Origin of the sequence: Pseudomonas sp. NPDC088368 (genome assembly GCF_044753445.1) — a bacterium.
GTDB classification, from domain to species: Bacteria; Pseudomonadota; Gammaproteobacteria; order Pseudomonadales; family Pseudomonadaceae; genus Aquipseudomonas; species Aquipseudomonas bambusae.
Genome location: NZ_JBIVNG010000007.1, coordinates 57,672 through 115,342, shown reverse-complemented (window position 1 = coordinate 115,342; position 57,671 = coordinate 57,672). Strand labels below are relative to the sequence as shown.

The following is a 57,671-nucleotide window of genomic DNA, read 5'->3' as shown; positions in this document are numbered from 1 at the left end:
CACCTGGCTGACCGAGCACCCGCGCATCGAGAAAGTCTCGTTCACCGGGGGCACCGACACCGGCAAGAAAGTCATGGCCAGCGCGTCGAGTTCGTCGCTCAAGGAAGTGACGATGGAATTGGGCGGCAAGTCGCCGCTGATCATCTTCGACGACGCTGATCTGGATCGCGCCGCCGACATCGCGATGATGGCCAACTTCTACAGCTCCGGTCAGGTCTGCACCAACGGCACCCGCGTGTTCGTGCCGAGCGCGTTGAAGGCTGCGTTCGAAGCGAAGATCGTCGAGCGCGTGAAGCGCATCCGCGTCGGCAACCCGCAAATCGACACCACCAACTTCGGCCCACTGGTCAGCTTCGCTCACATGGAAAGCGTGCTGGGCTACATCGCCAAGGGCAAGGAAGAAGGCGCGCGCCTGCTGATCGGCGGCGACCGACTGACCGAGGGTGAATTCGCCCAAGGCGCATTTGTGGCCCCAACCGTGTTCACCGATTGCAGCGACGACATGACCATCGTCAAAGAGGAAATCTTTGGCCCGGTCATGAGCATCCTCAGCTACGAGACCGAAGAAGAAGTGATCCGCCGCGCCAACGACACCGAGTTCGGCCTCGCCGCCGGTATCGTCACCCGCGACATCACCCGCGCGCACCGTGTGATTCATCAGCTCGAAGCAGGCATTTGCTGGATCAACGCCTGGGGCGAATCCGACGCGAAAATGCCGGTCGGTGGCTACAAGCAATCGGGCGTCGGGCGCGAGAACGGCATCAGCTCGTTGGCGCAGTACACGCGAATCAAATCGGTACAGGTCGAGCTGGGCGATTACGCGTCGGTGTTCTAAATCCGAGCGCTTCATTGTGCCGCCCGCCATTCGCGGATGAATCCGCTCCCACAGGAGAATGCAATCACCCTGTGGGAGCGGATTTATCCACGAGGGGCCCGCCCGGTAAGCGCACTAGCATGGGGTGCTAGGGGTCGAGCAGACACACTGCTCCCCCGCCCCTCTCTACCGCTCATTTTCTGAAGAGGGAGCATTTCAATGTCCCAGGAATTCGACTACATCATCGTAGGGGCCGGCTCGGCCGGTAACACCCTGGCCGCCCGTCTCACCGAAGACGCTGGCGTCACGGTTCTTTTGCTTGAAGCCGGTGGTCCGGATTACCGCGCCGACTTCCGCACGCAAATGCCTGCCGCCCTGGCCTTCCCGCTGCAAGGCCGCCGCTACAACTGGGCGTACGAAACCGACCCTGAGCCGCACATGGACAACCGTCGCATGGAGTGCGGTCGTGGCAAGGGCCTGGGTGGCTCGTCGCTGATCAACGGCATGTGCTACATCCGCGGCAACGCGATGGACTACGACGGTTGGGCGAAACTGCCGGGCCTGGAAAACTGGACCTACCTCGACTGCCTGCCTTATTTCCGCAAGGCTGAAACCCGCGACATCGGCCCCAACGACTACCACGGCGGCGAAGGTCCGGTCAGCGTGACCACGCCGAAGGCAGGCAACAACCCGCTGTTCCACGCGATGGTCGAGGCCGGTGTGCAAGCGGGTTATCCGCGCACCGAAGACCTCAACGGTTATCAGCAGGAAGGCTTCGGTCCGATGGACCGCACCGTCACGCCGAACGGCCGTCGCGCCAGCACCGCGCGTGGTTATCTGGACGAAGCCAAGCAGCGCTCGACGCTGACCATCGTCACCCACGCACTGACCGACCGCATCCTGTTCGACAACAAACGCGCCGTCGGCGTGGCCTATATGGTCGGCGACAGCGACACCCGCATCGAAGCCCGCGCTCGCAAGGAAGTCATCGTCAGCAGCGGCGCGATTGCCTCGCCGCAACTGCTGCAACGCTCCGGCGTCGGCCCCGCGGCGCTGCTGAAAAAGCTCGACATCCCGGTGGTCCACGACCTGCCCGGCGTCGGTGAAAATCTGCAAGACCACTTGGAGATGTACCTGCAATACGCCTGCAAGGAACCGGTCTCGCTCTACCCTTCGCTGCTCTGGTGGAACCAGCCGGCCATCGGCGCCGAGTGGATGTTCCTCGGCAAAGGCATCGGCGCCAGCAACCAATTCGAAGCCGGTGGTTTCATTCGTTCCCGCGAGGAGTTCGAGTGGCCGAACATTCAGTACCACTTCCTGCCGGTAGCGATTAATTACAACGGCAGCAATGGCGTGAAAGAGCATGGCTTCCAGGCCCACGTCGGTTCGATGCGCTCGCCGAGCCGTGGCCGCGTGCAGTTGAAATCGAAGAACCCGCGCGAGTACCCGAGCATCCTCTTCAACTACATGGCCACCGAGCAGGACTGGCAGGAATTCCGCGACGGCATCCGCCTGACCCGCGAGATCATGCAACAGCCTGCGCTGGACCAATACCGGGGTCGCGAGATCAGCCCTGGCGTTGAGGTGCAGACCGACGAGCAGTTGGACCAGTTCGTGCGCGAGCATGCCGAGACCGCGTTCCACCCGTCGTGTTCGTGCAAGATGGGCACCGACCAGATGGCGGTGGTCGATGCCGAAGGTCGCGTGCACGGCATGCAGGGTCTGCGGGTGGTCGATGCGTCGATCATGCCGATCATCACCACCGGCAACCTTAACGCGCCGACAATCATGATCGCCGAGAAAATCGCCGACAAGATCCGCGGCCGTACACCACTGCCGCGCAGCACCGCCAAGTATTTCGTGGCAGGTGACGCACCGGCGCGTGGCAAGCCCATGCGCGAGATCGCCCCAACGGCGTGATGCTCATTGATCGTTCTCACGCTCCGCGTGGGAACGATCACATCTCCCCCGCCGCAGAGCCCTTCCGCGCTATGATTCGGCCCATTGCCCTCCGAATCACCAAGGAGACATCCTGCATGTTCGACTTCTCCGCTCAACTCAAGCAGCGGTTTGCCGCCCTGCAGAGCAGCGCCCAGTTTTTCTCCCTGCGTTACGTCAGACAGACCAGCCAGCACCTATCCGTGCGCAAGAACGTCCCCGAGCCGCCGCAATTGAGCACCGACGAAGGCGCGATGCTGACTGTGCGCGTCAACGGCGTCGAAGCCTACGCTGCGACCAACGACATCTCGCAACGGGGCCTGCAAGCCGCACTCGAAAGGGCCGAAGTTCAGGCGCGACAGCTGGCCACTCATTCGCTGCTCGATCTGCGCGAACACGCCGTCGCCACCCATCGCGCCGATTACCTGTCGCCCAACCTCACCAGTGCCTTTCCTTCACTGAGCGATTGCTACGCTTTGCTCGGTCAGGAATCCGCCGCCGTGCCCAAGGACGAGCGGCTGGTGAACTGGCAGGTCAGTCTCGGCCTGGAAAACGTCGAACAGATTTACCTCAATAGCGCGGGCGCCGAGATTCGTCAGGCCCAGCGCTTCGTCTTTCCCGGCTTGAGCGTGACAGCGTACGACGGCCAGGACAGCCAGACCCGCAGCCTTGGCCGCGATAACTTCGGCCAGCAAGGTGGCGCGGAGGTCATCACGTCCTCCGGCATCATCGGCGCAGCGGCCAATGTCGCGGATCAGGCGCTGCAACTGATCATGGCGCCCAACACCCCGACCGGCCCACGCGACCTGCTGCTGACGCCGGACCAAATGATCCTGCAAATCCACGAATCCATCGGCCACCCGCTGGAGCTGGACCGCATTCTGGGCGACGAGCGCAATTACGCCGGCACCAGCTTCGTCAAAACCAGCGACTTCGGCAGCCTGCAATACGGCTCGAACCTGCTCAACGTGACGTTCGACCCGGAGATCCCGCAGCAACTGGCGAGCTACGGTTTCGACGACGACGGCACACCCGCGAGCAAGCAATTCCTGATCAGGAACGGCGTGCTCGAACGGCCTCTGGGCGGTGCGCTGTCGCAATACCGCAGCGGCATGGAAGGCGTCGCCAACAGCCGCGCGTGCAGCTGGAACCGCGCGCCCATAGACCGCATGGCCAACCTCAACATCGAGCCGGGCGACCAGTCGATGCAGGCGCTGATCGGCGGCATCGAACACGGCATTCTGATGAGCACCAACCGCTCATGGTCGATTGACGATGCGCGCAACAAATTCCAGTTCGGCTGCGAGTGGGGTCAGTTGATCGAAAACGGCGAACTCAAGGGCGTGGTGAAAAACCCGAACTATCGGGCCATTTCCGCGCAGTTCTGGCGCAACCTCAGCGCCGTCGGCGACGCCAGCACGTTTCAAGTCTTGGGCACGCCAAACTGCGGCAAAGGCGAACCCAACCAAGTGGTGCGCGTGGGCCATGCTTCGCCTGCCTGCGTGTTCGCCAAGGTCGATGTGTTCGGAGGTGACGCCTGATGTCTCATCAAACCCAATTCAAGGCGCTCGTCGAGTGGCTGAACGGCGCGATCACGCCGCAGGAACGCTTCACCCTCAGCTACAACGCCGAGGCCTCGGACTTCATTCGCTTCAACCATGCCAAAGTGCGCCAGGCCGGTCATGTGCAGCAGGCCAACGTGTATTTCAAGCTGATCGAAGACGGTCGCCACGCGGACCTGAACCTGACGCTTTCCGGCGATGAAGCGTTGGATCGTCAGCGTTTGGGCGAGGCACTGCATCAACTGCGCGAGACGCTGGCACTGTTGCCGGTTGATCCCTATCTGCTGCTCAACGAGGACGCCTGGCAAAGCAGCAACGTTCAGGACTCGCCGCTGCCTGACAGCGCCCATGTCGTCGCGCAAATCGCGCAGCTGGGCGAGGGGCTGGACCTGGTGGGCATTTATGCCGTTGGTCCGATCTATCGCGGATTCGCCAGTTCCAACGGCGGATTCGGCTGGCATCAGGCGAACAGTTTCAATGTCGACTGGAGCCTGTTCCACGGGAACGGCCAGGCCGTGAAGGCCAACTATGCGGGCCACGAATGGAGCGATGAGGCGTTCGCCAAGCGCTTTGTCCTGGCCCGCGAGCAACTGGCGTTTTTGGGTCAGCCGTCGCACACCCTGGCGCCTGGACAATACCGCGCGTACCTGGCACCGGCGGCACTGGAAGAAGTGATGAGCATGCTGTGCTGGGGCGGGTTTTCAGCGCAATCGCTGGCGGACAAGACCAGTCCGTTGCAACGTCTGTACGACGGTCACGCGACGCTGAATCCCTTGGTGAGCCTGGACGAACAGGTGACCGGCTCCCTGTCGCCGGCGTTCTCGGGCGAAGGCTATCCGCGGTCGGACCTGTCGTTGGTGGTCGAGGGCGTCGCGAAAGACCGGCTGATCGACTCGCGCAGCGCCGCCGAATACGGCCTCACCGCCAACGGTGCCGGTTGGGGTGAAGCGCCAAGCGCACTGAGCATGAGCGGCGGGGCACTGGCTCTGGACGAGGTGTTGAAGGCGTTGGGCACCGGGTTGTACATCAGCAACCTCTGGTACCTGAACTTCTCCGACCGCACCGCCGGACGCATCACTGGGATGACGCGGTTTGCGACCTTCTGGGTCGAGGACGGCCAAATCAAGGCCCCGGTCAGCACCATGCGTTTTGACGACAGTATCTTCAGCCTGCTGGGTGGGGCGCTGGAACAATTGACGAAGGAAAGGGAACTCATCCTGTCGGCGAGCACCTACAGTCAACGTCAGACAGCGTCGAATCTGCTGCCGGGGGCGTTGATCAGCAAGCTGACGTTGACTTTGTGACAACTCGCGGCTTACGCGAAACCCTGTAGGAGCTGGGCTGGCGAAGGCGTCAGGTCAGAGGCAGCAACGTCGGCTGCCATACCGCGTTCGCCAGCAAGCCGGCTCCTACAGTCGAGGTAAACCGCACAGCTGGCGGCTACATTGGCGTAAACCACGGCCCCCGTAGGAGCTGGCTTGCCTGCGATCTGGCGCGAAGCGGCAGTAGAATCACACGCCTTGGCCCTTTCTGACCCACCGCGTTCGCTGGGTTTACTGCCGCTTCGCAGCAGATCGCAGGCAAGCCAGCTCCTACGGCCTTCGGCCAGAAGCAGACCGTGACAATCAGCAATCAGCAATCAGCAATCAGCAACCAGCAACCAGCAACCAGCAACACCAAAGCGCCAACCCACAAAAATCAAAAAGGACCCACGATCCACATGCCGACCACCACGCCGCAACTGGACGCCAGAACCCTGCGCTGGATGCCTTGGGTCATTGCCATCGCCTTTTTCATGCAAAGCCTGGACGGCACGATCCTCAACACTGCGTTGCCGTCCATGGCCCGTTCGCTGTCGGAAGACCCGCTGCGCATGCAGTCGGTGATCATCGCCTACATGCTGACCATCGCCCTGTTGATTCCGGCGTCGGGCTGGATTTCGGACCGCTTCGGGATCAAGCGGATTTTCTTCAGCGCGATTCTGTTGTTCAGCTTCGGCTCATTGCTGTGCGCAGCGGCCAACACCCTTGGCATGCTGGTCGCGGCCCGGGTGATTCAGGGCTTGGGCGGCGCGTTGATGATGCCCGTCGGCAGGCTGATCGTGCTGCGGGCCTATCCGCGAACGGAGCTGGTGCGCATCCTCAGTTTCATCACCATGCCTGCCCTGCTCGGTCCGCTGATGGGGCCTACGGTCGGCGGCTGGCTGGTGGAATACCTGAGCTGGCACTGGATATTCCTGATCAACATCCCGGTGGGGATTCTGGGCTGCTTCGCGGTGCGCAAATTCATTCCTGATCTCGTGGGCGGCGGGCGCACGCGCTTCGATCTGGTGGGGTTCTCGCTGTTCGGCGCCTCGATGGTGTTGATCACCATCGCGTTGGAAGGCCTGGGCGAACTGCACCTGCCACACCTGCGCGTGGTGATGCTGCTGTTTGGCGGCATGGCCTGTCTGGCGGCGTACTGGTTGCGGGCCGGACATGTCGAATCCCCGCTGTTTTCTGCATCGCTGTTCCGCACCCGCAGTTTCGCGGTGGGGATCATGGGCAACCTGTTCGCCCGTCTGGGCAGCGGTGCGTTGCCGTTTCTGGTGCCGCTGATGCTGCAAGTGGCGCTCGGTTATTCGCCGTCCCACGCCGGGATGAGCATGATTCCGCTGGCCTTGGCCGCGATGTTCGCCAAGCCGTTGGCCACCCGCGCCATCGAGCGTCTGGGCTATCGCATCGTGCTGACCGGCAACACACTGTTACTCGGCGCGCTGCTGGCGAGCATGGCGCTGGTGGACGCCGACACACCGTACTGGATGCTGCTGATTCATCTGGCGTTCTTGGGCGGGGTGAACTCGTTGCAGTTCTCGGCGATGAATGCCGTGACGCTCATTGACCTCGACGACGCCAGCGCGGCGAGCGGCAACAGCCTGTTGTCGGTGGTGGCGCAGTTGTCGTTGAGCCTGGGCGTTGCGTGTGCGGCGGCGTTGTTGGGGGGCTTTACCGATGATGTGTCGACGGGCGAAGTCAGCAGTGTGTTGGGCGCGTTCCAGCTGACGTTCCTGTGCGTGGGGGTGCTGGCGATGCTGGCGGCGTCGATCTTCCTGCAGCTGTCGCCACGCATGCCGCCGGAGAATCCACCGCGCAAGCCGCAGACGGAGCCTGAGATCGAGGCGTGATTGATAGACAGGCGCCCGGCTTCTTGGTCGGACGCTGATCCCTCTCTGTAGGAGAGAATTCATTCGCGAAAAATGGTCCGGCGCATGGAGATGGGTCGGATGGACCGCCCATTCGCGAATGAATTCGCTCCCACAGTGGGGCCCTGTGCCAACAGAGAGATCAGCCGCGCATCCGGCATCGTCGAACAACGACAGACAACCCCCACCATTTATCGCCCCCACCCCCAAGCCATGGGCTGCGACCTGATACACTGCGCGACATTTTGTTTTGCAGGCCCGTCCCGTGACCAACACCGCTTTCAACTCGCTGCCCCTTTCCGCCGCCATGCTGGCTAACCTGGAGTCCCTTGGTTATGCCGAGATGACGCCGATTCAGGCGCAGAGCCTGCCGGTGATGCTCAAGGGCATGGACCTGATCGCTCAAGCCAAGACCGGCTCTGGCAAGACCGCCGCGTTCGGCGTCGGGCTGCTTAACCCGATCAACCCGCGCTACTTCGGCTGCCAGGCACTCGTGCTTTGCCCGACCCGTGAGCTGGCGGACCAGGTCGCCAAGGAAATCCGCCGTCTGGCGCGCTCCGAAGACAACATCAAAGTCCTGACCCTGTGCGGCGGCGTGTCCTTCGGCCCGCAAATCGCCTCGCTGGAACACGGCGCCCACATCATCGTCGGCACGCCGGGCCGTATTCAGCAGCACCTGCGCAAAGGCTCGCTGATCCTCGATGGCCTGAACACACTGGTCCTCGATGAAGCCGACCGCATGCTCGACATGGGTTTCTACGACGCCATCGCCGACATCATCGAGCAGACCCCGGAGCGTCGTCAGACCCTGCTGTTCTCGGCCACGTACCCGGTCGGCATCAAACAGCTGGCCTCCAAGTTCATGCGCGACCCACAGACCGTGAAGGTCGAAGCGCTGCACGCCGACAGCCAGATCGAGCAGATCTTCTACGAAATCTCGCCAGAGCAACGCCTCGAAGCGGTGGTGAAAGTCCTCGATCATTTCCGTCCACAATCCTGCGTGGCGTTCTGCTTCACCAAGCAGCAGGTGCAAGAAGTGGTCGATCACCTGACCGCCAAAGGCATGTCGGCCGTCGGTCTGCATGGCGATCTGGAACAGCGTGATCGCGATCAGGTACTGGCCATGTTCGCCAACCGCAGCACATCCGTGCTGGTCGCCACCGACGTTGCGGCACGCGGCCTGGACATCGATGCGCTGGACATGGTGATCAACGTCGAGCTGGCCCGTGATTCGGAAATCCACATTCACCGCGTCGGACGTACCGGTCGTGCGGGCGAGACCGGCATCGCCGTCAGCCTCGTTGCGCCGGGCGAAAGCCAGCGTGCCCGCGCCGTCGAAGAGCTGCAAAAGGCGCCGCTGAACTGGCAGCAGTACGACCAGTTGACCCGCAAGGAAGGCGGCAAGCTGCTGCCACCGATGGCCACCCTGTGCATCGGTTCGGGCCGCAAGGACAAACTGCGCCCGGGCGACATCCTCGGCGCGCTGACCGGCGAAGCGGGCATTCCTGGCACTCAGGTGGGCAAGATTGCGATTTTCGATTTCCAGGCCTACGTCGCCGTGGAACGCAGCATCGCCAAACAGGCGCTGGATCGTCTGAACAACGGAAAGATCAAGGGCAAATCGTTGCGGGTCAGGATTCTCTGAGAACCCGCAAACCGCGTCGCGAATGAATTCGCTCTCACAGACTGACCGCGCTCAACCTGTGGGAGCGAATTCATTCGCGAAACGTATTCACAAACACCGCAAAACCTTCTGACACACCACAGAACACCCGAGGACACCGCTTTGCCCGTTACTGACGTTGTGATCATCGGCGCTGGCGCCGCAGGTTTGATGTGCGCCGCCATCGCCGCCAATCGTGGCCGCCAGGTGATGCTGATCGATCACGCCAACAAGCCGGGCAAGAAAATCCTCATGTCGGGCGGCGGGCGTTGCAACTTCACCAATATGTACACCGAGCCCGCCAACTTCCTTTCGCAGAACCCACACTTCTGCAAATCGGCGCTGGCGCGCTACACCCAGTGGGATTTCATCGCGCTGGTGGGCAAGCACGGCGTGCCGTACCACGAGAAGAAGCTCGGCCAGCTGTTCTGCGACAACAAGTCCAGCGACATCCTCGGCCTGCTGCTCAGCGAGTGCGATGACGCAGGCGTCGCCCTGCACATGGACACCTCGGTGCAGGCCATCGAGAAAATCGAATCCGGCTACCTGCTGCAAACCACTTTGGGCAACATCAGCTGCACATCGCTGGTGATCGCCACTGGCGGCCTGTCGATTCCAACGCTAGGCGCCACAGGGTTTGGTTATCAGGTGGGCAAGCAGTTCGGTCACACCCTGCTGCCAACGCGCGCAGGCCTTGTGCCGTTCACCATCACCGATCAGTTGAAAGACCTGTGCACCGAGCTGTCCGGCACGTCGGTGGATTGCCTGGTGAGCTGCAACGACACGAGCTTCCGCGAAAACATCCTGTTCACCCATCGCGGGCTGAGCGGGCCGGCGATCCTGCAGATTTCCTCGTTCTGGAACCCCGGTGACACGGTCGAAATCAACCTGCTGCCCGACCACGACGCCCACGGCTGGCTGACCGAGCAACAGGCCGAGCGCCCGAACAGCGAACTCAAGACCCTGCTGGGCGAACTCTTCACCAAGAAGATGGCCAATCTGATCGCCGATCAATGGTTCGTCTCCAAGCCGATGAAGCAGTACACCCACGCCGAACTGGCCGACATCGCCGAGAAACTGGCGAGCTGGAAAGTGGTTCCGGCGGGCACAGAGGGTTATCGCACGGCAGAGGTGACGCTGGGCGGCATCGACACCCGGGAAGTGTCCTCGAAAACGATGGAATCGCTGAAATCACCGGGGCTGTATTTCATCGGCGAAGTGTTGGACGTCAGCGGGCATCTGGGCGGTTTCAATTTCCAGTGGGCCTGGGCGTCGGCGTATGCGGCAGCGCAGTTTGTCTAACGTTCATCTTTTTGGCTGACGACGCAGAACCCCTGTAGGAGCGAATTCATTCGCGATGCGTAGGCATGGGCGATAGAGATGCGTCGGATGTATCGGCCTTTCGCGAATGAGTTCGCTCCCACAGTTTGAACTGCTCTCCCTTTGAGGATCAGTGCCATCTGGCTCTCACGGAATAAATTTTGCTAATCAGATGTACAGCGCGCATCAGGCGCTGTACATATCCATCAGCAGAATCAGTCGCGAAAAAGGCCGTCCGCGTTCATGGCATCGAAATCGTTGCGCAATACCTTCCGCCGCCTGTGGGCGCTGGACAAGTTTTCCTACAGCGTGCGGGTTTTTATCGCGCTGACCGGCAGCATGGCGCTGTGCTGGTATCAAAACGAAATGTCGCTGGTCATCCCGCTGTTCCTCGGGATTATCGCCAGCGCCCTCTCCGAAACCGACGACAGCTGGCAGGGCCGCCTCAATGCACTGGCCGTGACGCTGGTGTGTTTCAGTATCGCGGCGCTCTCCGTCGAATTGCTGTTCCCCTACCCCGTGCTGTTCATCAGCGCCTTCGCCCTCGCGGCGTTCTGCCTGACGATGCTCGGCGCCTTGGGCGAGCGATACGGCGCCATCGCTTACGCAACGCTTATTCTCTCGGTCTACACCATGATCGGTGTGGACCAGCGCGGTGGTGAGGTCACGGATTTCTGGCACGAACCGATGCTGCTGGTAGCCGGCGCCGCATGGTACGGACTGCTGTCAGTGCTGTGGCAGATGCTGTTTTCCAACCAGCCGGTGCAGCAGGCGCTGGCGCGACTGTTTAGAGAACTGGGCCTGTACCTGAAACTGAAGTCAGAGCTGTTCGAGCCGATTCGCACGCTGGATGTCGAAGCCAAGCGGCTGGAACTGGCGAAGCAGAACGGCAAAGTCGTAGCAGCGCTCAACGTCACCAAGGAAATCATCCTCAACCGTGTAGGCAGCGGTCGTCCCGGCTCGAAGGTCAGTCGCTACCTGAAGTTGTACTTTCTCGCGCAGGACATCCACGAGCGCGCCAGCTCCTCGCACTATCCCTACAACTCGCTGGCCGAAGCGTTCTTCCACAGCGACGTATTGTTCCGCTGCCAACGCTTGCTGCGTCAGCAGGGCAACGCCTGCCGCGACCTGTCAGTGTCGATCCAGTTGCGCCAACCGTTCATCTACGACGACAGCTTCGCCCACGCGCTGGACGACCTGCGCGCGTCCCTCGAACACCTGCGCATCCAGAGCAACCCGGCGTGGCGTGGCCTGCTGCGTTCCCTCCGTGCGTTAGCGAACAACCTCGGCACATTGGACCGACTGCTCAGCGACGCGAGCAATCCCGACGCGCTGGCCGACGCGTCCGACAGCAGCCTGCTGGACCGTTCGCCGCGCAACCTGAAAGACGTCTGGACACGCTTGCGCCTGCAACTGACCCCGACCTCGCTGCTGTTTCGCCACGCCCTGCGTCTGCCGCTGGCACTGGTGATCGGTTATCTCATGGTTCACCTGATCCACCCGTCGCAAGGCTACTGGATCATTCTGACCACGGTTTTCGTCTGCCAGCCGAGTTACGGCGCCACCCGGCGCAAGCTGGGGCAGCGGATCATCGGCACGGCCATTGGGCTGACGGCGGGCTGGATTCTGTTCGACCTGATCACCACGCCAGTGCTGCAATCGATGTGTGCAGTGCTCGCGGGGGTCGTGTTCTTCGTCAACCGCACCACGCGTTACACGCTGTCCACGGCAGCGATCACGGTGATGATCCTGTTCTGCTTCAATCAGGTCGGCAACGGCTACGGGCTGTTCCTGCCGCGCCTGATGGACACGCTGCTCGGCAGCCTGATCGCTGGCCTGGCGGTGTTCCTGTTCCTGCCGGATTGGCAGGGCCGACGCCTGAACAAAGTGCTGGCCAACACGCTGTCCTGCAACAGCATTTACCTGCGCCAGATCATGCAACAGTACGCCCAGGGCAAGAGCGACGACCTCGCTTATCGCTTGGCCCGACGCAACGCCCACAACGCCGACGCCGCCCTGTCCACGACGCTGGCGAACATGCTGATGGAGCCAGGCCATTTCCGCAAAGAGGCCGACGTGGGCTTCCGCTTCCTGGTGCTCTCGCACACATTGCTAAGCTATTTGTCAGGCCTCGGCGCCCACCGCGAGACTCAACTTCCCAACGAAGTGCGCGAGCAGTTGATCGAAGGTGCGGGCGCCAATCTGGCGTCGAGCATCGATGAGATCGCCCAGAGCCTGGCCACCCGTCACCCCGTGGCGGTACAAAGCGATGCCGAGGAAGCCCTGGCGGCGGACCTTGAGCAGATGCCGGAAGAGATCGATGAAGGGCAGCGTCTGGTGCAAACACAACTGGCGTTGATCTGCCGCCAGTTGGGGCCGCTGCGCACCTTGGCGGCTCACTTGATCAAAGAGCCGTCCAAGGACGAGACAGCCGTTACAGACCGTGCAGCTTGAACAGCTTGTCGTAGGTGCCATCGGCTTTCATGGCGGCGATGGCATTGTCGAAATCGGCGACGATTTTCGCGTGATCGGGGTTCTTCAAGCTGACCAGAATGTGCAGGTTGTTTTCGCTCAATGACTGGGGCAAAAAGTCGACGCTGTCTCGCACGTCTTCCGGCTCGTGACTGAGGGCGAAACGCGCCGCGTATTCGTCCTCGACGGTCAGCTCCACCCTCCCCGCCGCCAACATCCGGACCGCCGTCGAAAAGCTCGCGACCGGTATTTTTTTCAGATCGGGATCGTTATCGAACTCGGGGGAGTAGGCATAGCTGCGGACGATGGCAATGGAATAGGGGTGTAACTGAGGCAGGCTTTTGTACTCGATGTCCGACGTTTTGCGCTTGAGAAACCGCAAACGGTTAACCAGGTACTCGCCGGAAAACTCGCCAATCTCTGTGCGATCTTTGCTGTACCACGCGTTGATCAGGATGTCATAACGCCCTTCACTGACCCCATGAACTGCCCTGGCCCAAGGCACCTGCTCGTATTCAGTGGTGTAACCGGCACGGCCCAGCGCCGTGCGAATCAGATCAGTGGACAGCCCGCCATTGATCAGCGTCAGATCCGAATAAGGGGCCCAGGCGTCACCGGCGATACGCAGTGTCTGCGCCGACGCGCCTTGCGCAATCAACAGCATTCCCAGCAAAGCCATGGCTCGAAGCAAACGCGGCATGCTCAAGATCCTTAGGCAGGTGGATGGCCTGCGATTTTTCAGCGGCAATCAAGCGACACTGTGACATCCCTGGTGCGAGCAAAAGGTCGTTTAGCGACCCCAATGGAGGCGACGTTCGGAGGTAGCAAGTGGCCTTCATTGAAGACCGGTTGCTGTTTTTCCACAACACATAAGTGGCCAATGTTTGTGCCGCAGTTCAAGAAATCGCGCGATGCCCTGATCGTTGTCACAACTGTCACCACGCGTTGACGTTGGGCTTACAGCAATATGCGTTTAGTATCCGGGATCGACTTCTTTTCGCGAGCCGGCTTCATGTCTATCAACTGGATTTGCAAACACCATACCGCCCTGAGCAAGGAACAGTTGTACGCCATTTTGCAGCTGCGCGCGCAGGTGTTCGTTGTCGAACAGAAATGCTTTTATCAGGATGTCGATGGCCAGGACTTGCTGGGCGATACGCGCCATTTGATGGCCTGGCAAGACGATGAACTGGTTGCTTATCTGCGCCTGCTCGACCCGATCCAGCAGGACGGCGACGTGACCATCGGACGCGTGGTGACTGCCCCATCGATGCGCAACAAAGGCATGGGCCACGAACTCATGGTGCAAGCGCTGGAACACGCCGAACGCAACTGGCCCGATCAACCGATCTATCTGTCGGCGCAGGCGCATTTGCAAGGCTACTACAGCCGCTACGGGTTCAACCCGGTGGGTGAGGTGTACGTCGAGGATGGCATTCCGCACATCGGGATGCGTCGGGATCTGGATTGAGTCTTCTGGCACTACGCGGTCGAACTGTGGGAGCGAATTTATTCGCGATTGGCCAGTACAGCCGATACATCTCTGTCTCCTGGTCTACTTTCGCGAATGAATTCGCTCCCACAGGTGTTCAGCGTCAGTCGCCCGACTCAGGGATAACCCAGCACCGATTTGATCTGCGCCAGATGCTCAGCAATCCAGTGCTTGTCGATCGCGCCCCACTCGCGAATCCGGTACGACCCCGCGTGATTGCGCGCGCCCTCTTCCTGTTCGAACTCACACACGATGTCCAGATCCGCCAACGCAGCGATAGTGTCTTGCGCCGTTCGGCGCGGCATGCCGGTGACGTCGGTGAGGGCCGGGACGCTGCTGGCGATGCCACTGTCGATCAAATACGCCACATACAAGCGGCGGTAAAAGCTGCTTTTGGTTTTGCTGACGTCCATCGTCAGGTCCTTGTCGATGAGAGGTGCGCCCATGCTCTCACCAATTCCAATAACGACCAACCATCACGCCCTCAGCCCTGCATGTCCCGCCACGTCAGGTACACGCGCAGGTCGAATTCCAGCTGGTGATACCCCGGCTGCATGTGCTCGCACAAGTTGTAGAAGGCCTTGTTGTGGTCGCTCTCTTTGAAGTGCGCCAGTTCATGCACGACGATCATCTTGAGGAACTCAGGCGCCGCTTCTTTGAACAGCGAGGCCACGCGAATTTCTTTCTTGGCCTTGAGCTTGCCGCCTTGCACACGCGAAACCGTGGTGTGCAGGCCAAGGGCGCGATGGGTGAGGTCCAGGCGGTTGTCGAACAGCACTTTATCGATGGTCGGCGCGTTGCGAAGGTGTTCCTGCTTGAGGGCGAGCGCGTAGGCGTAGAGCGCTTTGTCGCTCTGCACGTCATGGCGTCCGGGGTAGCGCTGCTCCAGATAATCGCCGAGTTTGTCCTGGGCAATCAGGTGGCGGACCTGATCCTGCAAAGAAGCCGGGTAGGCCTGCAGGTACTTGAGCATCGTTGGTGAGGTGGCGGTCATGTTCTGATCGTGTGGCTCGAAAATGCATCAGTCTACCGCGTCAGCCTTTGCCCAGCAGCGACTCACGACTCGGCAACGTAATCGGCGCGACGAAACTCAAGGCTTCGTCCGGCGTCATCGGATGCGCCAGCAGGAACCCCTGGATGATTTCGCAGCCACTGTCGACGAGCCAGTGATATTGCTCCAGGTTCTCGACCCCTTCAGCGATCACTTCGATATCCAGCAATCGGCACAGATCGATGATGCTGCGCGCTACAGCCAGATCGCGAGGGGAGTTCATCATGCCGCTGATGAAATGCCGGTCGATCTTGAGCGTGTCCAGATCCAGGTTTCGCAGGTGCGCCAGTGAACTGTCGCCTGCGCCGAAATCATCCAGCGACACCCGAACGCCAATGTCGTGCAGGCTTTGCAGCTGTTTACGACTGTGAACAAGGTTGTGGACCAGCGACGGCTCGGTGATTTCCACCTCCAACTGTCGCGGTTTCAGCCCGTGAATCTGGATCGCCCGCTGCAGCTCGGCAGCGAGATTGGGCATGCTGAACTGCGCTGGACTCACGCTCACGCTGATCACCAGGTCATCCGGGAACACCCCCTCCCAACGCTGGCGCTGCGCGGCGCCTTGCTCGTAGATCCAACTGCCCAGTTTGTTGATCAGCCGCGTTTCTTCCAGCAAAGGGATGAACAGGCTGGACGGCACGTCGCCCGCATCCGGGTGGTTCCAGCGCAGCAAGGCTTCAAAACCTCGGGTACGCCCCGTCAACACGTTGATCTGCGGCTGATAGACGATAGAGAAATCCTTGCCCTCGATGGCGGTGCGCACGCTTTCTTCGAGCATCAATCGAGAACGCGCACGGCCATTCATGTACTGGTCATAGAAACGGTATTGATGGCGACCCGCGCGTTTGGCTTCGTACATCGCGATGTCGGCGGCACGCAGCAGGCCATCGAGATTGGTGCCGCAATCCGGGTAAATCGCAATTCCGATGCTCGCGCCCAACGTGGCTTCGATCCCGTCCACCTGACGTCGCACCGATACCCGTTCGATGAGTTTTTCGGCGACTTTGGCGGCGTGTTCGGGGAAGTCCAGCCCATCGACCACGACGACGAATTCGTCGCCACCCATCCGCGCCAGCACGTCATACGGCCGCAAGCATTCCTTCAATTGCTCGGCGACCCAGATCAACACCTGATCGCCCGCGTCATGCCCCAGCGAATCGTTGACGTGCTTGAAGCCGTCGAGATCCAGATAGAGGACCACTAGGTATTTCCCGGCGTTCTCATTGCGCAGCAGCATGCCTTCGACCGTTTGGTAAAAGCCTCGGCGGTTAAGCAAGCCGGTCAATGAATCCGTGACGGCCTGGTGTTCAAGTTGGCTATAAAGGTCTCGCACCACCGACATGTCGAGCACGCTCAACACCATCGCTTTCTGCTCTTCAGGCAATGGCGCGCAAGACAGCGCCACCGGCACTTGCCGCCCTTCAGGGGTGCGCATGATGGCGTCATGAATGCGATAGGTATCAGCGCGTCGGTAGTGGTGATAAAACCCGGACTCTGTCCACTCAGCGACACACGGCTCTTCGAGATAACAGCACAGCTCGGTGCCTCGCAGCTCGCCATCGGTCATGCCCAGCAGCCGACAGATCGCCGGGTTGGCGAAACTGATGATGCCGTCTTCGTTGACCACCAGAATGCCTTCGGCAACGTTGGCCAGCACCGACGCGTTGAACGCCCTCGCCGACTCCAGCTCCCGGCTGAGTTTCTGCAGGGCACGACGGTTGTGCTGCTGCTCCAGTAGCGCCTGAACCTTGGGTTTGAGGATGTTCGGGTCAAAGGGTTTGAAAAGATAATCCACCGCGCCGCTGGCATAGCCTTTATGCACGGCATCTCGGGACTGCTCGTTGGCGGTCAGGAAAATGATGGGGGTCAGGCGCGTTCGTTGGCTGCCGCGCATCAGTCGCGCGACTTCGAAGCCGTCCATTTCAGGCATCTGCACATCCAGCAGGACTATGTCGACGTCCACATCCAGAAGGAGGCCCAGCGCTTCCATGCCGGAACTGGCCGTGACGATTTCCCAGTCCTGTCGCTGCAGGACCGCTCTCATCGTGACGAGATTTTCCGGGTAGTCATCGACTACCAACAGAACCGATTTGCCATTAGGTGGCAGGGGTTGCACGCATTCCATGCTGCTACTCATTACTTCACTGCCCGGTGAGAGGGCTCCGCCCATGATCCGAATGGCCCTTACTCTAGACCCGAATGGGGAAAAGTGAAGCTGGGCCACCGTTATGCCATCTCAAAAGTGTAATCGAACCGACTAACGGTATCAGCCCTGAGGTGCAGACCTGCGCTGGCCTGCGCGGAAATTAGCGGCACATTGACGCTACCCGTTCGACGGTTTCACGTTAACAGGCAGGGACTTGGAACGTATAAGAAGCGCCCCTTTCCGCCTTGCGCCAGATGTTTGACTGGCAATGAGACACCTCGGACGAACTGAACAATGATTGATTTGGGAACCTGGAATCTGAGCATTCCTGTGGGCTCGCCCCCCGCCACCATTGAAACCCGCCAATTGCTTCAAGGCTACGACGGCAAGTACTTCACCTCCAGTGCTTCCAACGTCACCTTCTGGGCGCCGGTCACCGGCACCAAGACCGCCAACGCCAAGTACCCTCGCACAGAATTGCGGGAGACCTGGTCGAACGGCACCCTGCATAACTGGTTCTATCCTGACGCCGACAATTTCCTCACGGCCAAGCTCAAGGTCGTTCAAGTGCCGTCATCCGGCCGCGTCGTGATTGGTCAGATCCATGTATATGAGAGCACCCAGCCGTTACTCAAAGTCGAGTACCAATATCAGGACGCGACCAAGGACGGCATCATTGTCGCCAAGGTCAGGTTTCATCCCACCGACAAGAAAGCGCGCATCTTCACGGTCGCCGAAGGCGTACCACTCAACGAAACCTTCAAGTATCAGATTCATCTGAACAAAGCCGGTTTGCTCAGTGTGAGGGCCAACAACATGTACTGGAACGATCGCATCAGCGCTACGTGGAGCAAACAGCAGCTGTACTTCAAGGCGGGCGTTTATACCCAGGACAACACCGGTTACACCAGCGAAGGCGGCAAGGTGATGTTCTTCAACCTGGATGTGGATCACAACAAAGGTTGAGCTTGCCGTCCGACTGTAGCGGCCAGTCTGCTGGCGAAAGCGTTCCGACAGGCATCGCAATGCATCGGACCCACCGTCTTCGCCAGCAAGCCCGCTGCTAGAGCGACCTTACGCAGCCTTATACTCTTTCTCCGCCGCTTCGAAACGCTGCAACATGCCCGCCGTCGGTCCCTTGCCCAGCACACTGAAGAGCACAATGGCGAGGCTGGCGAAGATGAACCCCGGAATGATTTCGTACAGGCCCAGCAACTCGAAGTGCTTCCAGACGACGACCGTGACGGCCCCCACCAGAATTCCCGCCAGCGCACCGTTGCGGGTCATGCCTTTCCATAGAACGGAAATCAGCACCACCGGCCCGAATGCCGCGCCGAAACCCGCCCACGCGTAGCTCACCAGACCCAGGACTCGGTTCTCAGGGTTCGCGGCCATGGCGATGGCGATCAGGGCCACCAGCAGCACCATTGCACGTCCAACCCAGACCAGTTCAAGTTGAGAGGCACGTTTGCGCAGGAATGCCTTGTAGAAATCTTCAGTCAGGGCGCTGGAACACACCAGCAACTGACAACTCAACGTACTCATGACCGCTGCGAGGATGGCCGACAGCAGCACGCCGGCCACCCACGGGTTGAACAACAGCTTTGCCAGTTCGATGAACACGCGCTCGGGGTTTTCCGTCACAGGCCCGGCGACTTCAGGATGCGCGGAGAAATAGGCGATACCGAAGAAGCCGACGGCCACGGTGCCGCCCAGGCACAGGATCATCCACGCCATGGAGATGCGACGGGCCTTGGCGATCGACTTCACCGAATCGGCCGCCATGAAACGCGCCAGGATATGCGGCTGCCCGAAATACCCCAGGCCCCAGCCCATCAAAGAAATGATGCCGATGAAGGTGGTGTTCTTGAGCATGTCGAAGTGAGCCGGGTCTTTGGCTTCAATGGCCAGAAACGTGGTATCGACGCCACCCGTGGCCAGCAGGACGATGATGGGCGTCAGGATGAGCGCAAAGATCATCAACGTGGCCTGCACGGTGTCGGTCCAGCTCACGGCGAGGAAGCCGCCGATGAATGTGTAAGCGATGGTCGCGGCGGCTCCGGCCCACAACGCGGTTTCATAAGGCATGCCAAACGTGCTTTCGAACAGACGCGCACCGGCCACGATGCCCGAGGCGCAGTAGATCGTGAAGAACACCAGGATCACGATGGCCGAAATGATCCGCAACACGCCACCGGTGTCTTCGAATCGGCTGGAGAAGTAATCCGGGAGTGTGAGGGCGTCGCCGTTATGCTCGGTCTGCACCCGCAGGCGACCGGCCACGAACAGCCAGTTCAGGTAGGCGCCGACGATCAGGCCGATGGCGATCCAGCTTTCCGACAGGCCGGACATGTAAATAGCGCCTGGAAGCCCCATCAGCAGCCAGCCGCTCATGTCCGAGGCACCCGCCGACAGTGCCGTCACAACGCTGCCCAGGCTGCGACCACCGAGGATGTAGTCAGAAAGATTATGGGTGGAGCGATAAGCCATGAGTCCGATCAGGACCATGGCAGCGATGTAGATCACAAAAGTGATCAACGTAGGGTTGCTAATGTTCATCGTCTGTCCATGCCTTGGTGAAAGGAGGCACAACGGGTTGCACCAAAGGCGGGCATCCTAGGGAACTGGACCGAAAAGGTGCAACCTTTCGGAACACTGAGCCGCTCTTTTTCTGAGTCAAAATGTATCCTCTTGGTTTTTATGCGCTTTTTTGAATCATGGATAGCCGAAATAACGCCAAATGACTGTGCTCAAACCCTTTTTCGAGGGGCATCGTGCATTGACGATACCTTTGGAAATATCTTGAAAAAACGGGTTGCACCCGGTTGCACCCAGCCCCAGCCACAAGCTAATCTTGCCCGCAGCGACAGCCACGCCCAATGTGGCTCTGATGAGGACAAGACATGGCGACCACCACCCTCGGTGTCAAACTCGACGACCCGACCCGCGAGCGATTGAAAGCAGCTGCGCAGTCCATTGACCGGACTCCCCACTGGCTTATCAAACAGGCGATTTTCAATTACCTGGAGAAGCTCGAAGCTGGCGCCACCCTCAACGAGCTCAATGGGCTGGTCAGCAAAGACGCCGACGACCACGGTGAACTGCCTGCGGATAACGGCCATCAGGCGTTTCTTGAATTCGCTGAAAGCATCCTGCCTCAGTCAGTGCTGCGCGCCGCGATCACGTCGGCTTATCGTCGTCCTGAGCCTGAAGTCGTGCCGATGCTGCTGGAACAGGCCCGTCTGCCAGTAGCCATGGCAGACGCCACCCACAAGCTGGCCGCGTCGATTGCTGAAAAACTGCGCAACCAGAAGAGCGCCGGCGGCCGTGCCGGTATCGTCCAAGGCTTGCTGCAAGAATTCTCGCTGTCGTCGCAGGAAGGTGTGGCGCTGATGTGTCTGGCCGAAGCGCTGCTGCGCATTCCCGACAAAGGCACCCGCGATGCACTGATCCGCGACAAGATCAGCACCGGCAACTGGCAGCCGCATCTGGGTAACAGCCCATCGCTGTTCGTCAACGCAGCCACCTGGGGCCTGTTGCTGACCGGCAAACTGGTGAGCACTCATAACGAAGCAGGCCTGACCTCTTCGTTGAGCCGCATCATCGGCAAGTCTGGCGAACCGATGATCCGCAAGGGCGTCGATATGGCCATGCGCCTGATGGGCGAGCAGTTCGTGACAGGCGAAACCATCGCAGAAGCCCTGGCCAACGCCAGCCGCTTCGAATCCAAAGGCTTCCGCTATTCCTACGACATGCTCGGCGAAGCGGCGCTGACCGAACACGATGCGCAGAAATACCTGGCGTCGTACGAACAGGCAATCCACTCCATCGGCAAGGCCTCCCACGGTCGTGGCATTTACGAAGGCCCGGGCATCTCGATCAAGCTCTCGGCCCTGCATCCGCGTTATAGCCGTGCGCAGTACGAGCGGGTGATGGAAGAGCTGTACCCGCGCTTGCTGTCCTTGACGCTGCTGGCCAAGCAGTACGACATCGGCCTGAATATCGACGCCGAAGAAGCGGACCGTCTTGAGCTGTCACTGGACCTGCTGGAACGCCTGTGCTTCGAACCGCAACTGACCGGCTGGAACGGCATCGGCTTCGTCATTCAGGCCTATCAAAAGCGCTGCCCATACGTGATCGACTACGTGATTGACCTGGCCCGTCGCAGCCGCCATCGCCTGATGATCCGCCTGGTGAAGGGCGCGTACTGGGACAGCGAAATCAAGCGTGCTCAGGTCGAAGGACTGGAAGGCTATCCGGTCTACACCCGCAAGGTGTACACCGACGTGTCCTACATCGCCTGCGCCCGCAAATTGCTGTCGGTGCCGGAAGTCATTTACCCGCAATTCGCCACGCACAACGCCCACACGTTGTCGGCGATTTATCACATCGCCGGTCAGAACTATTACCCCGGCCAGTACGAATTCCAGTGCCTCCATGGCATGGGGGAACCTCTTTACGAACAAGTCGTGGGCAAGGTCGCTGACGGCAAGCTGAATCGACCGTGCCGCGTGTACGCTCCGGTTGGCACACACGAAACGCTGCTGGCGTACTTGGTACGTCGCCTGTTGGAAAACGGCGCCAACACTTCTTTCGTCAACCGCATCGCCGACCAGTCCATTTCGATTCAGGAATTGGTGGCCGACCCTGTTTCCAGCATCGAGCGCATGGCCACGCAGGAAGGCGGCTTTGGTCTGCCGCACCCACGCATTCCGCTGCCTCGCGATTTGTATGGCAGCGAGCGCGCCAACTCGGCGGGCATCGACATGGCCAACGAACACCGTCTGGCGTCGTTGTCGTCCGCACTCTTGGCCACCGCACACAACGACTGGAAAGCCCTGCCGATGCTGGGCAGCCCGGTCAGCGCAGGCGCTGCAAACCCTGTGCTGAATCCATCCGACTTGCGTGACGTGGTGGGCCATGTTCAGGAAGCCAGTCTGGAAGACGTCGATAACGCCCTTCTGAGCGCCCTGAGCGCCGGTCCGATCTGGCAAGCGACGCCACCGGCCGAACGCGCCGCGATCCTGGAACGGGCCGCTGATTTGATGGAAGCCGACATCCAGCCCCTGATGGGCCTGCTGGCTCGCGAAGCAGGCAAGACCTACGCCAACGCCATCGCCGAAGTGCGTGAAGCCGTGGACTTCCTGCGTTACTACGCCGTGCAGGCTCGCAACGATTTCACCAACGACGCCCACCGTCCACTGGGTCCGGTGGTCTGCATCAGCCCGTGGAACTTCCCGCTGGCGATTTTCAGTGGTCAGGTCGCCGCAGCATTGGCCGCAGGTAACCCGGTATTGGCCAAGCCGGCCGAGCAAACCCCGCTGGTCGCGGCTCAAGCCGTGCGCATTCTGCTGGAAGCCGGTATTCCTGAGGGCGTGGTGCAATTGCTGCCAGGTCGTGGCGAAACCGTCGGGGCCCGCCTGGTCGGCGACGATCGCGTCAAAGGCGTGATGTTCACCGGTTCCACCGAAGTCGCCCGCCTACTGCAACGCAACATCGCCGGTCGTCTCGACTCGCAGGGCCGTCCGATCCCGCTGATCGCCGAAACCGGCGGCCAGAACGCGATGATCGTCGATTCCTCAGCCCTGACCGAACAGGTGGTGATCGACGTGGTGTCCTCGGCCTTCGACAGTGCGGGCCAGCGTTGCTCTGCATTGCGCGTTTTGTGCCTGCAGGAAGACTCCGCCGACCGCGTCATCGAAATGCTCAAGGGTGCCATGGCCGAAAGCCGTCTGGGCAACCCGGAGCGCCTGTCCGTAGACATTGGTCCGGTGATCGACGCCGAAGCCAAGGCAGGCATCGAGAAACACATCCAGGCCATGCGTGACAAAGGCCGTAACGTGTACCAGGTGGCGATCGCCGACTGCGATGAAATCAAGCGCGGCACCTATGTGATGCCAACCCTGATCGAACTGGACAGCTTCGACGAACTGCAACGCGAGATCTTCGGCCCCGTGCTGCACGTCGTTCGCTACAAGCGCAAGGAACTGGACCAACTGATCGGCCAGATCAACGCCTCGGGCTACGGTCTGACGCTGGGTGTCCACACCCGGATCGATGAAACCATCGCCAAGGTGATCGACTCGGTGAATGCCGGCAACATGTACGTGAACCGCAACATCGTGGGTGCCGTGGTCGGCGTGCAACCGTTTGGTGGGGAAGGTCTGTCGGGCACCGGTCCGAAAGCCGGCGGCCCGCTGTACCTGTATCGCCTGCTCTCGACTCGCCCTGCCGACGCCGTGCAGAAATCGTTCGCTCAAGGCGACGCCGCGACGAAGCCTGACGTGCGCCTGCGCGACAACCTGCTCAAACCGCTGACCGCGTTGAAAGCCTGGGCGTCGAGCCAGCAACAAGCGGAACTGGAAGCGACCTGTGATCAGTTCGCCGAACAATCGCAAAGCGGCATCTCACGACTGCTGGCAGGCCCGACCGGCGAGCGCAACAGCTACACCATCCTGCCCCGTGAGCACGTACTGTGCCTGGCCGAAGACGAAGCCGACCTGCTGACGCAACTGGCCGCTGTACTGGCCGTCGGCAGCACCGCCATCGTGCCGGACACCGAGCTCAGCAAGCAGCTGTACAAGCGCCTGCCGAAAGACGTGCAGGCGCGCATTAAACTGGTGAGCGACTGGAGCAAGGACGACATCGCCATCGAAGCCGTCCTGCACCACGGCGACTCCGACCAGCTGCGCGCCATCTGCGAGCAAGTCGCTCAGCGTGCTGGCGCCATCATCGGCGTTCACGGCTTGTCCAAAGGTGAAACCGGCATTGCGCTGGAGCGTTTGGTGATCGAACGGGCGTTGAGCGTGAACACCGCCGCGGCAGGAGGGAATGCGAGCTTGATGACGATTGGGTAAACGCTGAGCTATCGCGCTTCCTGCCTGGGAGCGCGTATTCAACGGATACACTCCTACTCACACCCAGCATGCGCCCATTACGCTGAAGCGTGGAGGGCTTGACGGCTCGCCCATAACGTCCAGACCTTCAAGCACTCGGACAGAATAAGCAGCAATAACAGCAAACCAATCCCATATCGCTCTTTCAGGTCTGGCCCCATAAATACGATGGAGACGGACGGAAGGAAGAACATTAATCTAAAAGGAACCTGAAAATAGGCCACCCACTTCGCAAGTCGACACCGGTGTAAAAACAGACAGCAGCTCAAGATGATTGACAGCTCTATCCCCCACGTCAGCATCACCAGCACTTTCGCATAGACGCCATGCACCGCAACCAACTCCATGCCGCTTCTGAAGTCGTCCAGATAAGGCACTCTCCCTGCTATCAGGCTAAACACGATATATCGGGCGATATAAATAGCATCAAATACTCCCCATCCAAGGTAAATTCTTTCGGCAGACAGCTTTAACCGAAGCATCGGCTTATTCCCCTCTTAACTCATAGACGATATCCATCGTGACTGGGCGCCAATGCCACGAACTGCCTGATATCTGCCAATGATCTTCTCCTTCTACATACTGCTGCCTGATACGACGTACCTCGCCGTAGCTCCGAGACATGGACTGCGCTTTAAGATGCTGATGCTCAACTAAAAGCGGTAACCATTCCTGAACGACGGTTCTAAAGGTATTAGCGTAGTCCTTACCTTCAGCCAGAAAAATGCGCCCTTCCTCTCCTCTGGAGGTCAACCAATTGGCAGCGAAAGACAATGCGTTCGTTGCGGTGTCGTATTCAATATCTTTAGTCACCCAGCGTCCCGGGCCACTTGTCAGATACATCCTCGCGGATGCCATGTGGAACTTGCTGCACGCTAAGGCTCTAAAACCGCACACTTTATACTTTACGAAGTCGGCGTCACAAAGCGGCTTGAAAGGTCGATCAGCGACCAAAAACCAGTCGGCGCGATCAGTGCACTCAAGTATCGGACGCTTGTGGTATTCACGGTGACAATCACCTAACGCAATCCCACATTCGCTGATAAGTCGCGGCAATCCGCAAACACTGGATGGCTGAGTCAACGCCCTTTCTACTTTCAACGTAGCAAAATATGGGTTTTCTATTCGCGCTAGCTGATGGCGTTTTATCTCGGAGCGGGGAACAACCTCATTCATCGTTAATCTTCCAATGCAAAGACGGACCTGAGATTTGGGTGAAGGGTTGATACCGTCTTCGCCCTCTCAGCAATGCCGGGCATCTCTTCAGCACACGTAGGAAGCTTCCGATTTTATGATTTTTGAGAAACACCGATGTCAATCGCTTAACTTCAAGGACTGGAAGCTGCGGCTTTTCTACCCCCCCATCACCCACATCAATCTTCCTGTTCACCCCCTCACCTCGCCCCTAGACTCCTTGGCAATCCAACAAAAGGTACGCCGCCATGTCCGAGACGCTGCTCAGTTCCCGCAATCTGGCTTTCGAGCTGTATGAGGTGCTGGACGCTGAGGCATTGACTCAGCGTGCAAGGTTTGCCGAGCACAGTCGTGAGACGTTTGATGCCGCCATTGGCACGGCGCGGGCGATTGCGGAGAAATACTTCGCGCCCCACAACCGCAAGAACGACGAGAACGAGCCACGCTTTGAGAACGGCGAAGCGGTGTTGATTCCCGAGGTGAAACCCGCTGTCGATGCGTTTCTTGAGGCCGGGTTTCTGAACGCGGCGCGGGATTTCGAAGCAGGCGGCATGCAGCTGCCGACGCTGTTATCCCAAGCCTGTTTCGCTCACTTCCAGTCCGCCAACGCAGCGTCGACGTCGTACCCCTTCTTGACCATGGGCGCGGCGAACCTGATCGAGAACTTCGGCAGCGAAGAACAAAAGCAGAAGTTTCTGCAACCCATGATCGAGGGGCGTTTTTTCGGCACCATGGCGTTGACCGAACCTCACGCCGGATCGTCGCTGTCGGACATTCGCACCCGCGCAGAGCCGGCTGCTGACGGTAGCTACCGCCTGCGCGGCAACAAGATTTTTATCTCGGGCGGCGACCATCCGCTGTCCGAAAACATCGTCCATCTGGTGCTGGCCAAACTCCCGGACGCGCCACCCGGCGTGAAGGGCATTTCGCTGTTCATCGTGCCGAAGTTTCTGGTCAACGAAGACGGCAGTCTCGGACCCCGCAACGACGTGCTGCTCGCCGGGCTGTTCCACAAAATGGGCTGGCGCGGTACCACCTCGACGGCTCTGAATTTTGGCGATAACGGGAGCTGCGTGGGGTATCTGGTGGGCAAGCCCCATCAGGGCTTGAGCTACATGTTTCAGATGATGAACGAGGCACGGATCGGCGTGGGCATGGGCGCCGTGATGCTCGGTTACGCCGGTTATCTGTATTCGCTGGAGTACGCCCGCGAACGCCCTCAGGGGCGCCTGCCCGACAGCAAAAATCCCGAAAGCGCGCCGGTGTCGATCATTCAACACGCGGACGTGAAACGCATGCTGTTGACGCAAAAAGCCTACGTCGAGGGCGCGTTCGACTTGGGGCTGTACGCCGCTCGCCTGTTCGACGACACGCAAACGGGCGACACCGAAGAAGCGCGCAAGCTGGCTCATGAACTGCTGGACCTGCTGACCCCCATCGTCAAATCCTGGCCTTCGGAGTTCTGCTTGAAAGCCAACGAACTGGCGATCCAGATTCTCGGCGGCCACGGTTACACCCGCGAATATCCGGTGGAGCAGTACTACCGCGACAACCGCCTGAACCCGATTCACGAAGGCACTCACGGCATTCAGTCGCTGGATCTGCTAGGACGCAAACTGGCACAGAACGGCGGCGCCGGTCTCAAGCAATTGGTCCGTCTGATCGCAGACACCTGCCAACGGGCGCAGGAACACGCGTCGTTGAGTTCGTTGCGCCAGCCACTGGAACAGCTGGTGGCACGCTTGCAGGCCGTGACGCTTGAACTCTTAATGGACTTGGCCCAAGGCAAGGTCACCGCCACGCTGGCGAACTCTGCCCTTTACCTTAAGGCGTTCGGTCACACGGTCATTGGCTGGCGTTGGCTTGAGCAGGCGATTCGGGCGCAAGAAGGCCTGAATAAAGGCCAGACGGCCGATACGGATTTCTACACCGGCAAGTTGGCCGCCGCGCGGTTTTTCCTGACATGGGAAGTGCCGTCCTGTCATCACGAGCTGGCTATTCTTCACGCCCGTGATGACGTTTGCCTGACCATGCAGGACAGCTGGTTCTGATTTCGACCGTCGCAGAGATCGCCGCGGAAACATTCGACAAAGCTTTGACAGCTCGCTAATTCAACGGGTTAAATCCCTTGGCACGTGGACTGCATGTCAGTTCACGCATGCGTTCATTTCTGCTTTTGTCTGGAGTACCGCCCTTGGATGCGACGACCATCAACAGCCTGTTCCTGATCGGCGCGTTGCTGGTGGGCGCGAGTATTCTGGTCAGCTCGCTGTCGTCCCGTCTCGGCATCCCGATTCTGGTCATCATCCTGGCGGTCGGCATGGCGGCAGGCGTCGACGGCGGCGGCATCATCTTCGACAACTACCCGACTGCCTATCTGGTCGGCAACCTCGCACTGGCGGTGATCCTGCTCGACGGCGGCCTGCGAACCCGAGTCGCGAGTTTCCGGGTTGCGCTCTGGCCGGCCTTGTCGCTGGCCACGGTCGGGGTACTGATCACCACCGGTCTGACCGGCATGATCGCGGCCTGGCTGTTCGACCTGAATATCATTCAAGGCCTGTTGATCGGCGCCATCGTCGGCTCCACAGATGCCGCAGCGGTGTTCTCGCTGCTGGGCGGCAAGGGCCTCAATGAGCGGGTCACGGCCAGCCTCGAAATCGAATCCGGCAGCAACGACCCGATGGCGGTGTTCCTGACGGTCACGCTCATCGACATGCTGTCCAGCGGCCAGACAGGCCTGCACTGGAGCCTCTTGGGTCATCTGATCCAGGAATTCGGCATTGGCGCGATTCTCGGTCTCGGCGGCGGCTGGCTGATGCTGCAGCTGGTCAACCGCATCAACCTGGCCAACGGCCTGTACCCGATTCTGGTGATCGCGGGCGGCCTGGCCGTGTTTGCGCTGACCAATGCCATCCATGGCAGCGGCTTCCTAGCGGTTTATTTGTGCGGCCTGGTACTCGGCAACAAGCCGATTCGTAGCCGCCACGGCATCCTGCACATGCTCGACGGCATGGCGTGGCTCGCCCAGATCGGCATGTTCCTGGTGTTGGGCCTGCTGGTCACGCCCCATGATTTGCTGCCCATCGCGCTGCCGGCCTTGGGCCTGGCGCTGTGGATGATTCTGGTGGCGCGCCCGCTGTCGGTGCTCGCAGGCCTGCTGCCGTTCCGCGTGTTCCACGGTCGCGAAAAAGCCTTCATCGCGTGGGTCGGCCTGCGCGGGGCGGTCCCGATCATTCTGGCGGTGTTCCCGCTGATGGCGGGTCTGCCGCAGGCGCAACTGTTCTTCAATCTCGCCTTCTTTATCGTATTGGTGTCGCTGCTGGTGCAAGGCACGAGTCTGCCGTGGATGGCGAAATGGCTGAAAGTGACGGTTCCGCCTGATCCTGCACCCATCTCTCGCGCAGCGCTGGAAGTGCATGTGACCAGCGAGTGGGAGCTGTTCGTTTACCGACTCGGTGCCGAGAAATGGTGCATCGGTGCGGCCCTTCGCGAGCTGAAAATGCCGGAAGGCACACGGATCGCGGCCCTGTTTCGAGGTCAGCAACTGCTCCATCCGTCGGGTAGTACGGTGTTGGAGACCGGTGACTTGCTTTGCGTGATCGGTCACGAACACGACCTTCCAGCCCTCGGCAAGCTGTTCAGTCAGGCGCCGCAACGGGGTCTGGATCTGCGCTTCTTCGGTGACTTCGTCCTTGAGGGAGACGCTCAGCTCGGGGCTGTCGCGGCATTGTACGGTTTGAAACTCGACGGCCTGGATTCGAACATGCCGCTGAGCCAGTTCATCATTCAGAAGAATCGCGGCGCGCCAATTGTCGGCGACCAGATCGAATGGAACGGAACTATTTGGACAGTTGCGGTTATGGAAGGGAACAAGATCCTCAAAGTGGGCGTCAGATTCCCCGAAGGAAGCCGCCCGGGTCCCGGGTTGTTCCTCTAAACTGCTCCTCTTTCCTGATCGTGCAACCCGGTGTCTATGTTCTCGCTGCGTACCTTTTTTGCCTCAGCCTTGCTGGGGCTTTGCCTTTCCAACGTCCCGGCATTTGCCGCTGACACTCCCCCACCGAGCAGCGACGCCGTTCAGCAGAGCCTGGACCGGATCGCCGACCGCAAACTGTCGGCCGATGACCAGAAAGCCCTGCAACAGGTGCTGGAACAGACGCTCGCCTTCATCGCAAGCCAAAAGGACAACCAGCAAAAGCTGGAAGACCTGAAGAAGCAACTGGCCGATGCGCCGAAGCAGACCGGCGAGAATCAGCGCGAACTGGCCAAGCTCAAAGCCAGCAAAACGGTTCCGGTTGCCCAGCGCTACACCAATCAGGACGTGCCCCAGCTCGAAGGAATGCTGAGCCAACGCAGCGCGCAGCAGGCCGATTTGCAGAAGGCGCTGAACGACGCCAACAGCATGACGATCACGGCACAGACTCGCCCGGAGCGTGCTCAAGCGGAAATCAGCTCCAGCCAGACCCGCATTCAAACGATCAACGGCATCCTCAAGTCCGGCAAAGACGGGGGCAAGGCGATCAGCAGCGACCAGCGCAATCAGTTGAACGCCGAGTTGGCGTCGATCAACGCGTTGATTGCCCTGCGTCGTCAAGAGTTGGCCGGCAACAGTCAATTGCAGGATTTGGGCGGCAGCCAGCGTGATCTGCTGACCGAGAAAGTGGCTCGTCAGGATCAGGAAATCCAGGACCTGCAAACACTGATCAACGACAAACGCCGTGCACAGTCCCAGGAAACCGTGACGCAGCTGTCGATCGAAGCGCAGAAGGCCGGCGGCAGCAGCCTGCTCGCCACCGAAAGTGCGGCCAATCTCAAGCTCTCCGACTACCTGCTGCGCGGCACCGATCGCCTGAACGAACTGACCCAGCAGAACCTCAAGACCAAAACCCAGCTCGACGCCATTACCCAGACCGATGCGGCGCTGGACGAGCAGATCAACGTGTTGAGCGGCAGTCTGTTGCTCTCCAAGATTCTCTACAAGCAGAAGCAATCGCTGCCCAAGCTCAAGCTCGACAGCGGCCTGGCGGACGAAATCGCCGATATTCGCCTGTACCAGTTCGAGGTCAATCAGCAACGCGAACAGATGAGCAACCCGGCGAATTACGTCGACACATTGCTCGCGACTCAAAAGCCGGAAGACGTCACCCCAGCCTTGCGCAAAACCTTGCTGGACCTCGCCACCACCCGCACCGACCTGCTGGAGCGGTTGAACCGCGAACTGAGCGCGCTGCTCAACGAATCCATCACCTTGCAGCTCAACCAGAAACAGTTGGTCAGCACGGCCATCAGCCTGCGCCAGACGCTGGATGAGCAGATGTTCTGGATTCCCAGCAACAAGCCGCTGGACCTGGAGTGGTTCGAGCGCATCAAACCGCGCCTGACAAAACAAGTCACCACCCTGCCGTGGACCTCGACATTCAGCGAACTGGGCGATGGCCTGACCCAGCGCCCGCTGATTTTCCTGCCGCTGTTGCTGGTGATCGGCGGCCTGATGTGGAAGCGCAAGGCGCTGTACGACAAGCTCAACCGCCTGCACGCCGACATCGGCCACTTCAAGCGTGACCGGCAGTGGCAGACGCCGTTGGCAATCTTCATCAACATCCTGCTGGCGATGCCGTTGTCACTGGCGTTGGCATCGTGCGCGCTCGCGCTGCAGATCGACGCCCGTGAACAGAACATCAATCTCGGCGCGGCGCTGATGCAAATCTCGCTGGCCTGGCTGGTGTTCTACACGGCTTACCGGGTATTGGCGCCGGGTGGCGTCGCACAGCTGCATTTTCGCTGGGAGAAGTCCCAGGTGGAATTCCTGCGGGGCTGGATTCGTCGCTTGGGTCTGGTGGTGCTGGCGCTGGTGACGGTGGTCGCCGTGGCCGAGCACGAGCCGTCCGCGCTGGCGGACGATGTGATCGGCATTGCCGTCGTCCTGACCTGCTACGCACTGATGACCTGGCTACTCGCCCGCCTGTTGCTGACCAGCCCGACCCACGAAAGTGCGTCGCTGTTCCGCCGCACGGTAGGTTTGGCGTTCACCGCTCTGCCGGTCGCGCTGTTCCTCGCCGTGTGCTTCGGCTACTACTACACCGCGCTGAAACTCAGCGACCGCTTGATCGACACCCTCTACCTGCTGATGCTGTGGTTGGTGATCGAAGCGACGTTCGTTCGCGGCCTGGGCGTTGCAGCCCGACGCCTGGCCTACCAGCGCGCTCTGGCAAAACGTAACGCCGCCAAGGAAGCTGGCGAGGGTGAGGCGCTGGTCGAAGAGCCGACGCTGGACATCGAACAGGTCAACCAGCAGTCCTTGCGCCTGATTCGTCTGGCCCTGATTGCCGGGTTCATCGGCGCGCTGTATCTGGTCTGGGCCGACCTGATCACGGTGTTCTCATACCTCGACAACATCACCCTGTACGAATACACCAGCGGCACCGGCGCAACCATGAGCATGGTGCCGATCAGCCTCGGCGACATGATCGGCGCGCTGGTGATCATCGGCATCACCTTCGTGCTGGCCGGTAACTTGCCGGGCCTGCTGGAAGTGTTCGTGCTGTCGAAGCTGAATCTCAAGCAAGGCAGCGCTTACGCGACCACCACGTTGCTGTCCTACATCATCGCCGGTGTCGGTTTCGTCTCGACGCTGTCAGCGCTCGGCGTGAGCTGGGACAAGCTGCAATGGCTGGTGGCGGCGCTGTCGGTGGGTTTGGGGTTCGGGATGCAGGAGATCTTCGCGAACTTCATTTCCGGCATCATGATCCTGTTCGAACGCCCGGTGCGGATCGGCGACACCATCACCATCGGCAATCTGTCGGGCACAGTCAGCAAAATCCGCATCCGCGCGACCACCATCACCGACTTCGACCGCAAGGACATCATTGTCCCGAACAAGACGTTCATCACCGGGCAACTGATCAACTGGTCGCTGACCGATACCATCACCCGCGTCACGCTCAAGCTCGGCGTGGATTACGGCTCGGACCTGGACCTGGTGCGCAACCTGCTGATCAAGGCCGCGCAGGACAATCCTCGAGTCCTCAAAGAACCAGCGCCGCATGTTTATTTCCTGAATTTCGGCGAAAGCACGCTCGACCACGAATTGCGCATGCACGTGCGCGACCTTGGCGACCGCAACCCGGTACTCGATGAGATCAACCGGTTCATCAACAAGGAATTCAAGAAGCAGCACATCAACATCTCGTTCCGGCAGATGGAGGTTTACCTCAAGAACATGCAGGGGCAGGAGTACAAAATGGTGCCGATCGAGCAGGAGCAAAAGACGATTGCCACACCTACGGTCGTGCCTGCCGCGCCGAAAGACGTGCCGGAACCGCCGGAAGCCAAGCTCGACTGACGCAACAAATCCCAGCAGAATGCTCGGACATTCTGCTGGAGCTGTCTTGTGAAAGCCCTCGACGAACTGACCTTCGACAACCGTTTCGCTCGCCTCGGCGATACGTTTTCCACGTCCGTATTGCCCGAGCCCATTGCCGAACCGCGCCTCGTGGTCGCCAGCGATGCGGCGTTGGCGTTGCTGGACCTGGACCCCGCGCAGGCCGAAGAGCCGGTTTTCGCCGAGCTGTTCAGCGGTCACAAGCTGTGGGAAGACACAGACCCGAGGGCGATGGTCTATTCCGGTCACCAGTTCGGTTCGTACAACCCGCGCCTGGGCGATGGCCGTGGGCTGCTGCTGGGCGAGGTCTACAACGAGGCAGGCGAGCATTGGGACTTGCACCTCAAGGGCGCCGGGCAGACGCCGTTTTCGCGCATGGGCGATGGTCGCGCCGTGTTGCGTTCATCGATTCGCGAATTTCTGGCCTCCGAAGCGCTTCATGCACTGGGCATTCCAACGAGTCGCGCAGGCTGCGTGATCGGCTCCAGCACGCCAGTCTGGCGGGAGACCCAGGAACGGGCGGCGATGGTGCTGCGTCTGGCTCACAGCCACGTGCGATTCGGCAGCCTCGAATATTTCTACTACACCAAGCAGCATGACGAGCTGAAGCAGTTGGCCGATCACGTGCTGTCGCTGCACTACGCCGAATGCCTCGAACAGCCTGAACCCTATCTGGCCATGTTCCGCGTCATCGTTGAGCGTCAGGCCGAGTTGATCGCCAAATGGCAGGCCTATGGCTTCTGCCACGGCGTGATGAACACCGACAACATGTCGATCCTGGGCATCACCTTCGACTTCGGCCCGTTCGCCTTCCTCGACGATTTCGATCAGCACTTCGTCTGTAATCACTCCGATCACGAAGGTCGTTACTCCTTCAGCAATCAGGTGCCGATTGGCCAGTGGAACCTCAGCGCACTGGCCCAGGCGTTGACGCCCTTTATCAGCGTCGAAGCGCTGCGTGAAGCACTGGACCTGTTCCTGCCGCTGTATCAGGCCCACTATCTGGACCTCATGCGCCGCCGTCTCGGCCTGACCACGGCCGAGGACAATGACGCCGACCTCATCGCACGCCTGCTGCAACTGATGCAAAACAGCGGCGTCGACTACAGCCTGTTCTTTCGCCGTTTGGGCGAAGATTCCGCCGACATCGCCGTGCGTCATTTACGCGACGACTTCGTCGACATGCTCGGCTTCGACGCCTGGGCCGAGACCTACAAAGCCCGCATCACCCGCGACCCCGCCAGCACTCAAGACGAACGCCGCACCCGCATGCACGCCGTCAACCCGCTCTACATCCTGCGCAACTACCTCGCCCAACGCGCCATCGAAGCCGCCGAACAAGGCGACTACAGCGAGGTTCGGCGGCTGCATCAGGTGCTGTGCAAACCGTTCGAAGCGCAGGAAGGCATGGAGAGTTATGCCCAGCGGCCGCCGGACTGGGGCAAGCATCTGGAGATCAGTTGTTCGTCGTGAGGATTTTTGAAATCGAGGTCAGATGAAGACCTCGACAGGCACCCCGAAGCGATCCGCGAGCTGGCGAACCTGCCTCAAATTGAGCTGACGCTTACCTGAAAGAATTTCGGAAATCACTGATTGAGTACCCACCTCAGGAAGATCTCCCTGATTCAGACCATGTTCACGCATGAGATAGCGCAATGCCTCGACCCCCGAAGCAACCGGCATCGGGCGATTCTCATGGTCGTAAGCCTCAATTGCGTCGCCGATGAGGATGGCGAGACGGTTAAGCGGATGCCCTTCATCTTCGCCAATGATTTCCAGTAACTCATCCAGGCCACTGACCAACAGATCGTATTCGTCTTCCGTTTCTGGCTTGTTAAGCAAGGGGGCTACGTGGTGCCAGTGCTCCGTTGCGTGTTTGATGAGAGCGCTCATTGACTTACACCTTCCATTTGCCTTTGTCGTATTCGCGGTGATCCAGGACGTGCTTAATGAAAAGACGATGGGCTGAATAATTGACTGAAGCAATAAGCCTGATCTTGTTGCCCCCAATATCAAACACGTGAAACGGTCCTACCTTATCCGTAGCGGGAAAAATCGCCTTCATAGCCGCAAAATCCGAGGGCCTACAAGCCTTGACGAGCCGATACCACGCGTCCAAGGCCTTTGCAGAGTGAGGCCATTTAGCCTTGGCCTCCCAAATCCTCTTTTCGGTAATCACATGCATCTGACAGTCCATATCGCACTTTGCGATACGCATGTTAGTCAGAAACGGGAAAAATCGCAAGTTGCGATAAAAGCATGTCCGGCCAACCTTACATCGCGAACGAGTTTATAGGTGAGCGGCACATCACCGGGTCACAAGCAGCCCCTTTCTACCGCGCTTAAACCTTTGCCGCCACGGCAGGCTTGGCTGTCTCCATCGCCTCAACCCTCTTCGCGTACGACTCCGTCCACGTCATCGGCGTCGGCGATGTGCGTGGGCTGAATTTCCTGGTGCGGGCCGGGGTGTTCGGGTCGACTTTGTCTTTCTGTGTATCGACCATACCCGCGAGGATGTCGTACAGCGTCAGCTTCCGGTCGGCCGCGCGTCGCTCTACGAGGCCGGGCAAAGTGGCTGGTTCTGGCAAGGTCGGTTTGCTCTTGATCCGCGCCTCCAGAATCGCTTCTGCATCCTTGGGATAGTCCACCGCCTTCTCGATGGTCGGCAGCGATTTGAAGTAGCTCAGGGCCTCTTGGTAAAACTTCGACGCCTTGCCTGTGCGGGTTTGTTCGATGAGCCCTTCGGGAATCGCTACCTTGCGCCAGGCGTCGTCCATCTTCTGAATGCCGTGCCACGCGGCGCGTCGTTCGTTGAGGGTGAACGAGCCGCTGTCGTCATAGGCGATCAGGTTCAGTTGCTCGCGGGACAGCGCATCGAACGGACTCTTCGCATTCTGATGCCCTGCGAGCGTTTGGGTGACGAAAGCCGTGGCGGCTCGTGCGCGATCCAACAATTCGGGGTCGGTCGTATCCGGCACTTCCATCGCCCGTGTGTGGCTATTGGCTTTCGGGGTTTCAGACAGAAATTCGTTGATCCGGCTCAGCCCGTACCTCCCCAATTCCGCATGGGTCATGCCCGCATCACGCTTGGCAGCACGGGCAGCGCTTTCATTCAGCTGACTCGCCAGCGTCGAAAAGCTCGCCTTGTCCGTTGCTTTCTTCTCGGTCTTCTCAGGGCTCTCGACGGCGAGCTCCGGACCCTTTTTCGTTGCGGAGGAAACGGTCGCCGGGACTTTGCCGGAGGTGATCGCTGAGAATGCAGCCTGTAACTGATTGATCATTGGCGTCTCCCTGACCATGAATGAACAGGGGCCACTGACTCACAACGAATCGACACCCCTTCAGGGCAGAAGCTATGCGCAGGCTTTACCAGGTGCTAGCCGGCCAAACGGGTCGCTCTTTCGGATAAAAATGCGGGGCAGGATGCGTGGAAAGCGCTGCGCATGGACGCTTCATCGAGACGCCAAAGAAATGCTGGGTGTCTTTGTACAGTGAAAAGAATGGCCCAGCGGACGCGCCCATGTTCAGGAACGTGAACGGTTACACACTGAGTTCGAGGGAATTAGACCAACCCGCCCAACTTGATAAACCCACCCCGCGGCCTCACTTACCGAGCATCAGCCTTCCTCCAGGTATCCGCCATGTCCGAACCTCTCGTCATCCCGTGCCCTCAGTGCAACGGCCTCAATCGCATCCCCGCCGAGCGGCTGGGGGATCAGCCCAAGTGTGGGCGTTGCAAGCAGCCGGTGCTGTTGTCTAAACCGTTCACGCTGACTCAGGGCGATTATGCGAGTCAGATCAAGGGTGATCTGCCGTTGCTGGTGGATGTCTGGGCGGAGTGGTGCGGGCCATGCAAATCCTTTGCGCCGACGTTCGAGCAAGCGGCTGTGCAGTTGAGCGGGCGGGTGCGTCTGGCGAAGCTGGACAGTGAAGCGCACCCGCAGCTGTCGGCACAGCTGGGTATTCGGTCGATTCCGAGTCTGATTCTGTTCAAGAACGGTCGCGAAGTGGCGCGTCAAAGCGGGGCCATGCCGCTCCAGCAGTTGACCGCCTGGCTTGCCAGTCAGGGGATTTGAGGGCGGATTCGCCTCACGTCGAAGCCCGCGGCTGCAATGTTCGTAAGACGCGTCTGAAAACGCCTGGCGGACATCCCGAGCTCAATGAAAGCGCCTAGGGTTAGCCACTCTCACGGTTGATCCAGAGGCGATGAGCGATGGCATCGGTAATCAGAGAAGGCGACACAACCACCACAGGCGGCGTGGTGCTGCAAACATCCGGCACGCAGACCTACGAAGAACGTCGGCTCGCACGCATGGGCGACCCGGTCTGGTGCGCGGCCTGCGAGCGGGTGGGGTACATCGCGCAAGGCAACCCCACTTACATCGATGATCTCGTGGCTGTCGCGACGGACGGACAGCGCGTGCGGTGTGAGTGCCCGAACGAAGATCATCGTTTGATCGCGAGCCAGGAGGGTTTAAAGGCGGACATGAACGCCGCCATCGACATCCCCAAGGACCTCGCTCGCAAGGCGCGCAAACGGGCCAAACAGCTCACCAAAGCGCTGCGTCAGGAAAGTCCGCTGACGCAGGATGACGAAGCCAGCGCAGCCCGGGAGATGCCGATCAATGCGCCGTATTGTTTTCCAGCAGATGATGCAGCTCGACGAATTGCTGGCTCAGCTTGTGACGAGCGTCCAGGTGAATCAGCGGCATGTTCGCCTGATGTGATTCACGCATTTTGACCGAGCTGTTGAGGTACACCGGGAGCACCGGCAGGCCTTCGGCGATCAACTCGTCGAGGATCTGCTGCGGCAGGCTGGCACGTGACTGGAACTGGTTGACGATAATGCCTTCCACCTCCAGACCTTCGTTGTGGTCTTCTTTCAGCTCTTCGATTTCCTTCAACAGCCCATACAAGGCCTGCCGGGAGAAGCTGTCGCAGTCAAAAGGGATCAACACCCGATCCGCCGCAATCAATGCCGAGACGGCGTAAAAATTCAGCGCGGGTGGCGTGTCCAGATAGATGCGGTCGTAGTCCTCGTCCAGCTCTTCGAGCAACTTACGCAGCTTGTTGATCTTGTGCTTGGCTTCAAGCTTGGGCTGTAGATCTGCCAGCTCAGCCGTCGCGGTGACGACGTGAAGATTGTCGAAGGGTGTTTCGTAGATATCGACCTGATTCTTCTTGGAGAACGGCCCTGAAGACAGCGTCTGCTTGAAAAAATCGGCGATGCCCATGGGAATGTCTTCGCCGGTCAGGCCTGTGAGGTATTGCGTCGAGTTGGCCTGAGCATCGAGGTCGATCAAGAGGGTCCGGTAGCCCTCGTTGGCGCTGACGGCTGCCAGATTGCAGGCGATGCTCGATTTCCCGACCCCGCCCTTCTGATTGAACACCACACGCCGCATTGGAAAACTCCCTGTCGCTGTCTTGAATGAATGGATCGTCTCGTGACCCGATGAATGGTATCGAGTCTAGGCAAACGAGACATGTCAGGCGAGCGCTTCGGAAAATTCCGATAGTCGGCCCGAAACCCGCGTGCTTATCAAGTCGCAACATCCTACAGACCTTTGCCAGACAGCGACTGCCGTTACAGTAGGAAATATCCCAAGTAAATAAACTATTTGTTTCAGCGTTTGCCTCTGTGCTTTTACGCCGGGATAATGCCCGGCACTCGGTGATAGCGCCGCGCCATGGTTGGTGTCACTTCGGATACTCGAAGCCAGGAAGTAAGCCCGCAGGGGCGGGAAAAGAATCGTGATCAATTTCAACATTGCACAGTGGCGCGCTTGGGCGCCGGGATTGACCACGGTCGAAGATTGGCGGCACTGGAGCCAAAAACCGGTCGTGCCCTGCCATCAGGATGAGGCCCCCGATGTCTCGTTCCTGCCCGCCATGCAACGCAGGCGCCTGAGCCGCCTGGCGCGTATGGCCTTCAGCGTCGGCTGGCCGCTGGCAGAACGGCTTGAACACCTGCCGCTGGTATTCGTTTCAAGACACGGTGAAACACCCCGGACCTTCGACATTCTCAGCGACCTGGCGGCCGAACAGCCGTTGTCCCCGACCCAATTCAGCCTGTCCGTGCATAACGCGGTCATCGGCCTGTGGTCGATCATGCGCGGCGAAACCAGCGAAATGACGGCCCTCGCAGCGGCAGGCGACGGTCTGGAGCATGGCGTGCTGGAAGCTGCGAGCCTGTTGAACGAAGGGGCTCCAGCGGTATTGCTGGTCATTGCCGAGGAATACCCGCCCAAGGCCTATGCACCCTGGGTCGACGATGTGCCATTTCCCTACGCGCTCGGCCTGTTGCTGACGCCGGGCGACGAATGGCAACTGACCTTGCGCGTGAACGAGTCTAAGGACGACGCGAAATCACCCCACGAGTGGCCGCACGCCCTCAATCTGCTGCGCGCACTGTCGACACAACAGAACGCTTTGCAACATCCCTGGAAGAGTCGGCTATGGAACTGGCAACGCAACCGCTGAGCAAAAGTCGCAACGCCTACTATTGGCGGTTGCTGACCACTGCCCTGAGCTTCGCCCTGTTCGGGCTGGGCGGGTTGTGCCTGCGGCTGTTCGTTTTTCCCGTACTGGCATGGCTGCCCGGCGATTCGTGCAGTCATCAGCGTCGTGCGCGCCGAACCATCAGCCGCCTGTTCTGGACGTTCATTCGCTTCATGGCCAAGGCAGGCGTCCTCACCTTCGAGGTCCAAGGTGCAGAGCGACTGGGCCGTCCGGGGCAGATGATCATCGCCAATCACCCGTCGCTCATCGACGTGGTGTTTCTGATCGGCCTCGTCAAGGACGCCAACTGTGTGGTCAAGCAGAGCCTCTGGCAGAACCCGTTCACGCGAGGCCCGGTGCGTTCGACTGGCTACGTCAGCAACGATGGCAGCGCCGACATGCTGGAAAACGCCGCGCATCTCCTCCAGACCGGCCAGACTCTGATCATCTTTCCCGAAGGCACTCGCACCTGCCCGGGCAAAGCCCCTGCCTTCCATCGTGGCGCGGCGGCGATCGCCTTGCGTGGCGCGAAGATCATTACTCCGGTGACGATCCATGTCTCACCAACCACCCTGACCAAGGCAGAGCCCTGGTATCGCATCCCTCAGCGTCGTCCGCACTTTCACCTGCGAGTGGGCAACGACATCGACCCGGCGACGTTCGCCCTGCTCGGTCCCGCCCCTGTGGCATCGCGCAAGCTCAATGACTATCTGCATCACCACTTCATCAAGGAGCTCGCCACAGATGAGCGATCTGCATCTGGAAATTAAACAGCTGATCATCGATGCCTTGGGCCTCGAAGACATCAGCACCCACGACATCGGCAATGACCAGACGCTGTTCGGCGAAGGCCTCGGGCTGGACTCGGTGGACGCCTTGGAGTTGGGCCTGGCCATTCAGAAACGCTACGGCATCAAGATCGACGCCGACGCCAAAGACACACGCACCCACTTCACCAGCGTCGACAGCCTCGCGGCATTCGTCAGCGCTCGCCAAGTGGCCTGAGGACTGAACATGCAATCCCGTGAAGAGATTTTCGAAACCCTGCGCACCGCATTGGTCGAGCTGTTCGAGCTGGAGCCCGAGCGGGTCACGCTGGATGCCAATCTGTATCAGGATCTGGAAATCGACAGCATCGACGCGGTCGATCTGATCGACCACATCAAGCGCAAGACCGGCAAGAAAATCGCCGCAGAAGAATTCAAGTCCGTCCGCACCGTCGATGACGTCGTCGAAGCGGTCTATCGGCTGGTCAACACCGCCGCATGAACCGCCTGATGGGTCTGGTATTGGTGCTCGCAGGGGTGCTGTACCCGTTCGCCGTGTATTTCGGCATGGGGCATTTTTCGCCGTGGCAATTCGCATTGCTGCTGGGCGCGCTGTGGGCTGCCCGTGCGCTGACGGCCGAGCGTCGTCCGGGCAGCCTTGGCATGGCGTCGGTCGCCCTCGGCTTCTGCTTGCTGCTGGGCATCGTGAATAGCCCGCAATTGCTGCGCTGGTACCCGGTGTTGATCAGCGGTTTCATGCTGACACTGTTTGGCTTGAGCCTGATGCACGGTATGCCTGTGGTCGAACGCCTCGCCCGCCTGACCGATCCCGAGCTGCCGGACGTCGCGGTCCGTTACACGCGTCACGTGACCCAAATCTGGTGCCTGTTTTTTCTGTTCAATGGCATCGTCGCCGCAGCCCTGACCCTTTGGGCGCCGCTGAGCTGGTGGACGCTGTACACCGGGCTGATCGCCTACGGCTTGATGGGCCTGCTGTTCGCCGGTGAATGGGTCGTGCGCCAACGTGTGCGGGGGCGTGCATGAGTTGGCTGAGGATTGACCGGCTGTTGCTGGCGCCGCACCCTGAACGCCCGGTTACTCACGCCCCGGGCATGAACCACGCACAATATCGCGAGCGCGCATTGTCGGTTGCGGCGGCGCTGCAACAACGCGCCGCGACCTGTGTCGCGATTCACCTCGAAGACGCGGCGGAACTGGCCATCGCCGTGTTCGCCGCCTGGCATGCGGGCGCCAGTGTGCTATTGCCCTCGGACTTGCAGGCCCAGAGCCGCGAACGCTGGGCTCCCCTCGCCGAGCTTTGGTTGACGGACGCCGAAGGCGATACCCGTCTCGATGAGCTGAAAGCCCTACCGCTCAAGCCGATGCCTCTCAATCTGGACGAGTGCTTGTTGAGCCTGTGCACCTCAGGCTCCAGCGGCGAGCCCAAACTGATCGAAAAAACAGCGCGCCAGCTGTCCAACGAAATCGCCGCACTGGAACGACTCTGGGGCGCCGACCTTGGCCGGGCCTGCATCATTGGCAGCGTTGCCGCCCAGCACATCTATGGCCTGTTGTTTCGTGTGTTGTGGCCTCTGTGTGCCGGACGTAGCTTCGTGCGCAAGCAGCTCCCGTTTCCAGAAGACCTGCAACGCGCCAGTCGCGAGCATGAAGCCTTTGCATGGGTCGCCAGCCCCGCGTTGCTCAAGCGCATGGGCGACAACCTCGACTGGGATAGCTTGAGCGCCGTGCGCCGGGTGTTTTCTTCGGGTGGCGCCTTGCCGACCGACGCCGCGCAAAGCTTGCATCAACGCCTCGATCAGTGGCCGACGGAGGTTCTTGGCAGCTCGGAAACCGGCGGTATCGCCTGGCGCCAGGGCGATCCGTTGTGGCGCGCGTTCGACGACGTGAAACTCAGTCAGAACGAAGACGGCGCGCTGCGTATCGAGTCCCCCTACTTGCCCGTGGGCCATGTCGAACAAACCGCTGACGCGGCGCGTTTCACTGAAGATGGCCGCTTTGAACTGCTCGGACGACTGGACCGCATCGTCAAGCTGGAAGAGAAGCGCATCTCGCTGCCGCTGCTGGAGCAAGCGCTGGCCACCCATGAATGGGTCAGCGAAGCCCGGCTGGGGGTGATTCGGGAAAACCGTGCGTCACTGGGTGCGCTTGTCGTCCTTAGCGCCCAAGGCGTGCATGCACTGCGCAATCAGGGCCGTCGCGCAGTAACGGCCGCGCTGCGACAGCATCTGGTGCCTCATTGCGAAACCCTCGCCCTGCCCCGCCGCTGGCGGATCCTGAGCCAATTGCCGCTGAACACCCAAGGCAAATTGCCTCAGGTACAGGTTGAAGCGCTGCTCGTGGCACCGCGAGTCCATGAGCCGGAGTTGGTCAATCAGCAAGACAGCGACGAAGGGCTTCGGCTGGAGCTGATCGTCCCGCTGGACCTGGCGCATTTCAGCGGGCACTTCCCCACCACGCCGATTCTGCCCGGCGTGGTACAGGTCGACTGGGCCATCGCCCTCGGTCAGCGCCTGATGGACCTGCCACCGCGCTTTGCTGGAATGGAAGTGCTGAAATTCCAGCAACTGGTGCGCCCGGGCGACCGCATCACGCTGACCCTGCGATTCGACCAGGAACGCAGCAAGTTGTATTTCACCTATCGCAACGGCGATGCGGCCTGCTCCAGCGGGCGGATTTTGTGGAGTGAAGCCGATGCGTGAGCAGACCACAAGCTCCATGCCCGACACGGATTATGTGTCTGGCGACAACCCTGTGGGAGCGTTTGGAAAGGACTGCCTCATGCATAACCCCTGTGCCGTCATCCCGGTCTACAACCATGAACTGGCCGTCCCGGCTGTCGTTCAGGAATTGCTGAACGCTGGCCTGCCTTGCGTGCTGGTCGATGACGCCAGCAGCCCCGCCTGCGCTGCCGTATTGAACAGCCTGGCGGAGCAGGACGAGGTGTTTCTGGTTCAGTTGCCAGTGAATCAAGGCAAAGGCGGAGCCGTCATGGCCGGCCTGCGTGAAGCCGCGAAGCTGGGCTTCAGCCATGCCCTGCAAGTGGACGCCGATGGCCAGCACGACTTGAACGACATTCAGGTGTTTCTGGACAACTCCCGAGAGCATCCGGCCTCGCTGATCTGCGGCTATCCGCAATACGACGCCAGCGTGCCGAAAGGCCGTCTCTACGCCCGCTACCTCACTCACGTATGGGTGTGGATCAACAGCCTGTCGCTGCAGATTCCCGATTCGATGTGTGGCTTCCGGGTGTACCCGCTCAAGCCGGTCCTTCATCTGATCGACACCGTAAACCTCGGCAAACGTATGGACTTCGACCCCGAAATTCTCGTGCGCCTGTCGTGGCGCAACCAGCCGATGCGCTGGTTGCCGACCAAGGTTCACTATCCTCAGGACGGCCTCTCCCACTTCCGCCTGTTTCATGACAATGCGCTGATTTCGAAAATGCACGCCAAGCTGTTTTTCGGCATGCTCGGGCGTTTCCCGCTGATCCTCTGGCGGCGATGGTTGCCATGAGCGAAGTCGAACAGAAACAGCATTGGGCCGAGCACGAAGAGCGCGGCAGTTTCATGCTGATGAAGCTCACCGCCTGGGGCGTGAAGGTCCTTGGGCGCCGGGTGCTGAGTCCGATCCTCCACGGCATCGTGTTGTACTTCTTCCTGTTTGGCCGCAGCGCTCGGCGCAGTGCGTGGCAATACCAGCAGCGGCTTTCAGACTGGAGTCAGCGCCCCGAACTGCGTCCGACGACATGGCGAGTGTTCCGGCAATTCATGGCGTTCGCCGACGCATTGCTCGACAAGCTCGACGTGTGGAACGGCAAGCTGGGGCTGGACCAGATTGAAATCGTCGACGACGCCCATCTGCGTGATCAGTTGCGCGGCGAGCGCGGGCAGATGCTGGTGGGCGCTCACTTGGGCAATCTTGAAGTCTGTCGAGCGCTCGCCGAACTCGGCGAAAAAGTCACGATGAACGTGCTGGTGCACACTAAACACGCCGAGCGTTTCAATCGTCTACTGGGTGAGGCAGGCGCGACCAATCTGCGGCTGATTCAGGTCAGCGAGCTGGACCCGGCGATCATGCTGCAACTCAGCCAGCGTCTCGATGAAGGCGAGTGGCTGGCGATTGCTGGCGACCGCGTTCCGCTGCACGGCGGACGCAACGTCAGGGTCGACTTTCTCGGCCATTCGGCAGCATTCCCTCAAGGCCCGTGGCTGCTGGCAGGGCTGCTGAGATGCCCGATCAACCTGATTTTCTGCCTCAAGGGCCCCGGCGGTTATCGCGTGGTGCTTGAGCCGTTCGCCCGCGCCATCGAATGGCGGCGCAGTGATCGCCAACAAGTGATCGCACAGTGGACTCAACGTTACGCCGATCGCCTGGCGCACTACTGCCTGCAAGCACCGCAACAGTGGTTCAACTTCTACCCGTTCTGGAAATCCGATGACGAACCCAGCACCTGAGCCGATCATCTTCGGCGAACGTCCCCTGAGCATCGAGGACGTCCTTGCCCTGTCCAATCGCCAGCGGCCCACCGCGCTCCAAAACGACGACGCCTATCGTCAACGCATTGCCAAAGGCGCGCAGTTTCTCGACTCGCTGCTGGACAAAGAAGGCGTCATCTACGGCGTGACCACCGGCTATGGCGATTCCTGTGTGGTGGCCGTGCCGCTGCAACACGTCGAAGCCTTGCCTCGTCATCTGTATACCTTTCATGGGTGCGGCCTCGGCAAACTGCTCGACGCACAGGCGACGCGCTCGGTACTGGCCGCCCGCTTGCGCTCGTTGTGCCACGGCGTCTCGGGCGTGCGGGTGGAACTGCTGGAACGCCTGCAAGCTTTTCTTGAACACGATATTTTGCCGCTGATCCCCGAAGAGGGTTCGGTGGGCGCCAGTGGCGACCTGACCCCGCTGTCCTACGTCGCAGCGACGCTGTCCGGTGAGCGGGATGTGATGTTCAAGGGTGAACGTCGCCAATCTGCCGACGTGCATCGCCAGTTAGGTTGGGACCCGCTGGTGCTGCGTCCCAAAGAAGCGCTGGCGCTGATGAACGGCACCGCTGTCATGACCGGGCTGGCGTGCCTGGCCTTCGCCCGCGCCGATTACCTGTTGAAGCTTGCGACCCGCATCACGGCGCTGAACGTCGTGGCGCTGCAAGGCAATCCGGAACATTTCGACGAACGCCTGTTCGCTGCCAAGCCTCATCCGGGCCAAATGCAGGTCGCGGCGTGGCTGCGCGAGGATCTGGCGATCAATGCGCCGACCGCCCCGCTGCATCGCCTGCAGGATCGCTATTCACTGCGCTGCGCCCCCCATGTGTTGGGCGTGCTGGCTGATAGCTTGAACTGGCTGCGGGGCTTCATCGAAATAGAGCTGAACAGTGCGAACGACAACCCGATCATCGACGCCGAAGCCGAGCGCGTGCTGCACGGCGGGCACTTCTACGGCGGCCACATCGCGTTCGCCATGGACAGCCTGAAGACCCTCGTTGCCAACGTTGCCGACCTGCTGGATCGCCAACTCGCGTTGCTGGTGGACGAACGTTACAACCACGGTCTGCCCAGTAACCTGTCTGGCTCGCCAGCCGACCGCGCGATGATCAATCACGGCTTCAAGGCCGTGCAGATCGGCACCAGCGCCTGGACCGCCGAGGCCCTGAAAAACACCATGCCCGCCAGCGTGTTTTCGCGGTCCACCGAATGCCACAACCAGGACAAGGTGAGCATGGGCACCATCGCCGCCCGGGACGCGATTCGGGTGCTGGAGCTGACCGAGCAGGTCGCCGCCGCCACGCTGATCGCCGCCAACCAGGGCGTATGGCTGCGCAGCCGTGATCCCGAGGCCCGCCCGCTGCCGCCGGTGCTGGCCGCCATGCACGAGCAACTGCGCGAGGACTTCCCGCCCGTCATCGAAGACCGCGCGCTGGAGGGCGAACTTCGCCTGTGCCTGCGACGCATCGCCGATCAACACTGGAGGCTGCATGCGTAACAAAGGCGTGATCCATGAAGACACCGAAGTGCTGGTGCCGTTTTTCGACGTCGACACGATGCACGTCGTCTGGCACGGGCACTACGTGAAATACCTGGAAGTGGCGCGCTGCGCGCTGCTCGACAAGCTGGATCACAACTACACCCAGATGCGCGACTCGGGCTATGCGTGGCCGGTGATCGACCTGCAACTGCGTTACGTACGCGGCGCGGTGTTCGGTCAGCGGATCAACGTGCGCGCCAGCCTGGTGGAATGGGAAAACCGCTTGAAGATCGACTACCTGATCACCGACAAAGCCACCGGCGAACGACTGACCCGCGCCAGCACGGTGCAAGTGGCGGTCGAGATCGAAACGCGTGAAATGCAATTGGCCTCGCCCAAGGTCTTTGTCGACGCCGTCGAGAGGGCATTGCAATGAGCGCCATGGGCAACATCCTGAGCGCGTTGCTGTTGATGAGCGTGTCGCTGTTGGCCCACGCCTTCGACCTGCACCAGCTCAGCGAGCAACTGGCCAAACCGAGCGTGATCCACGGCAGCTTCATTCAGGAAAAACACCTGCGTTCATTGCCTCAGCCGCTGACCAGCAAAGGCAACTTCGTGCTGGCCAAGGATTTCGGTCTTCTGTGGCTATTGAATACGCCGCTTAAACAGGACTACCGGATCAGCGCTGCGGGTATCGCGCGCCGTGACGCCGACGGCAACTGGCAAGTCATCCCCGGCAAAACCGCAGGCGCCCAACAAAACCGGCTGTTCCTCGCCGTTCTGCAAGGCGACAGCAGCGGGCTGGAACGAGATTTTGAGCTGCACGTAAGCGGCGATGCACACGCGTGGCAACTGACGCTGGTGCCGCGCTCGTTGATGCTTCAACAGGTGTTCAAGCAGATCAACATCGACGGCGGCGCGTTGGTCGAGCGCATCGAACTGCTGGAAACCCAGGGCGACAGAACGCTGCTGAAGATGATCGACAGCACCAGCGCCCAGCCGCTGAGCGACTCGGAGCGCGCCGACTTTGCCCGCTGACCCGACACTGCAGCGCCTGCTGCCCCGCCTGTTCCTGATCCTGCTGCTCGCGGTTCTCGCGCTGGCAGGCTGGCAGTGGCGTGACGGTGCGCCACTGTCGGCGAACCTGATGGAATTGGTGCCCGGCAGCAGTCCTGATGCGCTGGAATTGCGGGCCGAGCAGCGGATTCAGGAACCGTTGAATCGCGAAATGCTGGTGCTGGTGGGACACGCCGATCGAGAGCAGGCCATCGCGCTGGCCCGCAGGATCAGCGATCAATGGCAAGCCAGCGGTCTGTTCGAGAAGGTCCAGTGGAACCTTCAGGCTGATCTCCCCGCTTTGCGTGAGCAGTTGTTGAAAGGCCGCCTGTCGATGCTCTCGAACAGCGACCGCACCGAGCTGATCGACCAGCCGGATGCCTTTATTCAGAAGCGCGTGCAGAACCTGTTCGACCCCTTTGGCGGTTTCAGTCTGGTGGCCAGTCAGGACGATTGGCTGGGGCTGACGGCGCGTATCCAGAACAGCCAGCCGACTCACGGCGCGGTGCAACTGGACGTAGGCAGCGGCGCCCTAATCGCCGAGGCCGACGGCAAGCATTGGGTGCTGTTGCGGGCGCGCACGCAGGCCGACGCGTTCGACATGAGCCTGCCATTGAAGGTCTCGGCCCTGCTCGACGACGCCCGCGCTGAAGCCGCCAAGACCGACGCACAATTGCTCGCCGCCAGCGGGCTTCTGTACGCCGCCCACGGCCAGCAACAAGCTGCGCGGGAAATCACTTGGGTCGGCGGCGGCGCGACCCTCGGCATTTTGTTGTTACTGCTGTTGGCTTTCAAACGTTGGCGGGTGTTGTTGGCGTTCCTGCCGGTGGTCGTCGGCATGCTCTTCGGCGCCACGGCGTGCATCACGCTGTTCGGCAAGATGCACGTGATGACGCTGGTATTGGGGTCGAGCCTGATCGGTGTCGCCGTGGACTATCCGCTGCACTACCTCTCCAAAGGCTGGAGCCTGAAGCCGTGGCGCAGTTGGCCGGCGTTACGTCTGACGCTGTCGGGGTTGAGCCTGAGTCTCGCCACCAGTTGCATCGGTTACCTCGCCTTGGCCTGGACGCCCTTCCCGGCGCTGACTCAAATTGCCGTGTTCTCCGCCGCTGGTTTGATCGGGGCCTATCTGTGCGCGGTCTGCCTGTTGCCTGCGCTGCTGAACGGTGTCGATCTACACCCCGCGCAGTGGCCGCTCAAGATTGCGGAACGCCTGATTCATCTGCGGGCTCGACTGATCGCACGCGTCGGCACACCCGTCTTGCTGGGCCTGCTGCTGGCGTTCTGCGCGGCGGGTTTGTGGCAGCTGACGACCAAGAACGACATTCGCCAATGGATCGCGGCACCACCGAGTCTCACCGATGAGGCCCGGGCCGTTGCGCGCATTACGGGTTATCAGCCCACCAGCCAGTTCTTTCTGGTACGCGGCGCCGATCAGCAACAATTGCTGGAGCGTCAGACCGTGCTCAGCCAGCGCCTCGATCAGTTGGTGAATCAGAAGTCGCTACAAGGTTATCTGTCCTTGAGCCAGTTGGTCGCGACGCCCGCCGAACAGGACGCCACGCGTCAGGCGCTCGATGCCCTGCCTGCCCGGTGGCAGCCCTTATTGGACCTCGGCGTACCGGTTGAAGCGTTAAACAACGAACTGGCGACGCTGCGCGCGTTGCCGAATCAGGGCATCGACGAGGTGCTGGCCGGCCTGCTCGGTGAACCCTGGCGACTATTGTGGATGGGCCGTGATACCGAGGGTGTCGCGGGCATCGTCAGCCTGCAAGGGCTCAACAACGCTGTATTGCTGCAAGCCCAGGCCGAGGGTTTGCCTGGCGTGCAGTTGGTGGACCGCCTGGGCGACTTGAACAAAGTGTTCGCCGCCACGCAGGTCAGCGCTGCCGAATTGAAATTGCTCTCCTGCATCCTGATCGTCCTGCTGCTGATCCTGCCGTTCGGCCTGCGCGGCGCCTTGCGAGTCGTCGCCCTGCCGTTGCTGGCAGCGCTGTGCAGCCTGGCGAGTCTGGGCTGGCTCGGCCAACCGCTGACGCTGTTCAGCCTGTTCGGCTTGCTGCTGGTGACGGCTATCAGCGTCGATTACGCGATCCTGATGCGTGAGCAGATCGGCGGCGCTGCGGTCAGTCTGCTGGGTACGCTGCTGGCCGCCGCGACCACGTGGTTATCGTTCGGGCTGCTGGCCATCTCCAGCACGCCAGCGGTGAGCAATTTTGGCCTGTCAGTAAGCCTGGGCCTTGCCTTCAGCTTCATCCTCGCGCCGTGGGCGGGCAGTCATTCCGAACCCTCTACCCAGCAAGGCGCCGACGCCCTCATACACTCGAAAAGGAAATCCTGTGCCAATAGCTGATAGGGAACATCGCCAGATCGTCGTCATCGGCGCCGGTCCTGCCGGGGCGATTGCCGCGGCGTTGCTCAAACGTCGCGGCCATGACGTGTTGATCATCGAGCGCCAAGCCTTTCCGCGCTTCTCCATCGGCGAAAGCCTGCTGTCGCACTGCCTGGACTTCGTCGAAGAAGCGGGCATGCTCGACGCGGTGCACGCGGCGGGCTTTCAGGTGAAGAACGGCGCGGCGTTTGCGTGCGGCGAGCAATACAGTGCGTTCGATTTCAGCGAGACGTTCAGCAACGGCAAGCCGACGACGTTCCAGGTTCAGCGAGCCGATTTCGACCAACTGCTGGCCGACGAAGCGATGCGTCAGGGCGTGGACGTTCGCTTTCAGGAAACCCTCATCGCCGCTGACTTCACGGCCGAACAGCCTGTGCTCGACGTGCAGCGCAAGGATGGCAGTCAGTACCGCCTGCAAGCCGACTTCGTTCTCGACGCCAGCGGTTACGGTCGCGTCCTGCCTCGTTTGCTCGACCTCGAAGCCCCCTCAGACTTCCCGCTGCGTCAGGCCGTGTTCACCCACGTCGAAGACCGCATCGACGATCCGGGCTTCGACCGAGAAAAAATTCTGGTCAGCGTGCACCCGACGATGCGCGACGTGTGGTTCTGGTCGATCCCGTTCAGCAACGGCCGCTGCTCGGTCGGCGTGGTGGCGTCGGCCGAACGTTTCAAGGACAAACCCGCCGACCTCGACGCCTGCCTGCGCGCCTTCATCGATGAAACGCCCAGCCTTCAGCGCGTCCTGCAAAACGCGGTCTGGGACACCCCGGCAAGGACCATCGGCGGCTATGCGGCCAACGTCAAAACCCTACACGGCAAAGGCTTCGCGCTGTTGGGGAACGCGGCGGAATTCCTGGACCCGGTGTTCTCCTCCGGGGTGACCATCGCCATGCGTTCGGCCAGCATGGCCGCCGCTGTACTGCATCGTCAGTTGCAGGGGGAAGCCGGGGACTGGGAAAACGAATTCGCCGTCCCGCTCAAGAAAGGCGTCGATACCTTCCGTGCCTACGTCGAAGGCTGGTACGACGGCAGTTTTCAGGACGTGATCTTTTATCCCGGCAGCAGCGATGACATTCGCCGCATGATCTGCTCGATCCTCGCCGGTTACGCCTGGGACGAGCGCAACCCGTTCGTGGCCGAGCCGAAACGACGCCTGCGCATGCTCGCGGAAATCTGTGGGGGTGCCAGCGCGTGAGCGAGCCGTTCTTCTCCCACAGCTACGTCGAAGAAACACGGCTGGGTTTTCTGTTCCTGCGCAGCCACACCTGGCAGCACCACGTGCTGCGCGTGGCGATCAACGACCTGCGCAGCCTGTTCGGCGAACACCCACCGGAAAATCCCGTGATTCTCGACGCGGGTTGCGGTCAGGGAAAATCCTTCCAGTACCTGCACAGCGTATTCAACCCGGTAAAAATCCTGGGTGTCGACGCCGATCCGCTCAGCCTGCGTCTCAGTGCCGAGGAAGCCGAGCGGCGACGCTTGAACGTCGAATTGATCGGCAGCGACTGCGCATCGCTTAAACTGCCCGACGCCAGCGTTGACATGGTGTTCTGCCACCAAACCTTCCATCATCTGGTCGAGCAGGAACAGGCGCTGGCCGAGTTCTACCGCGTGCTCAAGCCGGGTGGCTATCTGCTGTTCGCCGAGTCCACCGAGGCCTACATCGACACGTGGGTGATCCGCTGGTTCTTCCGCCATCCGATGCACGTACAGAAGAGCGCTGCGCAATATCTGGACATGCTGCACGGACAAGGTTTTCAATTTACCGCGAAGAACGTCTCCTACCCCTACCTGTGGTGGAGCCGCGCCAGGGATTTCGGCCTGCTGGAGCGTTTCAAGCTGATTAAACCCAAGCCCTTTGGCGAACGTGAAGAGACGCTGGTGAATGCCGTCGTACGTAAACCGCTACAGGCACCATTCGAAGGTGAGACACCATGATCCGCGCACTTTTGCTGTTTTGCATCGTGCTGCTGAGTGCTTGCACCAGCCACGCGCCACTGCCCGCGCAAATTCCGCACATCAAATTTCCCAAGCAGTTGCACGTCCTGCGTGAACAGGCTGGCCAGCGACAGGATTGGCTGCTGGTGATCCAGAAGGAACGCCACGGTCTGCGTTTCTCGTTGATGGACCCGCTGGGCATCCCCGTCGCCCGTCAGCAACTGGAGGAGGAAACCTGGAAAGCCGATGGTCTGCTGCCACCCAATCCCGAAGCCCGGGAGCTGTTTGCAGCCGTATTGTTCGCGCTGACCTCCAATGAAGAGGCGCGCTTCGACTACCCCGGCGTCGTGTTATTGCCTCACGGCCGCACCCTCGAAGACCGCTGGCGGGTCGATTACGCCTCGGAAGGGGTTTTCCGCCTCACCCTGGAAAGCGGCGAGTTGAAATACGTCGTCAGCCCACTCGAAGGCAAGGCCTCGAAATGACCGCTTACCTCAATGCACTGGGTCTTATCTGCTCGCTGGGCGATGACCGCGCAAGCGTGGCACGGACGTTGTTCGCGGGCGATACCTCAGGCATGCGGACTGAAAGCGGCTGGGTGCCTGAACGATCACTGCCCGTCGCGTCCGTGAAGGCCCTGCTTCCCGAGATTCCTGATGCGCTGCGCGGGCAGTCGAGCCGTAACAACCAACTGTTACTGGCAGCGGCGTTGCAGATCGAACCCGAAATCCGTGAAGCCATCGGGCATTACGGCGCTGCACGGGTCGGCGTGATTCTCGGCACCAGCACATCAGGGATCGATGAAGCCAGCCGGGGCATTGCCAGCTACCTTCGTGACGACGCGTTTCCCGGCGATTACGACTATCGCCAGCAAGAGCTTGGCGCGCCTGCGGATTTTCTGTCGACCTGGCTGGACGTAGGCGGCCCGGCCTACGTGATTTCCACCGCGTGCACGTCCAGCGCCCGCGCGTTGCTCAGCGCCCGTCGTCTGCTGGACATGGGCCTGTGCGACGCCGTGTTGTGTGGCGGCGTCGACAGCCTGTGCAAGCTGACACTCAACGGTTTTTCATCCCTCGAAGCCGTGTCCAGCGAGCGTTGCAATCCGTTCTCCGTCAATCGCAACGGCATCAATATTGGCGAAGCGGCGGTGCTGTTTCTGATGACCCGCGAAGCGAGTGCGGACCATCGGATTGCCCTGCTCGGCGCGGGGGCCAGTTCGGACGCGCACCACATCTCCGCCCCTGAACCCACGGGGCGCGGCGCTAAGGCTGCGATGCAGAAAGCACTGGATAACGCCCGCCTGATGGCCTCTGACATTGGCTATCTGAACCTGCATGGCACGGCGACCCAACACAACGATTCAATGGAATGCCTGGCCGTGGACGCGCTCTTTCCCGGCGGCGTGCCCTGTTCATCGACCAAGCCCATGAGCGGTCATACGCTCGGTGCAGCGGGCGCGCTGGAAGCAGCGTTTTGCTGGCTCACGCTCTCCTCCGAAAACGACGGGCATCGGCTGCCGCCTCATGTGTGGGACGAACAGGCCGATACAAGCCTGCCCGCGCTGGCGTGGGTCAAACCCGGCGATGAATGGCCACCTCGCGCACCGCGCCGATTGATGAGCAATTCGTTTGCCTTCGGTGGCAACAACGTCAGCCTGATCATCGGAGACGCCCCGTGACGGCCCTGATTTCCTGCCAGTGGCCCGTCGCCGAACTGGTGCCACATGCGGGCGACATGATCCTCATCGACGAGGTGATCGAATTCGACGAAGAGCAGATCCGCACCCGCCTCAACGTACGCGCTGGCGGATTGTTCAATCGCGCCGATGGCAGCCTGCCCCCCTGGGTTGGCATTGAGCTGATGGCTCAAAGTGTCGCCGCTTATGCGGGGTGTCAGGCCCGCGTGAAACAGGAATCGGTTGAGCTGGGTTTCTTGCTGGGGACCCGAAAATTCGAATGCAACGTCGAGTCGTTTCCGGTTGGCAGCGAACTGATCATTCATGCCCTCCGATCGTTAGAGGATGACAACGGCATGGGCGTCTTCGAATGCCACCTGAGCGGGCCCGGCATTCACGCCAGCGCACGTCTGAACGTTTACCGTCCGCCCCAGTCGGCGGGCTATCTGGCCGAAGGAGCCGTGAATGACTGATTCAATCCTGGTCACCGGTTCCAGCCGTGGCATTGGCCGCGCCATCGCGCTGCGCCTCGCACGGTCCGGCTATGACATCGTGTTGCACTGCCGCAGCGGCCGCACTGAAGCCGAGGCCGTGCAAGCCGAGATTCGTGCATTGGGCCGGGATGCACGGGTGCTGCAATTCGATGTGGCGGATCGCCCTGCCTGCAAAGCCGTGCTTGAAGAGGACGTCGAAACCCATGGGGCTTATTACGGCGTGGTCTGCAACGCGGGCCTGACCCGCGATGGCGCCTTTCCGGCGTTGACCGACGAGGATTGGGACGTGGTCATGCGCACCAACCTGGACGGTTTCTACAACGTGCTGCACCCGGTGATGATGCCGATGATCCGCCGCCGCGCGGCGGGTCGGATTGTCTGCATCACCTCGGTTTCCGGACTGATCGGGAATCGCGGACAGGTCAATTACAGCGCCTCGAAAGCGGGCGTGATCGGGGCCGCCAAGGCGCTGGCCATTGAGTTGGGCAAGCGCAAGATCACGGTCAACTGTGTCGCGCCGGGCCTGATCGACACCGCGATGCTGGATGAAAACGTGCCGGTGGAAGAGTTGCTGAAAATGATTCCTGCGCAGCGCATGGGCACCCCGGAAGAAGTCGCCGGTGCCGTGAATTTCCTGATGTCGGCGGAAGCGTCGTACATCACCCGACAGGTGCTGGCCGTGAACGGAGGCTTGTGCTGATGAAGCGCGTCGTCGTCACCGGCATGGCCGGCATCACCTCGCTGGGCAGCGACTGGGCCAGCATCGAGGCCAATTTCAGCGCCAATCGCAGCGGCATCCGGCGCATGGACGAGTGGGATCGGTTCAGCGAATTGAACACCCGTCTGGCCGGCCCCATCGACGATTTCGCGGTGCCCTCGCACTGGACGCGCAAACAACTGCGCAGCATGGGCCGCGTGTCACGGCTGGCGGTCGGCGCCTCGGAGGAAGCGTTGCGCGACGCCGGTTTGCTGGGCGATCCGATCATCCGTGACGGGCGCATGGGGGTGGCGTGCGGGTCTTCCACCGGCAGTACCGACGAGATCAAGGCGTTCGGCAACATGCTGCTCAATTCGGTGGCCGAAGGGCTGAACGCCAATTCGTACGTGCGGATGATGCCCCACACCACGGCGGCGAATATCAGCATCTTCTTCAACCTCACGGGCCGTCTCATTCCGACGTCCAGCGCGTGCACCAGCGGCAGTCAGGGCGTGGGCTACGCCTATGAAGCGATCAAGTTCGGGCGCCTGCCGTTGATGCTTGCCGGCGGTGCAGAAGAGCTGTGCCCAACGGAAGCCATGGTGTTCGACGCGCTGTATGCGACCAGCCTGAAAAACGATGCGCCCCACACCAGTCCGCGTCCCTATGACAGCGGCCGTGACGGGCTGGTGATTGGTGAGGGCGGCGGCATGCTTGTCCTTGAAGAGCTGGACCATGCACTGGCCCGTGGCGCGAATATTCATGCCGAAATCGTCGGCTTTGGCAGTAATGCCGATGGGGTGCACACCACCCGCCCTGAGCAAAGCACGATGCGCCGGGCGATGGAGCTGGCGCTGGAAGACGCGGGCCTTTCTCCGGATGCCATCGGTTACGTCAATGGCCACGGCACCGCTACCGAGCAAGGGGATATCGCTGAAACCCTGGCCACCCACAGCCTGTTCGGCGCGCGCATGCCGATCAGCTCGCAGAAGAGTTTCCTCGGCCACACGCTGGGTGCGTGCGGTGCGCTGGAGTCGTGGTTCACCATCGAAATGATGAAGCACGACCGCTACATCCATACCCTCAATCTGGACGACGTCGATGCCCGTTGCGGGGCGCTGGACTACCTGCGCGGCGAGCCCCGCGCCATGAGCCACGAGTTCGTGATGAACAACAATTTTGCCTTCGGCGGGGTCAACACGTCGTTGATTTTCCGTCGCTGGCCGTGAGTGTTTTTTAGTTGATCCCTCAAGGAGTGAACGCATGAAACTGAAAGTCTGGGCCGCCACCGCTGCAATCGTTCTGGGCACGCTGCCCGGTATCAGTCAGGCACGGGATACCGCGCTGTATCTGCCGTTCGACAAGGTCGTCGCACAAATGCTTCAAGAGAAGAAACTGGACGGCAGCGTGAAGTTCTACCTGGCGGGTGTCACCCCGAAAGGGAAAGTGTCGGTGCTATCGCCGAACGCTGTGACCAACAAGAAAACCAACGCCTTCAACAAAAGCGACAACGACGCCTGCGAGTGGGCACTGCAATCAGCCATCCTGCAATTGAACGAAGCGGCGAAAGGCGCGGGGGCGAATGCCGTGGTCAACATCTCCAGCTACTACAAGAAGATCGAACGCAAAGACCCTGCAACCTACGAATGCCACGCCGGGGCCGTCATGGCGGGTGTTGCGTTGAAGGGCGACTTGGCGAAGGTGCAGTAAAGCTTTCTAATGGGGCGAGGCTTTCTGCAGCGCCCGATGGCACGAACGGTTCACCTGTGGGAGCGAATTCATTCGCGAACAAACTTCAGCCGATAGAGGTGCATCGCCTGTTGCATCTTTCGCGAATGAATTCGCTCCTACAGTTCGAATTGCGCATCTCGTGCGTCCTTACTAGCCCGCCTTGCGCGTCACCAACTCAACGAACGCCTTGGCCATGGGCGACTTCTGGTCCTTGCGCTGCACCAGCCACACCGCCGACGTTGCGGCCTCGTCCAACAGCGTGCGATAGACCACGCCATCGATCCGCATGCGTTGGTACGATGCAGGCAGCACCGTCACGCCCAGCCCCGCCGCGACCAGCCCGATGATGGTCATCGCTTCGGCGGCTTCCTGGGCGAATAAGGGAGTGAACCCCGCATCCCGCGCCAGGCTCAAGAGCTGCGCGTACAGGCCACTGCCGTAGCTTCGTGGAAAGAACACAAACGGCTCGGTCGCCAGCTCCTTGAGGTAAATCCCCTGTTCACTGCCCTGAGCCATCGGATGGTCAGAGCGGAAAACGGCCACCAATGGCTCGCGCAGCAGTTCGACCGCTACCAGTGAGTCCGGCAATGGCAGCGGGCGCATGATGCCGACCTGCATCGACTCCTCCACCAGCCGTTCGGCGACTTCCTTGCTGCTCATTTCCTGCAATGCCAAGTGCACGGCGGGATAGCTTTGACGAAAGGCAAAGATCGCCTGCGGAATGCTTGATGTGAACGGTGCCGAGGCGGTGAAGCCGATCTTCAACTCCCCCAGCTCGCCCAGCTGCGCGCGGCGCGCCACATCAGAGGCTTTCTCGACCTGCGCCAGCACCAGCCGCGCTTCGTCGAGGAACAGTCGCCCGGCCTCGCTCAATGCCACTCGTCGGTTGGTCCGCTCGAACAGTCGGGCACCCAATTCATGCTCCAGCGCTTGAATTTGCTGGCTCAACGGCGGCTGAGAGATACCGAGTGACTCCGCAGCCCTGCCAAAATGCAGCTCTTCGGCCACCGCAATAAAGTAGCGAAGATGACGTAATTCCATGGCCTCACCATTGAGTCGTTAAAGCTATCAAACAGGTCGAACAATATATTGGAGGAAAACGTTAGCTGGCTATATGCTTTTACCCATCGCTGCTTCACATCGTTTGAGGTTACCTGTGAATACTGCTGCATCCCCCGCGACGTCTGCGCCCGAGATCAACGTCGCAATCCCGCTGGGTGATACCTACATCGAGAAAGACACCCCGGCCTTCATCCGCACCGTTCTCGCGCTGTTTTCCGGCGGCTTCGCCACATTCTCCCTGCTCTACTGCGTACAGCCCATGATGCCGG

Annotated in this window: 49 protein-coding genes and 1 pseudogene (2 of these 50 cut by a window edge); 38 read left to right on the top strand and 12 right to left on the bottom strand. The window is 60.6% G+C overall.

Features of this window, described 5'->3' with window-relative positions:
- From betB to yccS, 8 genes are all read left to right on the top strand, one after another.
- On the top strand, positions 1 to 835 hold the 3' portion of the coding sequence (gene betB / locus ACIQAL_RS16750) for a betaine-aldehyde dehydrogenase (protein ID WP_401147352.1). 638 nt of this gene lie to the left of the window's left edge; only the last 835 of its 1,473 coding nucleotides appear in the window; its start codon lies beyond the left edge, outside the window; its stop codon occupies positions 833 to 835.
- Between the two features lie 198 nt (positions 836 to 1,033).
- The gene (gene betA, locus ACIQAL_RS16745; RefSeq protein WP_401147350.1) at positions 1,034 to 2,734 is read left to right on the top strand and encodes a choline dehydrogenase; all 1,701 of its coding nucleotides are present in this window, start codon (positions 1,034 to 1,036) and stop codon (positions 2,732 to 2,734) included.
- Positions 2,735 to 2,850: 116 nt separating this feature from the next.
- Entirely contained in the window at positions 2,851 to 4,293 is a 1,443-nt protein-coding gene (locus ACIQAL_RS16740; RefSeq protein WP_401147347.1) for a TldD/PmbA family protein, read from the top strand.
- Positions 4,293 to 5,618, top strand: coding sequence for a TldD/PmbA family protein (locus ACIQAL_RS16735; RefSeq protein WP_401147345.1), 1,326 nt, complete (start codon positions 4,293 to 4,295; stop codon positions 5,616 to 5,618). The genes ACIQAL_RS16740 and ACIQAL_RS16735 overlap by 1 nt, the downstream gene beginning before the upstream one ends.
- A 416-nt stretch (positions 5,619 to 6,034) precedes the next feature.
- Positions 6,035 to 7,477, top strand: a complete 1,443-nt coding sequence (gene mdtD / locus ACIQAL_RS16730; protein WP_401147343.1) for a multidrug transporter subunit MdtD — start codon at positions 6,035 to 6,037, stop codon at positions 7,475 to 7,477.
- Between the two features lie 283 nt (positions 7,478 to 7,760).
- A complete protein-coding gene (gene dbpA, locus ACIQAL_RS16725) occupies positions 7,761 to 9,140 on the top strand; it encodes an ATP-dependent RNA helicase DbpA (RefSeq protein WP_401147342.1) in 1,380 nt (459 codons plus the stop codon).
- A 141-nt stretch (positions 9,141 to 9,281) separates the two neighbouring features.
- On the top strand, positions 9,282 to 10,460 hold the full coding sequence (locus tag ACIQAL_RS16720) for an NAD(P)/FAD-dependent oxidoreductase (protein ID WP_401147339.1): 1,179 nt from the start codon (positions 9,282 to 9,284) through the stop codon (positions 10,458 to 10,460).
- A 261-nt stretch (positions 10,461 to 10,721) separates the two neighbouring features.
- Complete coding sequence (gene yccS, locus ACIQAL_RS16715) at positions 10,722 to 12,932, top strand: YccS family putative transporter (RefSeq protein ID WP_401147336.1); 2,211 nt, start codon at positions 10,722 to 10,724, stop codon at positions 12,930 to 12,932.
- On the opposite strand, the gene ACIQAL_RS16710 is transcribed toward yccS, so the two are convergent.
- A complete protein-coding gene (locus ACIQAL_RS16710) occupies positions 12,913 to 13,650 on the bottom strand; it encodes a substrate-binding periplasmic protein (RefSeq protein ID WP_401147334.1) in 738 nt (245 codons plus the stop codon). The two genes, yccS and ACIQAL_RS16710, sit on opposite strands and share 20 nt — an antisense overlap.
- 312 nt (positions 13,651 to 13,962) lie before the next feature.
- Here ACIQAL_RS16710 and ACIQAL_RS16705 point away from each other — a divergent pair, with 312 nt between their 5' ends.
- A complete protein-coding gene (locus tag ACIQAL_RS16705) occupies positions 13,963 to 14,421 on the top strand; it encodes a GNAT family N-acetyltransferase (RefSeq protein ID WP_166596086.1) in 459 nt (152 codons plus the stop codon).
- Positions 14,422 to 14,558: 137 nt separating this feature from the next.
- On the opposite strand, the gene ACIQAL_RS16700 is transcribed toward ACIQAL_RS16705, so the two are convergent.
- The 3 genes from ACIQAL_RS16700 to ACIQAL_RS16690 all read right to left on the bottom strand — a co-directional run bounded on the left by ACIQAL_RS16700 (position 14,559) and on the right by ACIQAL_RS16690 (position 17,618).
- Complete coding sequence (locus ACIQAL_RS16700; RefSeq protein WP_401147844.1) at positions 14,559 to 14,855, bottom strand: helix-turn-helix domain-containing protein; 297 nt, start codon at positions 14,853 to 14,855, stop codon at positions 14,559 to 14,561.
- 71 nt (positions 14,856 to 14,926) lie between these two features.
- Positions 14,927 to 15,415 carry a M48 family metallopeptidase gene (locus ACIQAL_RS16695; protein ID WP_401147841.1) on the bottom strand — a complete coding sequence of 163 codons (489 nt, stop codon included), beginning with the start codon at positions 15,413 to 15,415 and terminating at the stop codon, positions 14,927 to 14,929.
- Between the two features lie 61 nt (positions 15,416 to 15,476).
- Complete coding sequence (locus ACIQAL_RS16690; protein WP_401147331.1) at positions 15,477 to 17,618, bottom strand: putative bifunctional diguanylate cyclase/phosphodiesterase; 2,142 nt, start codon at positions 17,616 to 17,618, stop codon at positions 15,477 to 15,479.
- Positions 17,619 to 17,933: 315 nt separating this feature from the next.
- Here ACIQAL_RS16690 and ACIQAL_RS16685 point away from each other — a divergent pair, with 315 nt between their 5' ends.
- On the top strand, positions 17,934 to 18,605 hold the full coding sequence (locus ACIQAL_RS16685; RefSeq protein ID WP_401147329.1) for a polysaccharide lyase family 7 protein: 672 nt from the start codon (positions 17,934 to 17,936) through the stop codon (positions 18,603 to 18,605).
- Between the two features lie 108 nt (positions 18,606 to 18,713).
- Here the strand turns inward: ACIQAL_RS16685 and putP are convergent, their stop codons facing one another.
- The gene (gene putP, locus ACIQAL_RS16680) at positions 18,714 to 20,198 is read right to left on the bottom strand and encodes a sodium/proline symporter PutP (RefSeq protein ID WP_401147327.1); all 1,485 of its coding nucleotides are present in this window, start codon (positions 20,196 to 20,198) and stop codon (positions 18,714 to 18,716) included.
- 344 nt (positions 20,199 to 20,542) lie between these two features.
- On the opposite strand from putP, the gene putA reads away from it, so the two are divergent.
- Entirely contained in the window at positions 20,543 to 24,496 is a 3,954-nt protein-coding gene (gene putA, locus ACIQAL_RS16675) for a trifunctional transcriptional regulator/proline dehydrogenase/L-glutamate gamma-semialdehyde dehydrogenase (RefSeq protein WP_401147324.1), read from the top strand.
- 77 nt (positions 24,497 to 24,573) lie between these two features.
- Here the strand turns inward: putA and ACIQAL_RS16670 are convergent, their stop codons facing one another.
- On the bottom strand, positions 24,574 to 25,017 hold the full coding sequence (locus ACIQAL_RS16670; RefSeq protein WP_401147322.1) for a hypothetical protein: 444 nt from the start codon (positions 25,015 to 25,017) through the stop codon (positions 24,574 to 24,576).
- 4 nt (positions 25,018 to 25,021) lie between these two features.
- Complete coding sequence (locus ACIQAL_RS16665) at positions 25,022 to 25,711, bottom strand: hypothetical protein (RefSeq protein ID WP_401147319.1); 690 nt, start codon at positions 25,709 to 25,711, stop codon at positions 25,022 to 25,024.
- Between the two features lie 266 nt (positions 25,712 to 25,977).
- Between ACIQAL_RS16665 and ACIQAL_RS16660 the strand changes: the two genes are divergently transcribed.
- From ACIQAL_RS16660 to selO, 4 genes are all read left to right on the top strand, one after another.
- Complete coding sequence (locus ACIQAL_RS16660; protein ID WP_401147316.1) at positions 25,978 to 27,780, top strand: acyl-CoA dehydrogenase; 1,803 nt, start codon at positions 25,978 to 25,980, stop codon at positions 27,778 to 27,780.
- A gap of 143 nt (positions 27,781 to 27,923) precedes the next feature.
- Positions 27,924 to 29,666 carry a potassium/proton antiporter gene (locus tag ACIQAL_RS16655; protein ID WP_166596094.1) on the top strand — a complete coding sequence of 581 codons (1,743 nt, stop codon included), beginning with the start codon at positions 27,924 to 27,926 and terminating at the stop codon, positions 29,664 to 29,666.
- Positions 29,667 to 29,702: 36 nt separating this feature from the next.
- Positions 29,703 to 33,071, top strand: coding sequence for a mechanosensitive channel MscK (gene mscK, locus ACIQAL_RS16650; RefSeq protein ID WP_401147839.1), 3,369 nt, complete (start codon positions 29,703 to 29,705; stop codon positions 33,069 to 33,071).
- Positions 33,072 to 33,119: 48 nt separating this feature from the next.
- Positions 33,120 to 34,583 (top strand): protein adenylyltransferase SelO, encoded by a 1,464-nt coding sequence (gene selO, locus ACIQAL_RS16645; protein ID WP_401147313.1) that lies wholly within the window; start codon positions 33,120 to 33,122, stop codon positions 34,581 to 34,583.
- Between the two features lie 18 nt (positions 34,584 to 34,601).
- Here selO and ACIQAL_RS16640 read toward each other — a convergent pair whose 3' ends face one another.
- The 3 genes from ACIQAL_RS16640 to ACIQAL_RS16630 all read right to left on the bottom strand — a co-directional run bounded on the left by ACIQAL_RS16640 (position 34,602) and on the right by ACIQAL_RS16630 (position 36,391).
- Positions 34,602 to 35,003 (bottom strand): type II toxin-antitoxin system HigA family antitoxin, encoded by a 402-nt coding sequence (locus ACIQAL_RS16640; RefSeq protein WP_401147310.1) that lies wholly within the window; start codon positions 35,001 to 35,003, stop codon positions 34,602 to 34,604.
- Positions 35,004 to 35,007: 4 nt separating this feature from the next.
- Positions 35,008 to 35,295 carry a type II toxin-antitoxin system HigB family toxin gene (locus ACIQAL_RS16635; RefSeq protein WP_401147308.1) on the bottom strand — a complete coding sequence of 96 codons (288 nt, stop codon included), beginning with the start codon at positions 35,293 to 35,295 and terminating at the stop codon, positions 35,008 to 35,010.
- A gap of 157 nt (positions 35,296 to 35,452) precedes the next feature.
- The gene (locus ACIQAL_RS16630) at positions 35,453 to 36,391 is read right to left on the bottom strand and encodes a hypothetical protein (RefSeq protein ID WP_401147307.1); all 939 of its coding nucleotides are present in this window, start codon (positions 36,389 to 36,391) and stop codon (positions 35,453 to 35,455) included.
- 360 nt (positions 36,392 to 36,751) lie between these two features.
- Here ACIQAL_RS16630 and trxC point away from each other — a divergent pair, with 360 nt between their 5' ends.
- On the top strand, positions 36,752 to 37,186 hold the full coding sequence (trxC, locus tag ACIQAL_RS16625) for a thioredoxin TrxC (protein WP_401147304.1): 435 nt from the start codon (positions 36,752 to 36,754) through the stop codon (positions 37,184 to 37,186).
- Positions 37,187 to 37,323: 137 nt separating this feature from the next.
- Positions 37,324 to 37,686: pseudogene (locus ACIQAL_RS16620) on the top strand (PAAR domain-containing protein); the annotation flags it as partial.
- Between the two features lie 46 nt (positions 37,687 to 37,732).
- Here the strand turns inward: ACIQAL_RS16620 and ACIQAL_RS16615 are convergent.
- Entirely contained in the window at positions 37,733 to 38,512 is a 780-nt protein-coding gene (locus tag ACIQAL_RS16615; protein ID WP_341960423.1) for a ParA family protein, read from the bottom strand.
- A gap of 349 nt (positions 38,513 to 38,861) precedes the next feature.
- Between ACIQAL_RS16615 and ACIQAL_RS16610 the strand changes: the two genes are divergently transcribed.
- The 20 genes from ACIQAL_RS16610 to ACIQAL_RS16515 all read left to right on the top strand — a co-directional run bounded on the left by ACIQAL_RS16610 (position 38,862) and on the right by ACIQAL_RS16515 (position 56,319).
- Positions 38,862 to 39,590 carry a beta-ketoacyl synthase chain length factor gene (locus tag ACIQAL_RS16610; protein ID WP_401147301.1) on the top strand — a complete coding sequence of 243 codons (729 nt, stop codon included), beginning with the start codon at positions 38,862 to 38,864 and terminating at the stop codon, positions 39,588 to 39,590.
- Positions 39,566 to 40,378, top strand: a complete 813-nt coding sequence (locus tag ACIQAL_RS16605; RefSeq protein WP_401147299.1) for a lysophospholipid acyltransferase family protein — start codon at positions 39,566 to 39,568, stop codon at positions 40,376 to 40,378. Before ACIQAL_RS16610 ends, ACIQAL_RS16605 begins: the two co-directional genes overlap by 25 nt.
- Positions 40,353 to 40,613: a phosphopantetheine-binding protein gene (locus ACIQAL_RS16600; RefSeq protein ID WP_166596103.1), complete on the top strand. Its 261-nt coding sequence runs from the start codon at positions 40,353 to 40,355 to the stop codon at positions 40,611 to 40,613. The genes ACIQAL_RS16605 and ACIQAL_RS16600 overlap by 26 nt, the downstream gene beginning before the upstream one ends.
- 9 nt (positions 40,614 to 40,622) lie before the next feature.
- Positions 40,623 to 40,877 carry an acyl carrier protein gene (locus ACIQAL_RS16595; RefSeq protein WP_401147296.1) on the top strand — a complete coding sequence of 85 codons (255 nt, stop codon included), beginning with the start codon at positions 40,623 to 40,625 and terminating at the stop codon, positions 40,875 to 40,877.
- Complete coding sequence (locus ACIQAL_RS16590; protein WP_401147293.1) at positions 40,874 to 41,419, top strand: hypothetical protein; 546 nt, start codon at positions 40,874 to 40,876, stop codon at positions 41,417 to 41,419. Before ACIQAL_RS16595 ends, ACIQAL_RS16590 begins: the two co-directional genes overlap by 4 nt.
- A complete protein-coding gene (locus ACIQAL_RS16585; RefSeq protein ID WP_401147291.1) occupies positions 41,416 to 43,095 on the top strand; it encodes an AMP-binding protein in 1,680 nt (559 codons plus the stop codon). The genes ACIQAL_RS16590 and ACIQAL_RS16585 overlap by 4 nt, the downstream gene beginning before the upstream one ends.
- A gap of 79 nt (positions 43,096 to 43,174) precedes the next feature.
- Positions 43,175 to 43,909 (top strand): glycosyltransferase family 2 protein, encoded by a 735-nt coding sequence (locus ACIQAL_RS16580; protein WP_401147288.1) that lies wholly within the window; start codon positions 43,175 to 43,177, stop codon positions 43,907 to 43,909.
- Positions 43,906 to 44,850 (top strand): glycosyl transferase, encoded by a 945-nt coding sequence (locus tag ACIQAL_RS16575; protein ID WP_401147285.1) that lies wholly within the window; start codon positions 43,906 to 43,908, stop codon positions 44,848 to 44,850. Before ACIQAL_RS16580 ends, ACIQAL_RS16575 begins: the two co-directional genes overlap by 4 nt.
- Entirely contained in the window at positions 44,831 to 46,375 is a 1,545-nt protein-coding gene (hutH, locus tag ACIQAL_RS16570) for a histidine ammonia-lyase (protein WP_401147283.1), read from the top strand. Before ACIQAL_RS16575 ends, hutH begins: the two co-directional genes overlap by 20 nt.
- Complete coding sequence (locus ACIQAL_RS16565) at positions 46,368 to 46,793, top strand: acyl-CoA thioesterase (RefSeq protein ID WP_401147281.1); 426 nt, start codon at positions 46,368 to 46,370, stop codon at positions 46,791 to 46,793. The genes hutH and ACIQAL_RS16565 overlap by 8 nt, the downstream gene beginning before the upstream one ends.
- Positions 46,790 to 47,395 (top strand): outer membrane lipoprotein carrier protein LolA, encoded by a 606-nt coding sequence (locus tag ACIQAL_RS16560; RefSeq protein ID WP_401147278.1) that lies wholly within the window; start codon positions 46,790 to 46,792, stop codon positions 47,393 to 47,395. Before ACIQAL_RS16565 ends, ACIQAL_RS16560 begins: the two co-directional genes overlap by 4 nt.
- Positions 47,385 to 49,766 carry an MMPL family transporter gene (locus tag ACIQAL_RS16555; RefSeq protein ID WP_401147276.1) on the top strand — a complete coding sequence of 794 codons (2,382 nt, stop codon included), beginning with the start codon at positions 47,385 to 47,387 and terminating at the stop codon, positions 49,764 to 49,766. The genes ACIQAL_RS16560 and ACIQAL_RS16555 overlap by 11 nt, the downstream gene beginning before the upstream one ends.
- Positions 49,753 to 51,000, top strand: coding sequence for an NAD(P)/FAD-dependent oxidoreductase (locus tag ACIQAL_RS16550; protein ID WP_401147275.1), 1,248 nt, complete (start codon positions 49,753 to 49,755; stop codon positions 50,998 to 51,000). Before ACIQAL_RS16555 ends, ACIQAL_RS16550 begins: the two co-directional genes overlap by 14 nt.
- Positions 50,997 to 51,743 (top strand): class I SAM-dependent methyltransferase, encoded by a 747-nt coding sequence (locus tag ACIQAL_RS16545; protein WP_401147273.1) that lies wholly within the window; start codon positions 50,997 to 50,999, stop codon positions 51,741 to 51,743. The genes ACIQAL_RS16550 and ACIQAL_RS16545 overlap by 4 nt, the downstream gene beginning before the upstream one ends.
- A complete protein-coding gene (locus tag ACIQAL_RS16540) occupies positions 51,740 to 52,228 on the top strand; it encodes a hypothetical protein (protein WP_401147271.1) in 489 nt (162 codons plus the stop codon). The genes ACIQAL_RS16545 and ACIQAL_RS16540 overlap by 4 nt, the downstream gene beginning before the upstream one ends.
- The gene (locus ACIQAL_RS16535) at positions 52,225 to 53,421 is read left to right on the top strand and encodes a beta-ketoacyl-[acyl-carrier-protein] synthase family protein (RefSeq protein ID WP_401147269.1); all 1,197 of its coding nucleotides are present in this window, start codon (positions 52,225 to 52,227) and stop codon (positions 53,419 to 53,421) included. Before ACIQAL_RS16540 ends, ACIQAL_RS16535 begins: the two co-directional genes overlap by 4 nt.
- A 56-nt stretch (positions 53,422 to 53,477) precedes the next feature.
- Complete coding sequence (locus tag ACIQAL_RS16530; RefSeq protein WP_401147837.1) at positions 53,478 to 53,891, top strand: hotdog family protein; 414 nt, start codon at positions 53,478 to 53,480, stop codon at positions 53,889 to 53,891.
- Entirely contained in the window at positions 53,884 to 54,612 is a 729-nt protein-coding gene (gene fabG, locus ACIQAL_RS16525; RefSeq protein ID WP_401147266.1) for a 3-oxoacyl-ACP reductase FabG, read from the top strand. The genes ACIQAL_RS16530 and fabG overlap by 8 nt, the downstream gene beginning before the upstream one ends.
- Entirely contained in the window at positions 54,612 to 55,838 is a 1,227-nt protein-coding gene (locus ACIQAL_RS16520; RefSeq protein WP_401147264.1) for a beta-ketoacyl-ACP synthase, read from the top strand. The genes fabG and ACIQAL_RS16520 overlap by 1 nt, the downstream gene beginning before the upstream one ends.
- 34 nt (positions 55,839 to 55,872) lie before the next feature.
- Positions 55,873 to 56,319, top strand: coding sequence for an excinuclease (locus ACIQAL_RS16515; protein WP_401147261.1), 447 nt, complete (start codon positions 55,873 to 55,875; stop codon positions 56,317 to 56,319).
- A 171-nt stretch (positions 56,320 to 56,490) separates the two neighbouring features.
- Here ACIQAL_RS16515 and ACIQAL_RS16510 read toward each other — a convergent pair whose 3' ends face one another.
- Positions 56,491 to 57,381: a LysR substrate-binding domain-containing protein gene (locus ACIQAL_RS16510; RefSeq protein ID WP_401147258.1), complete on the bottom strand. Its 891-nt coding sequence runs from the start codon at positions 57,379 to 57,381 to the stop codon at positions 56,491 to 56,493.
- Between the two features lie 115 nt (positions 57,382 to 57,496).
- On the opposite strand from ACIQAL_RS16510, the gene ACIQAL_RS16505 reads away from it, so the two are divergent.
- A protein-coding gene (locus tag ACIQAL_RS16505; protein WP_401147256.1) for an MFS transporter crosses the window boundary here: on the top strand, positions 57,497 to 57,671 show its beginning. 1,091 nt of this gene lie beyond the right edge of the window; only the first 175 of its 1,266 coding nucleotides appear in the window; it begins with the start codon at positions 57,497 to 57,499; its stop codon lies off the right edge, out of view.

Bases quoted from the DNA above. Each gene is read 5' to 3' on its own strand.
- betA (WP_401147350.1), top strand. From the start codon at position 1,034: ATGTCCCAGGAATTCGACTACATCATCGTAGGGGCCGGCTCGGCCGGT.
- ACIQAL_RS16740 (WP_401147347.1), top strand. From the start codon at position 2,851: ATGTTCGACTTCTCCGCTCAACTCAAGCAGCGGTTTGCCGCCCTGCAG.
- ACIQAL_RS16735 (WP_401147345.1), top strand. From the start codon at position 4,293: ATGTCTCATCAAACCCAATTCAAGGCGCTCGTCGAGTGGCTGAACGGC.
- mdtD (WP_401147343.1), top strand. From the start codon at position 6,035: ATGCCGACCACCACGCCGCAACTGGACGCCAGAACCCTGCGCTGGATG.
- yccS (WP_401147336.1), top strand. From the start codon at position 10,722: ATGGCATCGAAATCGTTGCGCAATACCTTCCGCCGCCTGTGGGCGCTG.
- ACIQAL_RS16710 (WP_401147334.1), bottom strand. From the start codon at position 13,650: ATGCCGCGTTTGCTTCGAGCCATGGCTTTGCTGGGAATGCTGTTGATT.
- ACIQAL_RS16705 (WP_166596086.1), top strand. From the start codon at position 13,963: ATGTCTATCAACTGGATTTGCAAACACCATACCGCCCTGAGCAAGGAA.
- ACIQAL_RS16700 (WP_401147844.1), bottom strand. From the start codon at position 14,855: ATGGACGTCAGCAAAACCAAAAGCAGCTTTTACCGCCGCTTGTATGTG.
- ACIQAL_RS16695 (WP_401147841.1), bottom strand. From the start codon at position 15,415: ATGCTCAAGTACCTGCAGGCCTACCCGGCTTCTTTGCAGGATCAGGTC.
- ACIQAL_RS16690 (WP_401147331.1), bottom strand. From the start codon at position 17,618: ATGGAATGCGTGCAACCCCTGCCACCTAATGGCAAATCGGTTCTGTTG.
- ACIQAL_RS16685 (WP_401147329.1), top strand. From the start codon at position 17,934: ATGATTGATTTGGGAACCTGGAATCTGAGCATTCCTGTGGGCTCGCCC.
- putP (WP_401147327.1), bottom strand. From the start codon at position 20,198: ATGAACATTAGCAACCCTACGTTGATCACTTTTGTGATCTACATCGCT.
- putA (WP_401147324.1), top strand. From the start codon at position 20,543: ATGGCGACCACCACCCTCGGTGTCAAACTCGACGACCCGACCCGCGAG.
- ACIQAL_RS16670 (WP_401147322.1), bottom strand. From the start codon at position 25,017: ATGCTTCGGTTAAAGCTGTCTGCCGAAAGAATTTACCTTGGATGGGGA.
- ACIQAL_RS16665 (WP_401147319.1), bottom strand. From the start codon at position 25,711: ATGAATGAGGTTGTTCCCCGCTCCGAGATAAAACGCCATCAGCTAGCG.
- ACIQAL_RS16660 (WP_401147316.1), top strand. From the start codon at position 25,978: ATGTCCGAGACGCTGCTCAGTTCCCGCAATCTGGCTTTCGAGCTGTAT.
- mscK (WP_401147839.1), top strand. From the start codon at position 29,703: ATGTTCTCGCTGCGTACCTTTTTTGCCTCAGCCTTGCTGGGGCTTTGC.
- ACIQAL_RS16640 (WP_401147310.1), bottom strand. From the start codon at position 35,003: ATGAGCGCTCTCATCAAACACGCAACGGAGCACTGGCACCACGTAGCC.
- ACIQAL_RS16635 (WP_401147308.1), bottom strand. From the start codon at position 35,295: ATGCATGTGATTACCGAAAAGAGGATTTGGGAGGCCAAGGCTAAATGG.
- ACIQAL_RS16630 (WP_401147307.1), bottom strand. From the start codon at position 36,391: ATGATCAATCAGTTACAGGCTGCATTCTCAGCGATCACCTCCGGCAAA.
- trxC (WP_401147304.1), top strand. From the start codon at position 36,752: ATGTCCGAACCTCTCGTCATCCCGTGCCCTCAGTGCAACGGCCTCAAT.
- ACIQAL_RS16615 (WP_341960423.1), bottom strand. From the start codon at position 38,512: ATGCGGCGTGTGGTGTTCAATCAGAAGGGCGGGGTCGGGAAATCGAGC.
- ACIQAL_RS16605 (WP_401147299.1), top strand. From the start codon at position 39,566: ATGGAACTGGCAACGCAACCGCTGAGCAAAAGTCGCAACGCCTACTAT.
- ACIQAL_RS16600 (WP_166596103.1), top strand. From the start codon at position 40,353: ATGAGCGATCTGCATCTGGAAATTAAACAGCTGATCATCGATGCCTTG.
- ACIQAL_RS16595 (WP_401147296.1), top strand. From the start codon at position 40,623: ATGCAATCCCGTGAAGAGATTTTCGAAACCCTGCGCACCGCATTGGTC.
- ACIQAL_RS16590 (WP_401147293.1), top strand. From the start codon at position 40,874: ATGAACCGCCTGATGGGTCTGGTATTGGTGCTCGCAGGGGTGCTGTAC.
- ACIQAL_RS16585 (WP_401147291.1), top strand. From the start codon at position 41,416: ATGAGTTGGCTGAGGATTGACCGGCTGTTGCTGGCGCCGCACCCTGAA.
- ACIQAL_RS16580 (WP_401147288.1), top strand. From the start codon at position 43,175: ATGCATAACCCCTGTGCCGTCATCCCGGTCTACAACCATGAACTGGCC.
- ACIQAL_RS16575 (WP_401147285.1), top strand. From the start codon at position 43,906: ATGAGCGAAGTCGAACAGAAACAGCATTGGGCCGAGCACGAAGAGCGC.
- hutH (WP_401147283.1), top strand. From the start codon at position 44,831: ATGACGAACCCAGCACCTGAGCCGATCATCTTCGGCGAACGTCCCCTG.
- ACIQAL_RS16565 (WP_401147281.1), top strand. From the start codon at position 46,368: ATGCGTAACAAAGGCGTGATCCATGAAGACACCGAAGTGCTGGTGCCG.
- ACIQAL_RS16560 (WP_401147278.1), top strand. From the start codon at position 46,790: ATGAGCGCCATGGGCAACATCCTGAGCGCGTTGCTGTTGATGAGCGTG.
- ACIQAL_RS16540 (WP_401147271.1), top strand. From the start codon at position 51,740: ATGATCCGCGCACTTTTGCTGTTTTGCATCGTGCTGCTGAGTGCTTGC.
- ACIQAL_RS16535 (WP_401147269.1), top strand. From the start codon at position 52,225: ATGACCGCTTACCTCAATGCACTGGGTCTTATCTGCTCGCTGGGCGAT.
- ACIQAL_RS16530 (WP_401147837.1), top strand. From the start codon at position 53,478: ATGATCCTCATCGACGAGGTGATCGAATTCGACGAAGAGCAGATCCGC.
- fabG (WP_401147266.1), top strand. From the start codon at position 53,884: ATGACTGATTCAATCCTGGTCACCGGTTCCAGCCGTGGCATTGGCCGC.
- ACIQAL_RS16520 (WP_401147264.1), top strand. From the start codon at position 54,612: ATGAAGCGCGTCGTCGTCACCGGCATGGCCGGCATCACCTCGCTGGGC.
- ACIQAL_RS16515 (WP_401147261.1), top strand. From the start codon at position 55,873: ATGAAACTGAAAGTCTGGGCCGCCACCGCTGCAATCGTTCTGGGCACG.
- ACIQAL_RS16510 (WP_401147258.1), bottom strand. From the start codon at position 57,381: ATGGAATTACGTCATCTTCGCTACTTTATTGCGGTGGCCGAAGAGCTG.